Origin of the sequence: Amycolatopsis nivea, assembly GCF_004522235.1 — a bacterium.
Taxonomy (GTDB): domain Bacteria; phylum Actinomycetota; class Actinomycetes; order Mycobacteriales; family Pseudonocardiaceae; genus Amycolatopsis; species Amycolatopsis nivea.
In genome coordinates, this window is the sequence record NZ_SDLT01000010.1 from 110,267 (window position 1) to 167,937 (window position 57,671).

The window sequence follows — 57,671 nt, forward strand, 5'->3', positions numbered from 1 at the left end:
GGAAGCTGGCACGGCTGGTGCGGTCCGGATTCTTCGGGCGGATTCTGTCGGTCCGCGGGGAGTTCGGCTACTGGGTGTTCGAGGGCGACGGGCAGCCGGCGCAGCGGCCGAGCTGGAATTACCGGGCCGAGGACGGCGGCGGCATCGTCGTGGACATGTTCCCGCACTGGAATTACGTGCTGGAGAACCTGTTCGGGGAAGTCCGCTCGGTCTACGCGCGGGCGGTGACGCACATCCCGACCCGGTACGACGAGACCGGCGCGTCGTATCCGGCCACTGCGGACGACGCCGCGTATGCGATCTTCGAACTCGACGGCGGCGTGATCGCGCAGCTCAATTCCAGCTGGACGGTACGCGTCGACCGCAAGGAACTCGTCGAGTTCCAGGTCGACGGCACGCACGGCAGCGCGGTCGCCGGGTTGTTCGGCTGCCGGGCGCAGCACCGTGACGGCACGCCCCGCCCGGTGTGGAACCCCGACCTGGCCGAGTCCCACGACTACGCCGCCGACTGGCGCGAGATCCCGGACAACGAGCTGTTCGGCAACGGCTTCCGGGCCCAGTGGGAGGAATTCGTCCGGCACGTGGTCGACGGGGATCCGCACCCCTACGACCTGCTGTCGGGCGCGCGCGGGGTTCGGCTCGCCGAAGCGGGATTGCAGAGCTCCCGGACCGGTGCGCGAGTCGAGCTCGCGCCGCTCGAGGTGCCGCGGGCGATGGCCAGCGGGGCAGCGAAATGACGAGGGTGACCCTGGTCGACGCGGACGCCGGCGTCACCGAACACACCTTGCGGGAGGCTCCGGCGCTCACCCGTCCCGACGCGCCGTTCCGCGCGCGAACCGCATACGCCGCGGCCCATGTCGTTCCGCGCGCGACTGCGCAGAATGTGCCGGGCGCGCCCGCGGACCTGGACTGGGACTCCACGCTGGCGTTTCGCCACCACCTGTGGTCATGGGGCCTCGGAGTGGCCGACGCGATGGACACCGCACAGCGCAACATGGGTCTGGACGCGGCCGCGACGCGCGAGCTGATCGCTCGCAGCGCGACCGAAGCGGCCTCGGTAGGGGGAGCGCTGGTAGTAGGAGCCAGCACCGATCACCGGCTCGAGGAAACCTTGTCGCTGAGCGAAATCGTCGATGCGTACGCGGCTCAGCTCCACTACGCCGAAGACCACGGCGCGGGGGTCGTCCTGATGGCCAGCCGGCATCTCGCCCGCGCGGCGACGTCGGCGAGCGACTACGAGAAGGTGTACCGCGAGGTGCTGGCGCAGGCTGGGGCCCCGGTGATCCTGCACTGGCTCGGGGAGGCGTTCGACCGGCAGCTGGCGGGTTATTTCGGGCCCGAAGCGGACGAGGCGGTGCTTCGGATCGTCGAAGAGAATGCCGGGAAAGTGCGCGGGATCAAGATGAGCCTGCTGGACCCGGGCCGGGAAATCGCGCTCCGGGCGCGGCTGCCTCGCGGGGTCCGGTTGTTCACCGGGGACGATTACCATTACGTGAGCCTGATCGCCGGTGACGGCCAAGCCTGTTCCGACGCGCTTCTCGGCGCCTTCGCCGCGTTCGCCCCGTTGGCAGCCACCGCGCTGCGCGCACTCGACGCGGGCGACCACGCGGAGTACCGGCGGGTGCTCGGTCCGACCGAGGCGTTGGCACGGCATATTTTCGCCGCTCCCACCGAGTTCTACAAAACCGGTGTCGCGTTCCTGGCCTGGCTCAACGGCTATCAGCCCGCCTTCGCGATGGTGGGCGGCCTGCACGCGGCCCGCAGCCTGCCGCACCTGTCCGCATTGGTGCGCTTGGCTGACGAGGCGGGGGCGCTGGTCGATCCCGAACTGGCGGCGCGGCGGTGGGCCGATTTGCTTGCCGTGCACGGCTTCGGCGAAAGGATCCCGGCATGACCGCGCATCCGCGGATGTCGTTGAACCAGGCGACGATCCGGCACGCGGATCTCGCGGCCGCGCTGCGGGTCACTCAACACGCCGGCATTCCGGCGATCGGGTTGTGGCGGGAACCTGTCGCCGAGGTCGGGCTGTCGAAGGCGGCCGCGATGCTGGCGGATTCGGGGTTGCGGTTTTCCAGTTTGTGCCGCGGCGGGTTCGTCACGGGGCACGATCGCGCGGCCGCGCTCGAGGAAAACCGGCGGGCGATCGAAGAAACCGCGGTGTTGGCCGAGGCGGGCGCGGCGGGCTCGGCGCCGGTACTGGTGCTCGTCGCGGGCGGACTGCCCGAGGGCGACCGCGACCTCGCGGGCGCGCGGAACCGGGTGCGGGACGCGGTGGGCGTGCTGGCGGACGACGCGGCGGCGGCCGGAGTGGTGCTCGCGATCGAACCCATGCACCCGATGTACGCGGCGGACCGGGGAGTGATCTCGACGCTGGCCCAGGCGCTCGACCTCGCCGAGCAGTTTCCCTCGGGCCGGGTCGGCGTGGTCGTCGACACCTTCCACGTCTGGTGGGATCCGTGCCTCGCCGAGCAGGTCCGCCGCGCCGGAACGACCGGCCGGATCGTCTCGTATCAGGTCGGGGACTGGGTCACGCCGCTGCCGTCCGACGCGCTGCTCGCCCGCGGCCTGCCCGGTGCCGGACATGCCGATCTCGCGGCGATCTCCGGGCTCGTCGAGGAGGCCGGCTACCGGGGCGATGTCGAGGTGGAGATCTTCAACGAAGATCTCTGGCAGGACGACCCGGAGCGGGTCGCCCGGCGCGTGGTGGAATCGTTCGGCCGCGCGGTGGGAGCGACGGGATGACAGGCACGAAGAAGGCACTTCGCGTTCTCGTCGCCCCGGACTCGTTCAAAGGCTCAGTCCGCGCCGCCGAGGCCGCCCGGTGGCTCGCCGAAGGCTGGGCCGCGGAGCGCGAGCACGACGTGCTGCGCGAACTGCCGCTCGCCGATGGCGGCGAGGGCACCCTCGACACGGTAGCCGCGGCCGTGCCCGAAGCACGCCGGATGCCGGTCGTCGTGCCTGGCCCCGACGACCGGCCGGTGCGTGCGCACTGGCTCCTGCTTCCGGACGGCACCGGTGTCGTCGAACTCGCCTCCACCAGCGGTCTTGGCTTGCTCGACCGGCCGCGCCCCGCCGAGGCGCACACGCTCGGGTTCGGTCGCGCGATCGCCGCCGCGCTGGACGCCGGCGTGCGTCGGCTGCTGCTCGCGCTGGGCGGGTCGGCGTCGACAGACGGCGGTGCCGGCGTTCTCGCCGCGCTCGGCGCGCGGTTGCTCGACGAGGCGGGAAACCCGGTTCCGCCAGGCAATCGCGGTCTGGCCCGGCTGCACACCGTGGACCGGACGCGGCTTCGTCCCGTGCCGCCCGCGGGCGCGCTGGTGCTGAGCGACGTGACGAACCCGCTGTTCGGCCCGGCCGGTGCGGCGGCGATTTTCGGCCCGCAGAAAGGGTTCTCGCCGGACGAACTGCCCGCCGCCGAACGCAATCTCCGGCAGTTCGCGGGCTTGCTGGACGCTGACCCGGCGACGTCCGGAGCCGGCGCGGCGGGCGGGACCGGGTTCGGCCTGATCTCCTGGGGAGCGCAGCTTGCGCCGGGGAGCGAATTCCTGGGTTTGCTGGCCGGGCTCCCCGCCGCGGTCGCGGCCGCGGACCTCGTCCTCACCGGCGAGGGACGCTTCGACGCGCAGTCGCGGTCGGGAAAACTCGCCGGGCACGTCTCGGCGCTCGCCGTCGCGGCGCGGGTGCCCGCGTTCTTGGCCGCCGGGCGGGTGGCCGCACCGATCGCCGGCCTGTTCCAGGCCGCCGAAGACCTTTCCGAACTGGCTGGCAGCCAGGCCCGGGCGATCGCCGACCCGGCGCGGTATCTGCGGCGCGCGGGTACCGCATTGGCCCGGCGCTTCGCCTCGACCTGACGGCTCCGGCCGCCGCACCCGGCCGCCGGACCGGGCTCCCGGTCCGCGCGACGCCACCCTTTGCAGGAAGGACATTCATGACGATCGCCAGCGTCGACCCCGCCACCGGCGAGGTCCACAAGAAATTCGCCGCGCACACCCCAGCCGAGGTCGAAGCCCGGATCGCCGCCGCGGACGGCGCGTTCCGGATCTTGTCCCGCACCACCTTCGCCCAGCGCGCCGAATGGCTGCACCGAGCGGCGGACCTGCTGGAAGCAGAGGCGGACGCCGTCGCCGCGCTGATCACCGCGGAGATGGGCAAGACCCTCGAATCAGCGCGCTACGAGGCGCTCAAGTCCGCCGCCGGAATGCGCCATTTCGCTGACCACGCGGAACGTTACCTGGCACCGGAACGGCCAGTCGATCCGGCGGCGGCCGGTGCGTCGGACCTCGTTGTGCGGTACGACCCGATCGGTGTCGTACTCGCGGTCATGCCATGGAACTACCCGATCTGGCAAACGGTCCGGTTCGCCGCCCCGGCGCTGATGGCAGGCAACACCGGACTGCTCAAGCACGCTTCCAACGTGCCGCAATGCGCGCTCTACCTGAGCGATCTGTTCGACCGCGCCGGTTTTCCGCCCGGGTCCTTCCCCGCGGTGCTGATCGAAGCGAAGGACGTCGCCCCGCTGCTGGCCGACCGGCGGATCCGGGCGGCGACGCTGACCGGCTCCGTCGCGGCCGGCTCCGCCGTAGCCGAAGCGGCCGGGCGCCACATCAAGAAGACAGTCCTGGAACTGGGCGGCACGGACGTGTTCCTGGTCCTTCCCAGCGCGGACCTGAAGCGGGCGGCCGAAGCGGCGGTCACCGCCAGGGTGCAGAACGCCGGGCAGTCCTGCATCGCCGCGAAACGCTACTACGTCCACGCCGACGTCTGCGACGAGTTCACCGTCCGGTTCGTCGAAGGGATGGCGGCGACGATCGCCGGGGATCCCCGCGATCCGGGCACCACTTTCGGTCCGCTCGCCACCGAACGCGGACGGCGAGAGGTCGAAGCCCTCGTCGCCGACGCGGTCGCCAAGGGCGCGACGGTGCTGGCCGGCGGCCGGACGCCGGACGGACCGGGCTTTTTCTATCCGGCGACCGTCCTTTCCGGACTGACCCCGGACATGCGGCTGTACCGGGAGGAATGCTTCGGCCCGGTCGCCTGCGTGCACCGCGTCGCGGATCTCGGCGAAGCGATCAGGCTCGCCAACGACTCGGACTTCGGGCTCAGCTCGAGCGTCTGGACCGGCGACGCGGCGGAAATCGACCGCGCGGAGCGCGAGATCGAGGCCGGGGGAGTGTTCGTCAACGGCCTCACTGCCTCGTTCCCCGGCGTGCCCTTCGGCGGGGTCAAGGACTCCGGCTACGGCCGCGAACTGTCGGCGCACGGCATTCGCGAGTTCGTCAACGCCAAGACCGTCTGGCGGGCCTGACCCGCGCCGATCTCGGAAACATTTGTCCACCCGCGAAGGAGTTTCAACGATGAAACCCGCACCGAAAATGCAGGCGGTCATGGTGCTCTACCACCTGGGCGAAGACGGCCTGTGGGAGCACCACTTGTTCGGGGCACTGCGCCGGCACTACGGCGACGCCGAACTGTCCGGCCTGCGCGAGGACCTCATCGGGCTGTCCACCGTCGGCTGGCTGGAGGTGCTCGAACACCGCAGCCACCGGGGCCATCTCTTGCGCCGCTACCGGCTCGCCGCATCGGCGAGGCGGCTTGTCGAGTACCAGCTCGATCTTCGCCGGTACCTGCCGGTCGAACTGCCCGCGCGCACCGGGAACGTCGCATGAGCGCGCCCGACCCGGCCGCGACCGCGCTGGCCGAGCGATCGCGCCTGGCCGACGGGAAGAAAACCCGGATGGGGATGATCTACGCGATCCTCGCCGCGCCCGCCCTCGGCCTCGCCTTCGGCCTGCTGGGGTCGATCGTCTCCGCGCCGCCGTTCGACCGGCAGCAGCCGACCGGCGCGTTCGTTCTCGTGGCCGCACTGCAGGTGCCCTTCGGCGTCCTCGCCATCGCTATCTTCCTGCTCGTCACCGGCACCTGGCGAGACGCCGCGCGGATTCTCGGCCACCGGGTCAGCTGGTGGAATCTGTTCGTCGCGGTCGGCGGGTTCGTGGGCGACTTGTGCTTCGCCGCCGCCTCGGGCCTGATCGGTGGCGCTCTCGCCGGTTCGATCGGCGGGCTCGCCGGGGTGGTCGGAGCGATCATCGCGGCTGTGCTCTACCGCGAACGCATCCTCCGCGCGTCCACTCTGGTCGGTCTCGCGGCCCTGGCATCCGGGATCTGGCTGGCCGTCTCCGGCGGCGAACTCGGCGCCCCGACGCATGGCTGGTACTTCGTGGTCGGTCTGCTGATCATCGTGGCCGCGGTGCTCACCTGGGGCTTCGAGAGCTTCGCCATCACCGCGGGCACCGACCTGATGCCGCCGGAGAGTTTCCTGTGGTGGCGGGCTTTCCTCGAACTGCTCATCGCCGACATCCTGCTCGCAGCGCTGTTCCCGGAGGGCCGGCACATCGCCGCGGCCGCCTGGTCCCAGCCGCGGCTCGTGGCGATCGGCGCGGTGATCGGGCTGGGCTGGGCGATCTGGATGATCATGGGCTACTACATCGGAATCTCCTACGCCGGAGCGGTGCGCGGCGGCGTGCTGACCAACACCCTCGCGTTCTTCTTCATCGCCTTCTTCTCCCTCACTGTCTACGGTGCACCGTTCAGCACCTACGTGATCGTCGGTTCGGCGATCACCATCGTCGGCACCCTTTTCATCGTCACCGAACCCAAAGCCCACCTGACGCGCTTGCGTTCCTGAACGGAGAACTCATGTCCACCCGACCGTCCACATCGGACTGGCCAGACGACGACGCGCTCGCCGACGCCTACCTGCGCCGCAGCGCTCGGGCCAAGCTGCGCCGCCTGTCCGGACTCATCGTCTTGTGCGCTCTCCTGCTGGCCGTGCTCGTGCTGATCTACTCGCAAGGCTGGTATTCCGGCTCCGGGGCAGGCGGCGCGGGCTGGGTCTTCGTCGGCATCGGCGTCGCGGCCGCGGCGATCGCCGCCGTCGTCATCGACATCGTCTACCGGAAGGAACTCTGAAGTCATGTCCGCATCCGAAACCGGACCCGCGCCGGACGCCCGGGAGCTGCCGTTGCTCAACGCACGCCGTTGGGCGTTGGGATTCCTCGCCTTCGCAGTGGTCCTCGCGATTGTCTTCTCCCAATTCCTGATCGGCTTCGCCGCCCACGCGCACTGAGCGGCGGCGCGAACTGGTCTTCCGCTCCCGCAGCGAGGGCCGAGGCACCTCGACCGCGGCGGGGAATTCGTCGATCGTCCACTTTCCTCCTCGCTGATCCGGGTAGGACATCACCGCCCACAAAGGATCGACGCGGCCCATTCTTCGCGCAATGCCGCTGCTCGATCAGTCACGGTGGTGCCTCTCTTCGGCGATGAGGACCAGGCATGACTGCGTCAGCGGGGACGGCGATTTCGCGCGCCAAGAAGGCTTGGACGCGGACCCTGCCTCCGCATGACGCCTGGTTCTTTGATTGCGGTGAGCGATAGATACGTTTCCCCGGGTTCGCTTTCGACACTGTCGTTCTGTTTTAGCGCGCATCAGTCCAAAGGTTCCAGCGTGGCCAGCTCGGCCGTCTTCGCTGCCTTTCAGGAGTCGGCGGTCGACGGGGCGACGGCTCGACCCTGAGGTGGCACAGTGAGCTCACCGAACAGAAACCGCGTGACAGGCGTCGCCAAGCAGGCTGCGGCCGCGGTGCTGGACACGCTGAACTGCTCAAGATCTTGTGCGAGGGCGCGCGTGACGCGTCGCCGAGACCGTTGTCGCTCTCGCAGGGCATGCGGTGGTCGTGCTGGATCGTTTCGACGGAATAAGCCTGCGGACGTTGGCCGAGTTGCTGGGCTCGACGCCGCCATCGGCGAGCAGGCTGTGCGGCCGGCTGGAGGTGGTCAGGTTCCTCGTGAGGCACTTCCCGAGCGACGGTCGACTACGCCGTGCGCGTGCTCGGCCACGTCGGAAACGCGGACGCAGTCGAGGTCCTCTGTCGGCTTGGCGACGACCCGGAGCTTGGGAGTGCAGCGTTCAGTTCGCTACGGCGTTTGGCCCGAGATCGGTAGCTACCTTCCGGTCTCGCCGGACCGGAGGGCAGCAACGGACCGCCTCTCAGCGTCACGTGTGGCTGGTCCGTGCCGGAGACCAACGTCAGCAGCGGGCCCCTCTCTGTCTGCCAATCCGGCGAAGTCCACCCAGCATTCGAAGGACCGAGCGTGTTTTCCAGCAGAGGCTCTCGCGACCGTCTGCGCACCGCATCAGAATGCATCACCTAGGGTGACGCATTCTGTGCACGCTGCTATCATCCGTCCCGGATCGGCTTGGGGGAGGGGTTCGCGTATGGATTGGATCGGCTTAGGGGATGCGGTCCTCAGGGGCGTCGCAGTGGACGGCGTGGCGAAAGGCGTCGCCGGCGGGGTGGCCAAGTCTCTCCAGCGGAAACTCGGGGACGTGCCGACAGGCAACGCGGATCTGGCGGACCGGCTGAAGGACGCCTGCAAGGATCCCGCGTTTCAGGACGCGTTGCTGCGGGGACTCAGGCGGCGCGAGCCCCGACGCGACGCCGCCAGGCCCACAGCGCCAGACCCCTTTTTCAACCAAGAAATTCTGCGTGAGCTCCGCCCGAAGCCGGGACTGTGGCTCCTTGTCGGTCCTCCGGGTGGAGGGAAACACACTCTGGCGATGTGATGGGCGCACCATTGGACGCCCCAGTTCCACGACGGCTGTGTGAGAGTGAACCTGGACAACCACCGGGTCGACGGGTCGCTGGACACGGCCAGCGTCCTGGTTTCCGTTTTGCAGGATCTGGGAATTCCCGCTTCTGACATCAGCGACGATCCCCGGCGGCTCCCTCGGCAGTATCAAAACGCGTCTCTGGAATATCATTTTCTTCTGGTTCTCGAGAATCTGCGTCACTCGGACGACGTCAGCATCTTGCAACCGGTTTCGCCGGTAAATCTCGTTCTCGTGACCACTGCCGCGGCTGACTGTCGGCTGCGTTCCGAGGTCACTCTCGATCGCGTGGTCGAACTGCCCATGCTGGACGATGCGCCGTCCAGGAAGGTGCTGGAATCGCGGTGTGCCCCTTCGGTTCTGGACGCCGAACCGGACGCGACTGACGAACTGCTCGGCTTGTGTGGCGGTCGACCGCGGATCCTCGTTCAAGCAGGTGTTGCTCTCCAGTACGCGAGGGCGGCCGGTCCCGGCACGGTTGTGCGAGATTTTCTCGAGACGCTGCCGGCCGAGGGGCTCGCCGGGGCCGATGATGTGATAGCTGAGGCCGTGCGGCGGGCGTTCGACTCCTTGGGTGCGCACAACCACGCATTGATCGCTGCTCTGGCGGCATACCCCGCGGCAGGCATCACGCCCGACAGCGCGCAGGCAGCGGCAGGATTCCCGGTCACCCGGAGCGACCTGGCGAAGCTGGTGACGGGCTTCGTTCTCGCGAAAGGCCCTGACGAACGTCCGGTGATGGACGAAGTGACGCGGCGGTACGTACCCGCCCTGCTTCCCGCGGACTGTCAGCCGCCGGCCGCCGCGGTGTCGCAAAGGTTGTTGCGCTGGTTGATGGAGAAGGCTCGGGAAGCGGACAGCGATCCTGGTCGGCTGCGGGTCCCTGAACAGTCGACTGTGAGAGGTGATGCCGTGCGGGCCAAGGCCGAGCTTGGCATGCTCCTCGACCTCGTCACCGAAGTCGTCCGTGACGCGTGCGGGGCTGGACAAGACAGCGAAGTCTGTCTGCTGGTCATGAACTTGGAACTGTTCGCGAATCGAAGGAGCCTGCACTCGTGGTTCCAGGTGCTCAACGGCTACCGGATCACCAGCGCTCGCCGGATCGGCGACCCCTTCGTCCTGATTCGCGCCTACTCGATGCATGCGCGCATGCACTTCCTGCAATACCGCTTCGAGAAAGCGCAGGCTCAATTAGATCTGGCATGGGCGCAGGTTGACGAGGTCGAGAAGCGCGGCCTTGGCGACGAGGCCCTGCGACGCAGGGTCCGGTCTTCAGTGCTCGAGATGCAGGCGCGACTGCTGGAGATGCGGGCAGATGACGGCGATCATCGACTCTACTCGGGGGCGTTGGAGTGCATGCGGCAGGCGATTGAAATCGACCGGGAACTGGGCGAGGTCAGCATCCGCGACCTGAGTATTCACCTTCGGATGGGCGCGAACATCCACTGGAAGGCGGGGGAAGCGGGCCTGCCTGCGGAGATGGACGAGGCGCGACGGTGGGTCGACAAGTCCGTCAGCATCAGCGTGGACGACGTCAACCGCGGCCGCGCGGAGATGGTCCGGGCGAAAGTGTGCGGCGCTTCGCGGGAATTTACGAGGGCGCTTTGCGCGCACGATGAAGCGCGTCGGCTGCTCGGCAAGGAGGATGCGGGCCCGTACGAGCGCGAGCTTTGCGAAATCGATGCCCGGTTGACGGCTCTGCGCGGTCTGTTCGACGATGCCATCGAGAAATGGGCCAAGTTGATGGACCGGGCAGTCAGTAGCGGAAGCCACGACTTGGAGCGCTATTCGCGTGAAATATCCAGGCTTCGTGGGAAAACTGTCCCGGGACGTTTCCGAAGGTTTTTCAAACGGGGCTCGCAAGATGATTGTTAATGCTCAGAGGATCTGCGTCTTTCGCGTCGGGGCCAAGGGCAGTGAACTCGCCGTGAAGCCGGGTCGGCCTGGCCGGAGCGACCAGGACTGACTCGCATAGTGATCTCCGAACCGTCCTTCGCAGGCGTCGCGGCGGATGTCGGAGCAGCCGTACGGATAGCGATCTCCGCACGGGTCGACGCTTTGGACGCCGAGACCGCGAGCCAGCCCGGGCCGGACGAGGCTGCCTTGCTCGACGCAGTGGCCCTGGTCGAGGCGGCGGAGCGGATCACGGATCAGATGACCGACATGCAAGCCGCTCAGTCGAGCGCGCTCGCTTGTGTAGAGGTTGTCCGTGCCCCCGGTGAGATTCGAACTCACACTGGACGGGTTTTGAATCCGTTGCCTCTGCCAGTTGGGCTACGGGGGCGCAGTGCCGGAAACTTTACGGGACCCGTCCTCCCCTCCGGCGACCGGGTCCGGTGATCGGCGGTGATCGACTTGGGGCCGGGGCTGGGTGTCGCCCGCCACTTCGTGGTGAACGCCATCGTGGGATCTGGATCGGTCCCGGTACGCTGGGCTCTCGCGGGTGACCGCGTGTCGAAGACGTCCCGCCGAGCCTTCAGGAGGACACCGGTGACCGAACAGGCTGCCGAGTCGAACGGCGCCGCCGCCGGCGTGCCGCAGCGACGGGTGCTCGTCGCGGAAGACGAGGCGCTCATCCGGCTCGACCTGGTGGAGATGCTGCGCGAAGAGGGCTACGAGGTGGTCGGCGAGGCCGGCGACGGCGAGGAGGCCATCGCGCTGGCCACCGATCTCAAGCCGGACCTCGTGATCCTCGACGTCAAGATGCCGAAGCTCGACGGCATCGAGGCGGCCGCGCGGATCACCGGCGACCGGATCGCGCCGGTCGTCATTCTCACCGCGTTCAGCCAGCGCGACCTCGTCGAACGGGCCCGCGACGCGGGCACCATGGCGTACCTGGTGAAACCGTTCGCCAAACGCGATCTCGTGCCCGCGATCGAGCTGGCCGTCAGCCGGTTCTCCGAGCTGCAGGCCCTCGAGGCCGAGGTCGCCGGGCTCACCGACCGGCTCGAGACCCGCAAGGTCATCGACCGGGCGAAGGGCCTGCTGATGAGCCGTCAGGGGCTCACCGAGCCCGACGCGTTCCGCTGGATCCAGCGCACCGCGATGGACCGGCGCACCACGATGAAGGCCGTCGCCGAGGCGGTCGTGGAAAGCATCGGCTGAGCAACCGGCAAGCACCCGGGGAAGCGGGCGTGACCAGGGGGTCGCGCCCGCTTTTTCGTGGCCCGGCACTCCGGAAACGCCGGAAACCGTTCCGGAGAGTCACCGCCCGGCCCCGGAGCGCGCTCCCGCCCAGCGGGACTGCCGTCCGGTTCGCCGCGTCCGTCCCGGCTCGCCGTGTCGCGCCGAAACCTGGGCGCCGACCAGCGAAAACCCTTCTGCGGCACCGGTTCGCGACCCACCCGTGCGGGTTGATCTGCCCTGCGCGAAAGGGCAAGGTTGCTACCTTGGAGGCCGGGGGATCGTGGTGTCGGTCACGATGACAGAGGGGATGTTCTTACACTGCCTCCATCGATCGGACGTCAGGTCTAGGTCCGTTCGAGGGGTGCTCGGACACGAAGAGTCATTCACTCGGTCGTTGCAATCAGACGATCGAGTGTAAATCGTCCGTTAATTCTCGTGACGACCGTCACGATGTGGATACAAGACTCGCTGTGACTCTGTGCAACACCTCACCCGGCGGCTACGTTCAGCGCCCAGTCGAAGTCCCACGCAGGGACCCGCCGTTCCGCAGGAGCGTGGCGGGTGGCATTTGGAGGAACGAGTGCAGAGAGCACGACTCACTAAGGTCATCGTGCTGGCCGCGGCGGGAGTCATCTCCCTTGGCGCCTGCTCGGCGCGGACCGGCGGTGACTCGGGTGGCGACAGCGGCGCGCCGCAGGCCGCGGCCCCGTCGGCGGCGGCGAACGCGGCGGACCCGGCGGGAGACGGCAAGGCGCAGTGCGCGCCGACCTCGATCGCCTACGCCGGCACGATCAACGGCGCGAACGCGGCCCTGGGCCAGAACATCCTCAAGGGCGCGAAGCTGGCGGTCGACCAGCACAACAAGGCGAACCCCGGCTGCCAGGTCAAGCTCGCGGAGTTCGACACCGAGGGCACCCCGGACAAGGCGCCGGGCATCGTGACCCAGATCGTCAACACCCCGGGCATCATCGGCGTCATCGGCCTCCCGTTCTCGGGCGAGTCGAAGGCCGCGGGCAACATCTTCAACTCCGCGGGCCTCGTCGCCGTGACGCCGTCCGCGACCAACCCGTCGCTCGCCCAGAACGGCTGGAAGACCTTCTTCCGCGCACTGGGCAACGACAACGCGCAGGGCCCGGCCGCCGCGAAGTTCATCACCGGCGAGCTCAAGGCCAACAAGGTCTGCGTGATCGAGGACGACTCCGAGTACGGCACCGGTCTCGCCGCCTCGACCGTCAAGGCGCTCGGCGACAAGGCGAGCTGCCAGGACAAGGTCAAGACGAAGCAGACCGACTTCTCCGCCGTGGTCAACAAGATCAAGAACGAGAAGCCGGACGCGATCTTCTACTCGGGCTACTACCAGGAAGCCGCTCCGTTCGCGCAGCAGCTGAACGACGCGGGCGTCAAGGCCAAGTTCGTCGGCCCGGACGGCGTGAAGGACGACCTGTTCGTGAAGGGCGCCGGCGACGCCGCGGCCAACGCGTACTTCACCTGCCCCTGCGTGCCCGCCGACCAGTTCACCAAGTTCACCGACGCCTACAAGGCGGCGACCGGCGTCGACCCGGGCACCTACTCGCCCGAGGCCTACGACGTCGCGACGATCCTGCTGAAGGGCATCGACGCGGGCAAGAAGGACCGCGCCGGCCTGCTGGACTTCGTGAAGACCTACGACGGCCAGGGCATCACGAAGCACTTCAAGTGGGACGACCACGGCGAGCTCGCCGCGACCACCGTGTGGACCTACAAGGTGGAGAACGGGAAGATCGTCCGCAACACCGAGATCAAGTAGCTCACCGCTTTCGGTTCCAGTACCGGGGTGCGGGCCAGGCGGCGAGATCCCGCCGGGCCCGCACCCCGGACCCACATGGAGAACTAGTGTGTCGATGACCCCTGACCTCAGTTCGCTCGTCCTCGCGCAGGGCGGCGGAAGCTGGATCACCTTCGACGTGAATTCGTTCCTGAACCAGTTCTGGGACAACACGATCGACGGTCTTTCCTACGGCAGCATCTACGCGCTCGTAGCGCTGGGCTACACCCTCGTCTACGGCGTGCTCAAACTCATCAACTTCGCCCACTCCGAGGTGTTCATCTACGGCGCCTTCGCGACGTGGTTCACCTTCTACGGCTTGGGTTTCCGCCCGGGCGCGACCCCGGATCTGCCGATCTTCGAACTGATCGGCTTCCTGCTGCTCGCGCTCATCGCGTCGATGGCGGTGTCCGGCGGCACCGCGGTCGTGCTGGAACGCGTGGCCTACCGGCCGCTGCGCAAACGCAAGGCCCCCCGGCTGGTCTTCCTGATCACCGCGATCGGCGCTTCCTTCGTGCTGCAGCAGATCCTGTTCATCTGGCGCGGCGGCAACCCGGAGAACAGCATCCGGCTGCTGCGCAACGACGAGGTGTTCACGATCTTCGGCGGCAGCGTCACGATCGTCACCATCATCACCGTGGTGGCGTCGATCCTGCTGATGGTCGGCACGGACATGTTCGTCAACCGCACCAAGTTCGGCCGCGGCATCCGCGCGGTCGCGCAGGACCCGGACACCGCGACGCTGATGGGCGTCAACAAGGAACGCGTCATCACCCTGACGTTCCTCATCGGCGGCCTGCTGGCCGGCGCGGCGGCGCTGTTCTACATGATGAAGATCCCGCAGGGCGCCTCGTACCAGGGCGGCTTCATCCTCGGCATCAAGGCGTTCACCGCCGCGGTGCTCGGCGGCATCGGCAACCTGCGCGGCGCGCTGCTGGGCGGCCTGCTGCTCGGGGTCGTGGAGAACTACGGGCAGTCGCTGTTCGGCGGCGCCTGGCGCGACGTCGTCGCGTTCGCCCTGCTGGTGCTGATCCTCATGTTCCGCCCGACCGGCATTCTCGGCGAATCGCTCGGAAAGGCACGGGTATGACGACGACTACGACGCCGCCCGCCGCTCCGGCGAAGGCGCGCCGCCGTCCGCTCTCGGACTGGTGGAACAGGCTGTCCCGGGTCCAGCAGTGGGGGGTGCTGATCCCGCTGGTGGCGCTCGTCTACCTGCTGCCGGTGCTGAACCCGCCGCTGATCACCACCCAGCCCGGGTACGACTTCCCGATCGCGATGTTCGAGGTGGCCCGCTACGCGCTGGTCGCCATCGGGCTCAACATCGTGGTCGGCCAAGCGGGTCTGCTCGACCTCGGCTACGTCGGGTTCTTCGCGATCGGCGCCTACGTGATGGCGCTCTTCACGAGCCCGGACTCGTCGCTGGCGAAGCTGCCGTTCCTCGTCGTGCTGCCGATCGCGATGGTGGTCACGATGATCTTCGGGGTGATCCTGGGGACGCCGACGCTGCGGTTGCGCGGCGACTACCTGGCGATCGTCACGCTGGGCTTCGGCGAGATCGTGCGGCTGCTGGCCGACAACATCGACCCGCTGCGCGGCAACCGCGGCTTCCAGGGCGTCGGGCACCCGCCGGGCGTGAAGGCGGACGGCAACCCGCTCTTCAACAACACCGACGGCATCCCGTGGTACTGGCTCTGCGTCACGATCATCATCGTGATCCTGTTCGTGGTCGGGAACCTGGAGCGCAGCCGCGTCGGCCGCGCGTGGGTCGCGATCCGCGACGACGAGGACGCGGCCGAGATCATGGGCGTGCCGACGTTCAAGTTCAAGATCTGGGCGTTCGTCGGCGGCGCCGCGGTCGGCGGCCTCTCCGGCGCGCTGTACGCGGGGCAATTGGGCTTCGTGAACAACCAGAAGTTCGACGTGGTCACGTCGATGCTGTTCCTGGCCGCGGTCATTCTCGGCGGCGCGGGCAACAAGGTCGGCGTGCTGCTGGGCGCGATCGTGGTGGCGTACGTGCCGCTGCGGTTCCAGCAGATCGCGGAGTACAAGTACCTGATCTTCGGGCTGGCGCTGATCGTCCTGATGATCTTTCGCCCGCAGGGCCTGCTCGGCGCGCGGCAGCGGCTGCTCGCCTACGGCAGGCAGGCGTACCAGCGGCTGCTCGGCAAGGGCGAACAGGTCAGCAGCGACGGTTCGCTGGTCACCGACAACCCGGGGGAGAAGGCATGACGGTCCCTGGCAACGGAACCGGGCCCGAGGTCCCGGCCGAGGGCGGCCTCGTGGCCGAGGTCGCGAACATGACCGCCGACGAGCTCGCCGAGCACGAGGCCGAGGTCGCCGAGGTCGTCGCGCCGGACCGGGAGATCCAGGCAGGCTACGGGCAGACGCTGCTCAAGGTCGACGACGTCACCGTCCGCTTCGGCGGGCTGGTGGCGCTGGACTCGGTGTCCTTCGAGATCCGGCGCGGCGAGATCCTGGGCCTGATCGGGCCGAACGGCGCGGGCAAGACCACCTGCTTCAACGCGATGACCGGCGTCTACCGGCCGTCCTCGGGGCAGGTGCTGCTCGAGGACCAGCCGCTCGGCAAGACGTCGCGGCACGGGATCACCCAGCTCGGCATCGCGCGGACGTTCCAGAACATCCGGCTGTTTTCCGAGATGACCGCGCTGGAGAACGTGGTCGTCGGCACCGACGCCCGGCACAAGACGAGCCTGCTCGGCGCCCTCCTGCGAGTCCCGCGGCACCACCGCGAGGAGAAGCAGGCGATCGAGAAAGCCATGGCGCTGCTGGAATTCGTCGGCATCGCCGACCGCGCCGCGGACCGGGCGAAGAACCTGCCGTACGGCTATCAGCGCCGGCTGGAGATCGCGCGGGCGCTCGCCACCGAGCCGAAGCTGCTGTGCCTCGACGAGCCTGCCGCCGGGTTCAACCCGGCGGAGAAGGAAGAGCTCATGGGGCTGATCCGGACGATCCGCGACGACGGCTACACCGTCCTGCTGATCGAACACGACATGAAGCTCGTCATGGGCGTCACCGACCGGATCGTGGTGCTGGAGTTCGGCAAGAAGATCGCCGACGGGCTGCCTTCCGAAATCCGGGAGAACCCCGCCGTGATCGCCGCTTACCTGGGAGTTCCCGACGATGACGTTGCTTGAGCTAACCGAGGTTTCCGTCCACTACGGACGGATCCAGGCCGTGTCCGGGCTGTCCATCACGGTCAACGAGGGCGAGATCGTCACCCTCATCGGGGCGAACGGCGCCGGCAAGTCCACCACGATGCGGGCGATCTCCGGTATCCGGCCCATTTCCGGCGGTGCCATCCGGTTCGACGGCGAGGACATTTCGCGGCTGCGCGGGGATTTGCGTGTGGTTCGCGGGATTTCGCAGGCTCCGGAGGGGCGGGGGATTTTCCCTGGCATGACGGTGCTGGAGAATCTGGACATGGGCGCTTATGCGCGCAAGGACCGGAAGAATCTGCAGCCTGATTTTGATCGGGTGTTCGAGTTGTTTCCGCGGTTGGCTGAGCGGAAGACTCAGGTCGGCGGGACTATGTCCGGGGGTGAGCAGCAGATGCTCGCCATCGGGCGGGCGTTGATGGCTAAGCCTCGGTTGTTGTTGCTGGACGAGCCTTCGATGGGGTTGGCGCCGCAGTTCATTCAGCAGATTTTCCGGATTATTACGGAGATCAATCGGCAGGGGACTACCGTGCTGCTGGTTGAGCAGAATGCGCAGCAGGCGTTGTCTCGGGCGCATCGGGCTTATGTGCTGGAGACTGGGCAGATTACCAAGACTGGTACTGGGCAGGAGTTGTTGGCTGATACCAGTATCAAGGAGGCTTATCTCGGGGTGGGGTGAGGTCGGCTCGTCGCCTGGCGGCGACATTGCGCCCGGACGGTGAGACGGGGCACCCCGATTTTTGATTGTGACTACGGCGCGGGGGTGCTTGTCAAGGCGGGAAAGATGCCTTGACAAGCACCCCCGCGCCGTGTTTTTGGCGTCGTATCGGGGGTGGGGGAGGTGTGGGTGCCTGGTTCGGCGGGTGCGCTGGCTGCGGTTGGGTGGGGGTGGGGGGGGGGGGGNCATGTGACGCAACGAATGCCGCATTGGGTGCGTGGGATGCACCCAATGTGGCATTGGGGGTTTCTCAGCAGCGGGTGCGGGTGTGTCGATCCTGGGCGCGGACGGTCGTGAGGGGAGCCCTGAGGGAATCAGAGTTCCTCAGGGTTCCCCTCACGACCGCCTCTCCGTGGGATTAGGCGCCTGGCGGGCGGTCCCGGACGACGCAGGTGAGCCTGGCGGTGCAGGTGCGGCGGCCTTCGTCGTCGGTGAGCACGATTTCCGACGTGATGGTGCCTCGTCCGACGTGCAGGGGGGTCGCGACTCCGGTCACGGTGCCGGAGCGGACTGCGCGGTGGTGGGTGCAGGACAGCTCAAGACCCATCGCGGCGCGTTCCGGGCCTGCGTTCAGTGCGGCCAGCACCGAGCCCAGGGCTTCGGCGACGGTGGCGTTCGCGCCGCCGTGCAGGAGGCCGTAGGGCTGGAGGTTGCCTTCGACGGGGATCGTGCCGACGACCCGCTCGGGGGTCAGCTCCACGAGCTTCAGCCCGATCTTGTCGTTCAGCTGCTGGTCCGCGGCCGCGGGGTCCATGCCCGCGAACTGGCCCGGCGTGATTTCCGCCGTCTGCTCGGTCACTCTCTGCTCCTCAACCTATGCGACACGCAAGAGTGTCAGACCCTCACCCTAGACTCGCCCCCGTGAGCCCGAGTGAGAACCGAACCGTTGCCAAGACCACAGGCGCCGCCGGTGCGCAGGAACGACCCCGGCTGCTGCTGATCGACGGCCATTCGATGGCCTACCGCGCCTTCTTCGCCCTGCCCGCGGAGAATTTCCGCACGAAGACCGGGCAGGTCACCAACGCGGTCTTCGGCTTCACCTCGATGCTCATCAACCTGCTGCGCGACGAGAAGCCGACGCACCTCGCGGTCGCCTTCGACCTCTCGCGCAAGACCTTCCGGTCGGAGACGTACGCCGACTACAAGGCCAACCGCAGCGCCACGCCGGACGAGTTCCGCGGCCAGGTCGACCTGGTCAAAGAGGTGCTCGAGGTGCTCGGCATCCCTTCGCTCACCAAGGAGAACTACGAGGCCGACGACGTCATCGCCACGCTCACCACGCAGGCGGGCGAGGACTACGACGTCCTGATCTGCACCGGCGACCGCGACGCGTTGCAGCTCGTCACCGATCGGGTGACCGTTTTGTACCCGAAGCGGGGCGTCTCCGACCTCGTGCGGTTCACGCCGGACGCGGTGGAAGAGAAGTACGGCCTCACGCCGACCCAGTACCCGGACTTCGCGGCCCTGCGCGGCGACCCGTCCGACAACCTGCCCGGCATCCCCGGCGTGGGGGAGAAGACCGCGGCCAAGTGGATCCGGCAGTTCGGCAGCCTGGCCGACCTGATCGACCGGGTCGACGAGGTCAAGGGCAAGGTCGGCAACGCGCTGCGCGAGCACCTGTCCTCGGTGCAGCTCAACCGGCAGCTCACCGAGCTGGTCCGCGACGTGCCGCTGGAGTCCGTGCCGGACCAGCTGGAGCTGCGCCCGTGGGACCGCGAGGCAGTGCACCGGCTCTTCGACGAGCTGGAGTTCCGCGTCCTGCGCGACCGCCTGTTCGAGACGCTGAGCAGCGCCGAACCGGAGGCCGAGGAGGGCTTCGAGGTGTCCGGCTCCGCGCTCGCGCCGGGTGCGCTCGGCGCGTGGCTCGAAGCGCACGCCGGAGCGGCCGAGCCGGTCGCGCTGTCGTTCCGCACCACGGGTTCGTCGGTTCGTTCCGACCTCAAGGCGGTCGCCTTCGCCACGGCTGACGGCGAGGGTGCGTACGTCGACGTCACGGCGATGGACGAGGCGGACGACCGGGCGCTGTCGGCGTGGCTGGCGGACCCGAAGATCCGCAAGATCGGCCACGACCTGAAGGTGCCGCTGCACGCGGTGCGCTCCCGCGGCTGGACGTTCGGCGGGCTCAGCATGGACACCGCGCTCGCCGCGTACCTCGCGCGGCCGGGGCAGCGCACGTTCGGGCTGGACGATCTGGCCCTGCGCTACCTGCACCGCGAGCTGCGCTCGGAAGCGGGAGACGGCGACGGCCAGCTGTCGCTGCTCGACGGGGGCGCGGACGAGCTGGAGCAGAAGGAAATCTCCGCCGAACTGGTGAAGGCCCGCGCGGTCTTCGAGCTGGCCGGCGCGCTCACCACCGAGCTGGAGGAGCTCGGCGGCGCGAAGCTGCTGGCCGAGCTGGAACTCCCGCTGCTGGAAGTGATCACCGAACTGGAAGCGGCGGGCATCGCGGTCGACGTCGACCAGCTCACCGAGCTGGAGGCGCACTACCTCAGCCGGGTCACGCAGGCCGCGGAATCCGCGTACGAGGTGATCGGCAAGCAGATCAACCTCGGTTCGCCGAAGCAGCTGCAGGTGGTGCTGTTCGACGAGCTGGGCATGCCGAAGACCAAGCGCACCAAGACCGGCTACACCACCGACGCGGACGCGCTGCAGTCGCTGTTCGAGAAGACCGAGCACCCGTTCCTGCAGCACATGCTGGAACACCGCGACGCGACGCGGCTGCGCACCACGGTCGAGGGCCTGATCAAATCGGTCGCCGACGACGGGCGCATCCACACCACGCTGCAGCAGACGATCGCGGCCACCGGACGGCTGTCGTCGATCGAGCCGAACCTGCAGAACATCCCGGTGCGCACCGAGGAAGGCAGGCGCATCCGCGACGCGTTCGTGGTCGGCGACGGCTACGTCGAGCTGATGACCGCGGACTACAGCCAGATCGAAATGCGGATCATGGCGCACCTGTCGAAGGACGAGGGCCTCATCGAGGCCTTCAACAGCGGCGAGGACCTGCACACGTTCGTCGCGTCGCGTGCGTTTTCCGTGCCCGCCGCGGAAATCACGGCGGAACAGCGCTACCGCGTCAAGGCGATGTCGTACGGATTGGCGTACGGCTTGTCGGCGTACGGGCTGTCGCAGCAGCTGAAGATTTCGACGGAAGACGCGAAAGAGCAGATGGAGGCGTACTTCTCGCGGTTCGGCGGGGTGCGCGACTACCTGCAGTCGGTCGTCGGGGAGGCTGCGAAGCGCGGGTACACCGAGACGATCTTCGGCCGGCGCCGTTACCTGCCGGACCTGAACAGCGACAACCGGCAGCGCCGCGAAATGGCCGAGCGGATGGCGCTCAACGCCCCGATCCAGGGCAGCGCGGCCGACATCATCAAGGTGGCGATGCTGAACGTGCACCGCTCCCTGTCCGAAGCGGGCTCGCGCAGCCGCGTGCTGCTCCAGGTCCACGACGAACTGGTCCTGGAAATCGCCGACGGCGAGCGCGCGGACGTCGAGAAACTGGTCCGCGAGGGCATGGGCTCTGCCGCTGAACTCACCGTGCCGCTGGAGGTTTCGGTCGGATACGGACGCTCGTGGAACGAGGCCGCGCACTGAGCTGAGGCACGCCCGGGCCGGTCGGCGACTGGCCCCGGGCACTCAGGCACAGCGGGGTTGGAACGGACTCGGCGAGTCCGAGCGGGCAGGCACGAGTCGGCCGTGCGGGCGAGGGAGTCCGGTCGGCGGTCGCGGTTCGTCGGCGTGGACGAAAGAAATCGGCGGCTCGCCCGTTCGGACGAGCACGGGCGGGGATTCACGGATCTTCGCCGCGGGCAAGGCAATCGGCGGCACCTCCGGGCAAGCGCGCGAATCGGCGGCACCGGCGACAGCTCTGCACCGAAGGCGAACACCGGCGCGGGCAACGGAATCGGTAGCGAACCCAACCGAGCAAACCCGCACGGGCAACGGAATCGGTAGCGAACCCAGCCGAGCAAACCCGAATCAGCAGCCTCCGCAGATCCGCCGTTCGCCTCGGCCAACCCGCGTCGAACCCGGCGCGGAAGCCCGAAACCCTTGCCCGCCAACCCAAGCAAGATCGCCACCACCGTCGCGGCGATCTGACTGCCCGCCAACACGATGCGACTCCCCGAAACCGGTGTCACCCACGAGAAGTGTCTGCACGCCGCTGAACGGGTGAGCTTGCTGCTCCAGCGTGGGCCACTTTCCGCGAACGCCGCCCGGGCCGCCGATCGCGCGGCGTAGGGTCCCCTCGTGGGGTACCAGGCCGAGCGTCGACGCTGGCGGGTTCGCCTGCGCGACCGCACCGGCGGGATCCGCGGGGCAGGCACCATGCTCGACGAGGACCATGTGCTCACCTGCGCGCACGTCGTCGAGCGGGCGGGCGGGCCGGACGCGGACGTCCTGGTCGATTTCGTCGGGCTGCCCGGCACCCCGGTCGGTTCCGGCCGCGTCGTGCCGGGGGCGTGGGTGCCGCCGGGGCCGGACGAGCGCGGCGACATCGCCGTGCTGCGGCTGGCCGAACGGGTGCCGGGAGCCAAAGGCGCGCCGTTGTACCGGATGCCGTTGTCCGACGGGCAAGCCGTGCGCGCCTACGGGTTCCCGGAAGGCGCGGACGAGGGGCTGTGGACGTTCGGCGAGCTCGCCGGCGAGGGCGGGCCCGGATGCGAATGGGTGCAGCTGGGCCGGAAGAACGACGACCAGCCGATCACCGGCGGGTTCAGCGGCACCGCCGTGCTCGACGAGGAGACCGGCCGCGTGGTCGGCATGGTCGTGTCCCGCTACCAGGCCGAGGGCGAGCGGGTCGCGTGGATGATCCCGGTCGAGACGATTCTCGGCTACCTCGGCGCGGACCGGTGGGGGCGGGGGAGCCCGGCCGTCGACCAGACCTTCGGCCGCGAACTCGATCGGGTCGCCTACGACCCGCAGTTCGCGCGCGAGGTCGTGGGCTGGTTCGGCGAGGGGCGCGGCGTGTGGATCGTCGTGACCGGCGAGGCCGGGTCCGCGAAGGCCGCCGCGCTGGATCTCGCGGTGGTGCTCGCCGACCGGGAGCGTTCGGCGGCGGCGAACGCACTGCGCGACACCCTGGCCAAGGAAACCTTGCCGCCGGCGGGAAGCGTCGACCTCGCGGTGGACGCGGCGGGCAAAACCTCGGCTCAGGTGCGGCAGCGGCTCGCCGAGCGGCTTGACCTCACGCTGGACAACGGGGTGACGCATTCGGGCGTCGGCCGCACGGTGGTGGTGAACGCGATCGACGACGCGGCCGAGCCGGAACAGCTGATCGGCGAGGTGCTCGCGCCGCTCGCGGACCGTGCCGCGGGGCTGGGGATCCGGCTCGCGCTCGGGTTCCGCCGCGAGTCGTCGCCGGGGCTGACGGAGTTGCGGTCGCGCCGGAACGGAGCGCGCCCGGACGGGTTGGCGCGCCGGATTTCCGCGCTGGACAAGCAGATCGACGAACTCGCCGCGATCGAGGAACACCTCTCCGAACTGGCTCCGCGATTCGCGGTGAGCGACATTCCGCCGCCGCGGGTGCGTCGCCGCCGTGGCGCGGTGAGCCGGTTGCAGGAAGCCGCCGATCTCGGTGAGGTCGCGTGGGCGGAACGACACGTCGAGGAAGTCGCCGGGGTGGTGGCCGCCGATCTGGCCGCGGCGAAAAGCGCACGCGATCGGCTGGACGCGGCACATGACCGCCGTACCGAGTTGAGGTTTCGTCTCGACGGTTACGGAGACCGTGCCCGCGCAGCCGGCCGGGTCGAGGATCCGCTGCTGGATTCGTTGTACGCCAACGCTTGGCATCTGCTGTACGAGGGCGCGTGCGATCCGGAGGAGGCCGCGGCGGCCGTCGAGGCGTTCGGTGCCGCGGTGCGCAAGGGGAATCGATGATCGCCTGCGCCCGCCCGAACTGCTCCGGCACGATCAGCCGCGCCGGGTTCTGCGCGAAATGCGGCTGGGCGCCGGGATCCGAGCCGAAGAAGCCGCCGCCGAAAGCCGACGCGACGCTCGTCATCCCCGCTCCGGGCGCGAGCCGGATCGCCGACACCGTCGTCACTCGGGAGCAGCAGACCGCCGGGCACGGCACCGGCGACGACTACATCCCGCTCCCCGTGGTCGTCCTGCCGGACATCGCCGGGCGCGTCCTCGCCGATCCGCACGTTGCCGAGGACGAACGGTACTGCGGCAAACGCGGTTGCGGCGCGCCGGTCGGCCGCTCGGCGGGTGGCCGTCCCGCGCGCACCGAAGGCTTCTGTTCACAGTGCGGCACGCCGTTTTCCTTCTCTCCCAAGCTGTTTCCGGACGACGTGGTCGACGGCCGCTACCAGGTGCACGGCTGCATCGCCCGCGGCGGTCTCGGGTACGTCTACCTCGGCACCGACCTGCGGCTGAAGCAGTACGTCGCACTGAAAGGCCTGCTCAACACCGGCGACGAAGCCGCGGTGCGGATCGCCGAGACCGAGAGCCAGGTGCTGACCTCGCTCGACCACCCGAACATCGTCCGGATCCACGACGTCGCCACGCATCCCGATCCGCACGGCGGGCCGGACGCGCGCTACATCGTCATGGAGTTCGTCGACGGCCTCCCGCTCGCGGAGGTGATGCGGCGCGGCCGCGCGATGCTCGACGGGCCCGAGGGCAAACTGCTGGTCGAGCACGTCGTGGCGTACGGCCGGGAGATCCTCACCGCGCTCGGCTACCTGCACGAACAGGGGCTGCTGTACTGCGATCTGAGCCCGCAGAACGTGATCCACGGCGAGAAGCGGGTCAAGCTGATCGATTTCGGCGCGATCCGCAAGATCGGCGACCAGACCAGCCCGATCGTCGGCAACCCGCGGTTCCAGATCGGCGCGACCGAACTGGACGAGCACGGCCTCACCGTGCGCTCGGACATCCACACCGTCGGCGCGACGCTGCGCGACCTGTTCCGCTGCAGCGACGGCTGGCCGCGTCCGGCCGACAAACGGATCGCGCTCGGCGTCGAATCCTTCACCCAGGTGCTCGACCGGGCGACCGGGCCGTACGAGCACCGGTTCGCCACCACCGGCGAAATGCTCGTGCAGCTCGACGGCGTCCTGCACGAGATCCTTTCGCTGCGCGATCGTCAGTCGCGGCCGTCGATCTCCACCCTGTTCACCGAAGCGGCGGTACTGCTGGACGCCGGGCTCGGCCAGCCGCGGCCGGTCGGGGAGTGGGTGCGTCGCGCCCGGCGCGCCGCAGGCCCGCTCGGCGCGCTGCCCGCACCGCTCGACATCGCGCTCGGATTGCCGGTGCCGCACGAGGATCCGCACGATCCGGCGGCCACCTTCCTGCGCACCGTCCGCGCGCCGGATCCCGCTCGGCTGCTGAAGAAACTCGAACGCGCGGACTCGACGGTCGAGGTCGAGCTGCGCCGCTGCCGGGCCTGGCTCGAACTGTCCGAAGTGGACTCAACTGGCACGGAGCAAGCCGCGCGACGAGTGGATGCGGCCGAGAAACTGCTCGGCGCGCGGGCGAAGCACGACTGGCGGATCGCCTGGCATCGCGGGCTGGTCGCGCTCGCCGCCGGCGCGGTGGAGACCGCGCAGACCTGGTTCGAGCGCGTCCACCGCGACATCCCGGGGGAGGAGACGCCGAAGCTCGCGCTCGGCCTGTGCGCGGAGCACTGCGGCGGCCCGAAGAAGGCGGCGCGCTACTACGACGCGCTGTGGGTGCGCGACCATCTGCAGGTCAACGCCGTTTTCGGGCTGGCTCGCGGGCATCTGCAGCTGGACGAGCGCACGGCCGCGGTGGAACTGCTGGACCAGGTCCCGGAGTACTCGCGGCACGACGAGGCGGCCCGGATCGCCGGAATCCGCGTGCGCGCGGGCATCCTGCCGGTGGGCGACGCGCTGCCCGACATCGAGGACCTGGCCGAGGCGATCGACCGGCTGTCCGCGCTGGAAGTGGACCGCGACACGGCGGACCGGCTCACCGCCGAGGTCCGCGAGAGCGCGCTGCGGTGCTTCCTGGCCGGGATGCGCGGGATGCCGCCGGGCCCGGTGCTCGGCGAACGGCTCGACGAGCACGGGCTTCGGCTGCTGGTGGAGCAGTCGTACCGGCGGATCGCGCGCCGGGCGGGTTCGGCGGAGCACCACGACGCTTTGGTCGACCGCGCGAACGAGACGAGGCCGACGACCTGGGTGTAGGCGGCGAAGGGGCGAGGGATGAGCAGGGGTTGGGACGTCGAGGTCCATCAGAACCGCTACCTCGGCGAAGGCGACACCGCGATGCAGGCCGTGGTCACCGTTTCCGCGCGCGACGACGGCGACGCCGCTCTTCGGCCGCCGGGCGCGGAAGTGCTCCTGGTCGACTGCTCGACCTCGATGCGCTACCCGCCGACGAAGATCGCCGCCGCGCGCCGGGCCGCAGCCGCGGCGATCTGGGCTCTCCCGGACGGTGTCGCTTTCGCCGTCGTCCGCGGCACCGAGCGCGCCGACCTGGCGTATCCGGCCGAGTTCGGCCTCGCGGTCGCGTCGAACGAAACGCGGGCAGCCGCGGTCGCCGCAGTGGAGCGGTTCGTCGCGGTCGGCGGCACCGCGATGGGCACCTGGCTGGAGTGCGCACGGCATCTGTTCGCTTCGGTGCCGGACGCAGTGCGCCACGCGATCCTGCTGACCGACGGCAACAACCAGTCGCAATCCCCGGAGGCACTGCGTCGCGAACTGGACGCCTGCGAAGGCCAATTCGTCTGCGACGCAAGGGGAATCGGCGACGGCTGGCAACGCGCCGAACTGGTCGAGATCGGCCGGGTGCTGCGCGGTTCCGTCGACTCGGTGGTGCGCGACGAAGACCTGGTCGACGACTTCCGCGCACTGATGGCCGCGGCGCTCGTCAAGGTCATCCCGTCAGCGCGCCTGCGGATCGGCGTCACCGAACAGACCACGCTCCGGTTCGTGAAACAGGTCTGGCCGAGCGAATACGACCTGACCTCGCGCTGCGTCCCCGACGGCGACCGGAAAACGGTCCTCTCCCTCGGCTCCTGGAGCGCCGGCGAGACCCGGGAATTCCAGCTCGCGGTCGAGGTTTCGGCAGACGCTCCACCGGAATACGGCTCCGACCGGATGCTCGCCTGGGTCGAGGTCGACGGCTCGCCGGATTCGGCGGTGCCCGTTCTGGCGCACTGGACCCGCGACCCGGTCGCACCGACGCTGGTCGACCCGAAGGTGCGCCGCTACACGATGCACGCCGAGTTGAGCGAGGCACTGGTCAACGCCGACGAGGCCTACGCCGCGGGCGACCACGCACGCGCGGCGCGGGAATGGGGCCAGGCCGTCGAAATCGCCACGCGGACCGGCAACAAGGAGGTGCTGCGCCGGCTCGCCCGGGTAGTCGAAACGGACGGCGACGACGTGCGCCTGCGCCCCGAGGTCACCCGCAGCGAACTGCTCAACCTGCTGGTCTCCACGGTCTCGAACGTCGGCGGCGAACCTCGCGACACCCGCGCCGTGCCCGTTCCGGACGCCGAACCGGCGATCTGCCTGCAGTGCGGAAACCCGAACCCGTCCGACGCGCGATTCTGCGAAGAGTGCGGCGAACGGTTCGACGGAGGTGCCGCGTGACGCTGCGGACGCGGCAAGCACTCGTGCGGATCAGGGCAGTGCTGCTGGCCGGGACCGTGCTCGCGCTGGTCACGTCGTACCTCGCGGTAAGCGGCGTGGTCCGGACAGCCGACCAGATCTCGTCCGCGACCAGCCGGGCGATCCTCGAGGTCGCGGCCGCGCGGGACGCCCTCGTGTCCGCCGACGCCGCCGCCATCGCCAGTTTCGCTTCCGGCGAAGCGAAACTGGCCGGTCCAGGACAGGAGTACGAAAACCGGATGGCGTCGGCGAGCCAAAGCCTCGCGCGCGTCGCGGAGTTCAACCAGGCAGGCGAGCCTGGCACCGGAACCCTGCAAACCGTCGAAGGTCTGGTCGCGTCGTACTCCGGAGCCATGGGCCAAGCGGACGCACACTTCCGGCAACCCGGCGGGGAACTAGTCGGGCTGGCCGACCTCTGGTACGCGTCGCTGTTGCTGCACGGCCCCGACAACGTCCTCGACCTGCTGGGCAAACTGCAAAAAGACGAACGCGCCGCCCTGGACACCCAGATCTCCGGCACGAGAATGAGCGCGGGCCCGCTGATCCTCTGGCTCCTGCCGCCGCTCGTCCTGCTCGCCCTGCTGGTGTCGACGCAAGTCTTCCTCCGCCAACGCTTCCGCCGCCGCTTGAACCTGCCCCTGCTGGGCGCGACCGCCCTAGGACTGGGCGTCGTCGCGGGTCTGCTGCTGGCCGCCGCCTTAGCCGGACGCCTCGACACCGTGCGCAGCAGCGTGGACGAAGCAGTCGCCGTCCGAGAGAAAAGCATCGAAGCCGCCGACGCCGACGGCCACGCCCGCTTAGCCGCCCTCCTGTACCAACGCTGCGGCCCACCCGGCTGCGGGTCCACTGTGGACGATTTCCGCCGCCAAACCCTGTCCGCCTCGACCACCGCTCCAGCGCAGAACGCCATCACGTCCGCCGCCCGCGCAGTGACAACCGCCGGAACCGCAGCTACCGAATCCGGCGGCCTGCCAGTGCTGGTCCCGGCCGCCCTGATCCTCGCCGGAGCCCTGACCGTCGTCGGCTTGTACCGAAGAATCGACGAATACCGGTACCGCCCATGAACCGTCCACTGTGGAAGAACCTGCTCCTGCTGACCGCCGCCGCGCTGGTAGCGGCTTCGTCGGCGTGCGGAGTCGCCGCAGGCAGCAACACGCTGCAGGTGATCGGCGTCTGGACCGAAGGCGAGGAAGCCGCGTTCAACCAGGTCAAGCAACGCTTCGAAGCGAAGACCGGCATCGAAGTCCACTATCAAGGCACGCGCGCGGTAGAGCAGGTCTTGGCCGCAGACGTCCAGCAAGGTGCCGCCCCGGACATCGCAGTCCTGTCCAGCCCTGGCCTCTTGGCCGACTACGCCCGCCGCCAGGAAATCAAACCCCTCGACTTCCTGGAACCCCAAGCCGAATCCTTCTACGGCAGGCAATGGGTCAACCTGCAACGCCTCGGCACCGGAAAGCTCTACTCCGTCGCGGTGAAGGCCGACCTCAAAAGCGCGATCTGGCACCGCCCGGCAACCCTGCCCGGCCCGAAACCCACCACCTGGCCGCAGCTGGTAACCCTGGCGAACAGCCAGAACACCCCATGGTGCCTAGGCTTAGCCGCCCCTCCCGCCTCCGGCTGGCCCGGCACCGATTGGGTCGAAGACATCCTGCTGCACTCCGCAGGCCCGGAGATCTACCGCCAATGGTCCGCCGGAACTCTCCCGTGGACCTCAGACCCAGTGCGCAAAGCGTTCCAAGACTGGGGCACCCTGGCAGTACACCCGGGCGGCATCCAAGGCGGCGCCCCCTCCGCCCTGCTCACCGACTTCCGAGACGCAGCCCGCCCCCTCTTCGCCGACCCGCCAGGCTGCCGAATGGAACACCAGGGCTCGTTCGCGATGGGCAGCTACCAAACCATGCACCTGCACACCCCGGCCGGCCCCCGCCCGCAACCGGGAACCGACTACGACTTCTTCCCGTTCCCCGGCTCCGGCGCGTCGGAGGTTTCGGCAGACCTGGCCGCGATGTTCGCCGACACCCCGCAAGCCCGCCAGTTCCTGGAGTTCCTGGTCTCGCCGGAAGCCCAGCAAATCTGGGCAGGCAACCCCAACGCGACCGCCTTCTCCGCAGGAACCGCTGTCGCGAAGAACGTCTACCGCGACCCAGTGCGCCGCAAGGTCGCCGACACCCTCACCTCAGGAAAACCCGTCTGCTTCGACGCCTCCGACCTAATGCCCAAAACCATGACCGGCGCCTTCTACCGAGCAATCCTCGAATACACCGCAGACCCCACCCAACTGGAACCGTTGCTGACCCGCCTAGAAGACACGAGAAAAAGCATCCCCAACGCAGACTGGCTCAACGTCCCCTGTGGACAGTGAAGCCGTGAGGGGAACCCTCATTGACTCTGATTCCCCCAGGGTGGCCCTCACGACCGTTCGCCGGTCCGTGAAGGGCTCCTTCACGGACGTGGATTCCCTCAAGGAGCCCTTCACGGCGCACCCGCCAGCGCCTCACCCGCCCGCGATGCGCCCCAATGCGGCATTGGGTGCGTCAGACGCAACGAACGCCACATTGGGTGCGTCACATGCACCCAATGCCACATTGGGGCGCTAGCCCCGCCACGAACGAAACCGCCACCGATGCACCCAACAATCGGTGCACCCACAACCCCCGCACCCCGATACGAAGCTCTCCTGCACCCTCAGACCGTCAGCACAATCAAGCTTCGGGGTGCCCCACGCACGCCAGAGCGCAATGTCGCCGCCAGGCGACGAGCCGAGACACCCCGAGGGAGGATTCACCCGCCCCCAAGCCCAGTCAGCGGTACCCCAGTAACCACGACCCCACTTAGCGTGACCCACGCAGGAAGAACCAACCCGGAAGGACCGAGCAATGATCAAACGCCTGTTCCAGACCGTCCTGCGGCACGGATGCTGCTCCGCCTGCACCGGCAAGGGCTGCGGCTGCTGCGCCAACTGCCACTAACCCCCAGGGGCCCGGCACCGAACGCCGGGCCCCACCACGTCGCCCAGGGAAGGTCACCCCCGAGCTTCACCTCTTGACCCCGCGAATCAGCAACATCACCGACCCCAGCACATCCGCCCGATCGCGCGCCGGATGAAAAACCTGCCAATCCAACGCCACCACGAGCATCGTCCCGAACAACCCAGCCGCGGCCGTCGCGATGTCCAGCCCCTCCGGCAACCGCCCAGCCGCGTCCAAGCGCTCCAGCTGCGCCTTCACGACAGCGATCAGCTCTTCCCGCAGCAACGCCAACGTGTCGTGCCACCGCCCCGGCGTATGCCACAACTCGCTGACCACGATCTGCGAAAACCCCGGATACTCCGCGATGAACTCCAGCGTCGTATCCACCTGAGCCTCGATCACCGCCAACGGATCGTCGTCCGACCCGGCAGCCCGCAACCGCCCGGCGAGCAGATCCACGCCGAACCGCAGCAGCGAGTCGACGAGCCCGTCCTTGGACCCGAAGTTGTAGTAAACGGTCCCCTTGGCGACCCCGGCCTCCGCCGCGATGTCGTCCACAGTCAGCCCGACCAGCCCGCGACTGGCCGACAGCCGCAAGGTGGCCTCGAAGAGCTTCCGTTTGGTCGTTTCCCTCACAGGCTCAGCTCGGGCTTGAGCGCCGAGACCGACCACACCCGGTGTTTGCGCGCCGCGAGGGTGGACAGCAGGATCCCGCCGACGAGGTACGCGACCAGCACCCCTACGTCACCGAGGATCTGCAGCGACGCGCCGGAGTACAGCAGGTGCCGGAACCCGTCGATGGCATAACCCATGGGCAGCACGATGTGCAGCGGATAGAGCGCGTCCGGGATCGTCTGCCACGGGAACGTGCCGCCCGCGCTCACCAGCTGCAGCACCAGCAGCACGAGCCCGAGGAACTTGCCGACCGCGCCGAAGAGCGCGTTCAACGCGTGCACGATCGACGTGAAAGCCAGCGACACCAGACAGGCGAAGCCGATCGCGCCCAACGGATGCGCCACGTGGATGCCGACCAGCCAGGTCACCGCGGCGAACAGCACGATCACCTGCCCCAGCCCCAGCACGGCCGAGGACAGCCAGCCGCCGAGCGCCACGCGCAGCGGCGACGCGCCGGCGGTGAGTGCGCGCGTCGACAGCGGGCGGATCAGCAGGAACAGCACGAACGCGCCGATCCAGGTGGCCAGCGAGATGAAGAACGGCGCGAGCCCGGCGCCGTAGGTGCCCGCGGACGCGACGCCGTTCGACGTGACCGCGACCGGGTCGGCGATCGTGTTCGCAGTGGCGGTCCGGGTCGGGTCGTCCGGGTTCGGGATCTGCTTCAGCCCGGCGGCGAGCCCGTCGCGCAGCTTCGCCGAACCGTCGGCGAGCTGGTCGGTGCCGGTGACGGCGGTCTTCTCGCCGTCGTTGAGCTTCGCCGCGCCGTCGCGCAGCTGGTTCGCGCCGTCGGACGCCTGCGCGATCCCGTTGGCCAGCTGCGGCGAGGCCGACGCGAGCTGGTGCGCCCCGTCGGACACCTGCCGGGCGCCGCTGGAGAGCTTCTGCAGGTCGCCGTTGGCGGACTGGATCTTCCCGTTCGCCTGGTTCGCGTCCGTGCGCAGCTTGTCGTAGTCGGCCAGGATCGAGTTCTTGAGATCCTCCGACATCCCGGATTCCTGCAGCTTCGCGGCCAGCTGGCTGCGGTAGCTGTCGATCCGGCCCATCACGTCGGACGAGGCGGACGCGGCCAGCGAGCCCGCGTTCGCCACCTTCTGGTTGCCGTCGGCCACCTGGCCCGCCCCGTCGGCGAGCTTCTGCGTCTGGCTCGGCAGCTGCGCGGTGCTCGATTTGAGCGTGCCCAGCCCGGTCGCGAGACTGCTCGACCCGGTGGCGAGCTGGCCCGCGCCGTCGGACAGTTGATGTTGCCCGGTCTGGAGTTTCGCCGCGCCGTCGGCCAGCTGCTTGGCCCCGTCGGTCGCTTCGGAGATCTTGCCGTAGATGGTGGAGAAGCCGACGAGGAACTTGTCCGCCGCCTCGCTGCCCACCTTCTCCGCGATCGTCTTGCGGACCTGGTCGGCCACCTGTTTCGCGATGGTGCCGGACAGGTAGTTGTTGGCGTCGTTGGTGGTGAGCGTGATGGTCGCCTGCTCCGGCTCGAAATTGCCGGACGACAGCAGCGCCTTCGAGAAGTCGTGCGGGATGCCGATGGCGAACGAGTACTTGTCGTCGCGCACGCCGTCCCGGGCGTCCTTTTCGGACACTTGGTGCCACTGGAAGGTGCCGGACTTCACCAGTTCGTCGGTCACCTCGCGGCCGACGTTGCGCTCGGCCCCGCCGGAGTCCTTCGCGCCGGCGTCCTCGGTGAACACCGCGGCCGGCAGCTTGTCGAGGCGGCCGTACGGGTCGTAGTTCGCGTAGAGGTAGAACGACGCGTACAGCAGCGGCACCATCACGAGCGCGAACATGGCGAGCTTCGGCAGGGTCCCGGTGGACAGCCTGCGCAGCTCGTTGCGCGCGATCCGGAACGCGTTCAGTCCGCCGGCCCGCTTGTGGGGGGTGGTCATGCCCGGTCTCCCTCGGAGTTCTCGGTTTCGGCGGTCAGTTCGGCGGTGTCCGGGAGCTGCCGGGTCTGCTCGGCCTCGGCGGGTTCCGGCGGGGCGTACAGCCGGACCGGGTCCGGCTGCTCGACCTCGCCGACCTTGGCGGGCGGGCAGGGGAGCGCCGACTCGGGCGTCGTCGCGGCCAGCACCGCCACAGCGAACCCGCGGGCGGCGTGCTCCCTCGCGACCGCGGCCCAGGTCTCGACGTTGCTGGTGTGCCGGTCGGGCGCGTCGAGGACGAGCACGCGCACGCCGTCGCGTTCGGCGGCCAGCGCGGCGAGCAGCCGGATGCGCAGCGCGGGCTCGAGATTCTCGAACCGGCTGTCGGCGTACGGAGCCGCGTCGTGCTGGGAGAGCCAAGCTGTGACAGCATCCTTGCTGGAAGGACGGTGTGCGAGCGCCAGTTCTTCGCCGGCGACGATGCGCAGCGACAAGGCCTCGTCCGGCTCGCTGACTCCCGGCGAGTCCACGACGGCCACGAGCCGCCGCAGGTCGCCCTCGGGTTCGGCGGTCACGGTCCCGGTGGTCGGCTTCAACCGCCCGGCCAGCGCGAGCGCCAGCGCGGTGATGCCGACGCCCGGTTCGCCGTGCACGACGGTGAGGCAGCCCTCCTCGACGGTGAGCGAGGTAGGCGGCAACAAGGGGCCGTGGGGACCCTTCAGGGACACCCGGTCGGCACGGACCTGCACAGGACACACTCCACGGATTTTGAACTGACTAGTCAGTTCAAAAGTTAGACCTGACCTGGCGAGGTCGGCAAGGCGGCTCGCCGGACGTCACACCAAAGAGCGGCGGGCTCAGCGCAAGGCCCACGCTGGGTGTGCCTCCCAGGACGTCCACAGCGGCCGGTAGCCCTGCCGGTGCCAGAACACCGACGACAGGGGATTGGTCGGGTTGTAATAGAGGTAGGTGCCGGTCGCGCCCTGGTTCAGCAGCTCGCGGTGCGCGCGGGCCATCAGCGCGCGGCCGATCCCGCGGCCGCGGCTGCCCGGGGCGGTGACGACGTTGTTCACGTACCCCCAGCACCCGGTCGGCAGCAGCTCGGCGGCCTCGTTCCCGGGCGCGGATTCCACCCAGTCGCATTGCGCGAGCGCCGCCACTTCGCCGTCGGCCTCGGCGAGCCAGGTCGCCTTCTCGCCGAGCGCGCGGCGCAGCGCCGGGCCGAGCAGCTCCGCGGTCTGCTCGCGTTTCCGGTGCGCGACAAGGCCGGTGTAGTCGAAGGTCGCGGTGCACAGCGCCAGCGCCGCCGGATAGTCGTCGGGTCCGGCGAGGCGGATCGACGCGTCCGCGGCGGTTTCTTCCGGCGCGACGGCGGGGCGAACCGCCAATGCGGCCAACGGAACCAGCCCGTGATCGAGAAAAGCCCGGATGGCTTCGGCGTCGCGGCTCGGCCAGTTGACCACGCACGCCGAATCGGCGCCCGGCGCTTCAGTGTCCACTTGGGAGCGGAGCGCGCCGAGCAGCGCGTCGAACGCTTCGGTGCCCGCGGTTTCCGGATCCGGGAACAGCTGCCACACCTCGGCCGCCGACCAGAGCAGGGGAGCGTCGCCCGGACCGTGCCGGTAGCGCTGGAGCATCGCGGAAACCCGCGTGCCGGACGCCGTCACCGCGCGCAGCCGCTCGCCGCCCGCGAGCGGGACGGGCGGCGGCAGGAGCGGGTCGAGTTCGGCGAATCGGCCTGCGGAGCTCACTGCCGCAGCGTAGCCGGTCAGTCGCGGCGGGTGCGGAAGATCGCGGTGCCGGGGAAAAGCCTGCCGCGCAGCGGGCTCCACTGGCCCCAGGTGCGCGTGTGGCCCGCCGGCCATTCCGGCTCGACGAGGTCCTCCAGCGCGAAGCCCGACGCGTCGAGCGCGCGCACGTAGTCGCCGAGCGTGCGGTGGTATTCGACGTAGGTCGCCGTGCCGTCGTCGTCGACCTCGACATATGGCGTGCGGTCGAAGTACGGCTGGGTCGCGGTGAGCCCCTGCGGGCCGGGATCGTCCGGGAAGATCCACCGCATCGGGTGGGTCACCGAGAACACCCACGGCGCGCCGGGGCGCAGCACCCGGCGCACCTCGCCGAACACGGTCTCCAGCGACGGCACGAAGGGGAGCGCGCCGAACGCGGAGCACGCGATGTCGAAACTCGCCGCGGCGAACGGAAGCCGCTCGGCGTTCGCCTGCACGAGGGGGACCGCCGCGCCGGTGCGGGCGTTCCCTTCGCGGGCGTGCCGGAGCATGCCGCCGGACAGATCGGTGGCGACCGGTTCGGCCCCGGCGGCCGCGAGCCAGCGCGAGCACGCGGCCTGTCCGCAGCCGACTTCGAGCACCCGCTTGCCGCGCACGTCGCCGAGCAGCCGCGCCTCTTCCTCGCGCACGCCCTCCGGGCACCAGACGAAATCGGCGTCGCCGAGGAATCCGCCGTGGGTAGCCTGGTAGTCGTCGGCATCCGCGTCCCACCAGGCCAGATTCGCCGCTTCCGCCTCGTTCCCGGCGACTTCGCGATGGGCGACGCCGACCGTGCCGAGCCGTTCCTCGGCGCTCGCGTGGCGGTCCGCCGGGGCCGCGGCGGGCTCGGGCATGCCGGTCTCCTCTCCCGGGTGCGGCCGGCTGGGCGCGGGGAATGCCCGGACCGGCGGAAACGTTGCGAGGAAGGTACCGGGAGCCGAGGGCGACCCTGATTGTGTCCCCCGGACAGGCCCGCGTACGATACGTGTTAGCGCAGTGGGGTTCGCGCTGCCTGGGTGACTACCCACCGGGGCCGCGCATCGTCAGCGGGTCATGCCGCGGTCGTTCACTGGTGGAACGTTTGGTCGCCGGACGTTTGAGCAGGGTCGTCGCATGCCGGTTGCGAGCCCGCCGCGTGCACTGCCGGTAGCCAACTTCACATCCACCTACGACACCCATCCACCGGAGCAACCCGCCTAATGACCACCGACACCGCCACCGCCCCGACCGCCCCGACCGGGGCCCCGCAGGTCGCCATCAACGACATCGGGTCGGAGGAAGACTTCCTCGCGGCTATCGACAAGACGATCAAGTACTTCAACGATGGGGACATCGTCGAGGGCACCATCGTCAAGGTCGACCGCGACGAGGTCCTGCTCGACATCGGGTACAAGACCGAGGGCGTCATCCCCTCGCGCGAGCTGTCCATCAAGCACGATGTCGACCCGGCCGAGGTTGTCGCCGTCGGCGATGAGGTCGAAGCCCTCGTTCTCCAGAAGGAGGACAAGGAAGGCCGTCTGATCCTGTCCAAGAAGCGCGCGCAGTACGAGCGCGCCTGGGGCACGATCGAGGAGCTCAAGGAGAAAGACGAGCCCGTCAAGGGCACCGTCATCGAGGTCGTCAAGGGCGGCCTCATCCTGGACATCGGCCTGCGCGGCTTCCTGCCCGCGTCGCTGGTCGAGATGCGCCGGGTGCGCGACCTGCAGCCCTACGTGGGCCGCGAGCTCGAGGCGAAGATCATCGAGCTGGACAAGAACCGCAACAACGTGGTCCTGTCCCGCCGCGCCTACCTCGAGCAGACCCAGTCCGAGGTGCGCAGCGAGTTCCTCAACGCGCTCGCCAAGGGCCAGGTCCGCAAGGGCGTCGTGTCCTCCATCGTCAACTTCGGCGCCTTCGTGGACCTGGGCGGCGTCGACGGCCTGGTGCACGTCTCCGAGCTGTCCTGGAAGCACATCGACCACCCGTCCGAGGTCGTCGAGGTCGGCCAGGAGGTCACGGTCGAGGTCCTGGACGTCGACATGGACCGCGAGCGCGTCTCGCTGTCGCTGAAGGCGACCCAGGAAGACCCGTGGCGCCAGTTCGCCCGCACCCACGCGATCGGCCAGATCGTGCCGGGCAAGGTCACCAAGCTGGTTCCGTTCGGTGCGTTCGTGCGCGTCGAAGAGGGCATCGAGGGCCTGGTGCACATCTCCGAGCTGGCCGAGCGCCACGTGGAGATCCCGGAGCAGGTCGTCCAGGTCAACGGCGACGTCATGGTCAAGGTCATCGACATCGACCTCGAGCGCCGCCGCATCTCGCTGTCGCTGAAGCAGGCGAACGAGGGCGTCACGCCGGAGACCGAGTTCGACCCCACCCAGTACGGCATGGCCGCCGAGTACGACGCCGAGGGCAACTACATCTACCCCGAAGGCTTCGACCCGGACACGCAGGAGTGGCAGGAAGGCTTCGACAAGCAGCGCGAGGAGTGGGAGCGGCAGTACGCCGAGGCCCACACGCGCTACGAGGCGCACATGGCCCAGGTCAAGAAGGCCGCCGAGGCCGACGCCGAAGCCGCTGCCGACGCTGCCACCGGCATCGAGGGCGGCGACCAGAGCTACACCTCGTCCGCCCCGGTCGAGGCGAAGAGCGGCGGCACGCTCGCCAGCGACGAGCAGCTCGCGGCCCTGCGCGAGAAGCTGTCGGGCGGCGCGTGAGCGACTGACTCGCTGAGTCTCTGACAAGTTCGGCCCCGGTCCTGGTGGACCGGGGCCGAATTGTTTTTCTGGGTCTTGGGGCTGGCCGCAGTGCTGCGGGACGACGTTGGGCCTCGCGGCGAAATCGGCGAATCTCGTACGCGGCACATCCCGACCGCAGCGCGGGCCCGGAGGCGTTGTCGTGCGCCGAAGGCTCGAACACCGGGTCGCGGGCGTCTGCCCGGGCTGTTCTCCGAGGCTCGACGCACCGGGCGCGGGTCAGTTGCGCAGCCCGAGCCCGTCGATCGTCGCGTGGACTCCCCGGCGGTAGATGGTTTCGTGCGCGGATTCGTCCGAGCTGAGGAACCAGTCGTCGAGCGGGCTTTGCGAGCGGATCGTCAGCTCGACGCTCACCAGTCCGTGCATCGAGGTCCAGAGCAGGTAGCCGCATTCCTGCGCGACGACGTCCGGCGGGCAGACCCGGTCGATTTTCGCGACGAACTCGGCGAAACTCGTGCGCAGCACTCCCGACCGCAGCGCCGGGTCGGGGTCGTAGTCGTGCACCGAGCGCTCGAACATCAGGCCGTAGCGGGCCGGGCTCTCCAGGGCGAACCGGCGGTAGGCGAGGGCGACCTCGACCAGCTCGGCGATCCCGTCGTCCTGCGGAACGGTGCGCAGTTCCTCGCCCAGCAGGTCGAAAGCCCGTTCGTACAAGGCGTCTAGCAGGCCGGTGCGGCCGCCGAAGCGCGTGTACACCGTGATCGTGGACGCCCCGGCTTGTTCGGCCACCGCGCGCACGGTCAATCCGGCGACGCCTCGTTCGCTGAGGACGGTCAAAGCCGCGTCGAGGAACCGGCCGCGGTTGTGCTGCTCCGCCGGCCGTGTCGAGAGATGCCGGGTGGCCATCTCCCACCCCCTTTTGCCCGTGCTCCGCGGGAAGCGCGTCCGCTTCTCGCAAGCAGAAGATACGATATTCACGGCTTCTTGGGAACGTCGTTCCCGGACCGTCCACAAGCGACCGCCCGGACCGGGCGGGCGGTGCCGAGCAGAAGGAATCCCTCCCCATGACCCAGCCGGAACCCGGCATTGTCGTCGTCACCGATGCCGGGAGCGGCCGCTATGCACAGCGCGTCACGACCGCGGGCCACGAATTCCTCGCCGACGAACCGGAGAGCGTGGGCGGCGCGGACGCCGGTCCCACACCGTACGACCTCCTGCTGTCCGCGCTCGGCACCTGCACCTCGATGACGCTGCGGATGTACGCCGACCGCAAGGGGATCCCGCTGACCCGCACGACCGTCCGGCTCCGGCACGACCGCGTGCACGCCCGCGACTGCGAACGCTGCGAGACCGAGGTCGGGCTGATCAGCCGGATCACCCGGGAAATCTCCCTGGAAGGCGACCTCGACGACGCCCAGCGCGCACGGCTGCTGGAGATCGCGGACAAATGCCCGGTGCACCGCACGCTGAGCCACGAGATCGCGATCGAAACCCACGCGGTCTGACCCCGATCGGTCTGTGAAGGGCTCCTTGAGGGATTCAGAGTCCCTCGGGGGAGTCCTTCACGGACTTCAGCACCAACGCCGAGGACTCAAGCAGAGCCTTGCGGGCACAGCTGAAGCGTGTCCGCCCAGGCCGACGCGGGTGGCGTGAGCGAGGTTCGTCCGTGAGGGCCACCCTGAGGGAATCAGAGTCCCTCAGGGTTCCCCTCACGTACTCGCCGTATTGCGCCGAGGTTGACGTCCTTCGTCGGTACCTCGCGGACCCTGTCGTGAGAGCGGCGGGTCAGGCGCGTTCCAGCGAAACCGAGGGGACCCAAGCGTGTTCGAGCGCGGCTTCGCGGGCGCGGCGGCGGAGGCCGGCCAGGCTGTGCTTCGCGGGCACGAGCAGCGCGCTGAACCACGTGCGCCGGTACTCCGCTAGTGCGTCCGAGACCTGGCGATAGGAGACGCAGTGCACCAGACCCGGGGTGCCGAGCCGGTGCTTCCCGACGTGCTTCTCCGCCATTGTTCCTCCGTGTGGGCGACCCTTCCGCCGCGCACGGTACGCACTCGACCCGCGAAAACAGCGCAAGCACGCGGCGTGTCACCCACATCAGTTCGGCTACGCCCGAAAAAGTGCTTGCGTTTGCGCGGAGGGTGTGCGGGTACGTGTGCGATTGCACGTGCAGGGCATCCGGTGTCGCCTGAGCGGGTGACGGCGGGGCTCATTGCGCATCCGGCCGCGAGCGGAGCGACGCCTCGGTGCGGCGAAGTCGTCCGGCCGTGGCGGTGGTCGGATGGCCGACAATCGGCACAGTAGGGTGTGGCCATGCTGCGAGTGGGCCTGACGGGCGGGATCGGTGCTGGGAAGTCGACGGTGGCGAACCGGCTGGCTGAACACGGGGCCGTCGTCATCGACTCCGACCGCATCGCGCGCGAAGTCGTCGAGCCGGGCACGCCCGGGCTTGCCGCGCTGGCCGAGGCGTTCGGCGGGGAAATCCTCGCCGAGGACGGTTCGCTGGACCGTCCCGCGCTCGCCGCGCGCGCGTTCGCGGACGACGAATCGCGCAGGCGGCTGAACTCGATCGTGCACCCGCTGGTCGGGCAGCGCACCGGCGAGCTGATGGCCGCGGCCGCGGACGACGCGGTGGTGGTGCACGACGTGCCGCTGCTCGTGGAGAACGACCTCGCGCCCGCGTATCACCTGGTGCTGGTGGTCGACGCGCCGGTGGAGGTGCGGGTGCGCCGGCTGGTCGAGGTGCGCGGCATGCCCGAGGCCGACGCGCGGGCGCGGATCCGGGCGCAGGCAGCGGAGGAGCAGCGGCGCGCCGTCGCGGATGTGTGGCTCGACAACGGCGGCACGCCGGACGTCGTGCTCGCCGAAGTGGACGCGTTGTGGGCGGACCGGCTGGTGCCGTTCGAGGCGAACCTCCGGCTGCGCAAACCGCGTCCGCCCGCCTCGCCGGTGATCTCGCCGTACGACTCGAGCTGGCCGTTGCAGGCCGAACGCCGGCTGGCGCGGCTGCGGCAGATCGCGGGTTCGCGACTGGTGCGCGCGGACCACATCGGATCCACCGCGGTGCCGGGCCTGCTCGCCAAGGACGTCCTCGACCTGCAGCTCACAGTGTCCTCTTTGGACGATGCGGACGCACTCGCCGAGGCGCTCGCCGACGCCGGTTTCCCGCGCCGCGAAGGCGAATGGTGGGACGACCCGCAGGGCGGCGACGGGAAGTGGCTCAAGCGGTTCCACCAGAGCGCCGACCCGAAGCGGCCGGTCAACCTGCACGTACGGTCCACCGAAACCCCGGCGTGGCGGCTCGCGCTGCTGTTCCGCGACTGGATCCGCGCGCACCCGGACGAGCGCGACAGCTACGCCCAGGTGAAGGAAGAGCTGGCGCGCAAGCATTCCGCGGACGGCACGGTCGAGCAGTACGCGGAAGAGAAGCAGGGCTGGGTCAACGAGGCGTTCGTGCGCGCGGAGAAGTGGGCTGGGCGAAGCGGCTGGAAGCCGTGAGCCGGAAAACCGGATGCGGTCCCGCCGGGTGCGGGGTTACCGTTCGCGCCGTGATGCGCGCCCAGTCCACGACGACGCCGGATCCCGTCCCGGCGCGCTGAACACTGCCATTCGAGCCCGGGGCGAGCGCCCCGGGCTTCGTCGTGCGCTCGCCTCGCCTTCCGTGAGGAGACCGCCATGCCTGACCACCGCAAACTCGGCCGCGAACTCGGCCTGTTCGGCAGCGACCCGCTGATCGGGGCGGGACTGCCGTATCTGCTGCCCGACGGCGCCGCCGTACGGCACGTGCTGGAGGAGTACGTCCGCGAGATCGAACGCCGGGCCGGCTACCGGCACGTGGCGTCGCCGGTGCTGGGGAAACGCGAGCTGTACGAGCTTTCCGGCCACTGGGCGCATTACCGCGACGACATGTTCCCGCCGATGGATCTCGGCGGCGAGCAGATCGTGCTGCGGCCGAGCCTGTGCCCGCACCACGCGCTGATCTACCGTTCCCGCGCCCGCAGCCACCGCGAACTGCCGCTGCGGCTGGCCGAGCTCGGCGGGATGTACCGCGCCGAACTGTCCGGCGTCCTCGGCGGGCTCAGCCGGGTGCGGGCGATCCAGTTGAACGACGCGCACATTTTCTGCCTTCCCGAGCAGGTCGGCGCGGAAGTGCGGGGCGCGCTCGCGCTGATCCGCCGCGTGTACCGGGACCTTGGCTTGAAACCCGCGCGCTACCGCCTTTCCTTGCCGGACAACCGCGGCAAGTACGCCGGTGCGGCCGACGCGTGGGAGCAGGCGGCCGAGGTGCTCGTCGACGCGCTCGACGGCATCGAGTACGAACGCGGTCCCGGCGAGGCGGCGTTCTACGGCCCGAAGATCGACATCCAGATCGCCGACAGTTCCGGCCGCGAATCGACCCTGTCCACCGTGCAGGTCGACCTGCACCAGCCGGAGCAGTTCGGGCTCGAATACGTCGGCCCGGACGGCCGCACGCACCGGCCGGTACTAGTGCACCGCGCGGTGCTCGGCAGCCTCGAACGCGTGCTGGCACAACTGATCGAGGAACACGGCGGTGCGTTCCCGCTGTGGCTGGCACCGGTACAGGTGGCGGTGCTTCCGGTTGGCGACGCGGAACTTCCGGCGGCCGAAGCGGTCGCGGAGGAGGCGATGGACGCCGGGTTGCGCGCCGAGGTCGTCCCGGCGGACCGGGGGAGCCTGGGCGCGCGGATCCGGGACCGGCGGCTGGTGCCGTACCAGGCGGTACTCGGCCCGCGGGAGGCTGCGGAGGGGCTGATCGCGCCTCGGCTACGGGACGGCCGGAAGCTGGATCCGTTGCGGGGGAAGGAGTTCGTGGCCGCAGTGGTGGCCCAGGTGGCGTCCCGCAGCAGCGAACTGTGGGGTTAGGAGCCGATCAACCCGCGCTCGAAAGCCACCGCCACCGCCGCCGCGCGGTCCTTCACGCCGAGTTTCGCGTACGCGTGCAGCAGGTGCGTCTTCACCGTCGCCTCGCTGATGAACAGCTTCTTCGCCGCTTCCTTGTTCGTCGACCCGCGCGCGACGAGGTTCAGCACCTCGATTTCCCGCTGCGACAAGGGTTCCTGGGCCGGTGCGCGCATCTGGCCCATGATCCGGCTCGCGACCGCGGGGGAGAGGACTGCCTCGCCGCGGGCGGCGGCGCGGACGGCGCGGAACAGTTCCTCGCGCGGCGAATCCTTCAGCAGATAGCCGGTCGCGCCCGCTTCGATCGCGGGCAGCACGTCGGAATCCGTGTCGTACGTGGTCAGCACGAGCACGCGCGCCGGGTTGCCGAGGCGGGCGAGCTCGGTGATCGCGGCGACGCCGTCGGTTCCGGGCATCCGCAGGTCCATCAGCACGACGTCCGGGCGAAGGGCCTCGGCGAGCGTGACCGCCTCGGCTCCGTGCGCGGCCTCGCCCAGCACCTCGAAGCCGCGTTCGCCGGTGAAGATGCCGCGCAGCCCGTCCCGGACGATCGGGTGGTCGTCGGCGATGAGCAGCGTGATGGTCATGAGGCCCCCTCGGTCGGATCCAGTGTCGCAGCCGGGATCGCGGGCAGGCGCGCCGAGATCGCGGTGCCGCCGCCCGGTTCGGATTCGACGTGCAGGGTGCCGGCGAGGCGTTCGGCGCGCCGCCGCATGCCGGGCAGGCCGTGCCCGCCTTCCGCCGACGGCGGCGCGGGCGGGTGCGCGGGATCGAAGCCGACGCCGTCGTCGCGCGCGTCGAGAGTCACCTCGTCGCCCATGTACGACAGGGTGATCCCGGCTCGGCTGGCCCGCGCGTGTTTGGCCACATTGGACAGTGCTTCCTGGGTGATCCGCAGCAGGCTGGCTTCCAGCTCCGGATGCAGCGGGACGGCGGTCCCGGTGGTCGAGAATTCCGCGGGCACGCCGGTGCGTTCGCTCCACAGCCGCGCGACCTCGGCGAGCGCTTCGGGCAGCGTCGCGGTTTCGAGCGGCTCCGGGCGCAGCGCGGCGACCGAACGCCGGGCCGCGGTGAGGTTTTCCCGGGCGAGCTGGGTGGCCGCGGCGAGGTGGCGTTCCCATTCGGCCGTGTCGCCGCGGGCTTGGGCGGCGGCTTCGAGCTGGGTGATGATCCCGGTGAATCCCTGCGCGAGCGTGTCGTGGATTTCCTGGCTCAGCCGCTGCCGCTCGTCGAGCACGCCCGCCTCGCGCGCCTGCGTGAGCAGTTGCCGCTGCAGCCCGCGGTTCTCCGCCTCGGCCGCCGCCAGCTGGTCGAGCATCCGCTTGCGTTCGGCGTTCTGCCTGCCCACGGCGGCGAAGACCGCGCCGCCGCCGCTGATCGCCGCGGTCTGCACGGTCACCAGCGCGATCCAGATTCCCGGCGAGTCCGACAGCGCGTGGATCGGCCCGCCGAGCGTCATGGTGTTGATCAGCAGCGACGTGATGCCGATGCCGAGCACGGCCAGCACCATCGGCTTCATCCGCATCGCGGCGAAGAACGCGTAGATCATGAAGATGACGAAGTACGTTTCGCGCGCTTCGAGGATCGCGCCGAACGTGACGGCCCCGGCGAACGCCACCGCGGCGGTCACCGGGTGATCGCGGAGCTTCGGGCTGAGCACGACGGTCGTCAGCAGCAGCCAGACCGCGGCGCCGGCGGCGATCAGCAGGGTGCCCGTCCGGTAGTCGCTCGTCCGGCCGCTGCCCAGCACGGTGAGCAGGACGGAGACCGCCAGCAGGAGCCACGCAAGCACGGTCTCGGCCTGGCTGAACCACCGGTGCCACCGCACCGGCGTCCTTTCTTTCCACCCCACCGCCGGAGGCGTCAGCGAGCCCCGCCAGTCGAGTTTGACCCCCCGGAGGTCTTCGAGCCTCACGCCTTGAGGTCCTTCAGCTGCGGCCAGATCCCGGCCCAGGAGCCGATCCGGCCCTCGAGCAGCCAGATCGGCATGTGCCGGCTGGAATTCGGGACGCCGAGCCGGTTGTCGACCTCGCCGACGACGCGCGCGGACCGGAAATGGGCGGCCAGCTTCGCCGGTTCGCGGCCGACGAACAGCACGGTGTCGGCGTTGTCGTTCGGGCGGCCGAAGTACCAGAATCCGCGGCTCGCGCTGTACGCCTCGGGCAAGCCCTGCTCAGGCCCGTAGCGGCCGAGCGCGCCTGCTTGCCAGTACCCGCCGGTGACGAGCGCGGTGCGGGTCCGTTCCTCCGGCGGCAGCGCGCGGTACTGCTTGGCGACGGACGCGGCCAGGTCCGGCCAGCCGTATTCCTCCATCGCGTACGCCGGGCGCGGCGCGGTCGGATGCTCGACCAGCCACTGCTCGGGCCACACCGGGAGCGCGTAGGGCAGGCTGTAGAGCGCGGAGAGGACGAACAGCGGCCACGTCGGGACCCAGCGCCACCACAACGCGGGCCGCCGGTCCTGCAGGTGCACCGCGGCGGCTGCCCACAGGATGCCGAAAGTGCCCGCGGCGTAATAGAACCGGCCGTTGCCGATCAGGAAGATCGCGAAGACTCCGAGCGCGGTCCAGCCGAGGAACCGGTACGCGCGCAGCCGGGCGCTGCCGAGCAGCACAGCCAGCCCGTACAGCACGCCCAGCGCGCCGATGACCAGACCGGCTCCGGCGAGCAGCGCGGGCACGAACATCGCCCGGCCGCCCGCTTCCTCGACCTCGCGCGAGACCGCGTCGCCCATGCCCAGCTGCGGCCAGCCGTTCGCGGCTTGCCACAGCAAGGTCGGCACGCACGCGACCGCGGCGATCGCCGCGCCGGCCCACAGTTTGGGGCGGCGCAACAGGTCCCGCGGCCCGAACACGAGCGCGGTGATCGCGGTGACCGCCCAGAACCCGCCGATCAGGAACTTCACGTTGAGCCCGACCGCCGTCGCGACGCCGAGCCACAGCAGCAGGTTGTCGTCGCGGGTGCGGATCCAGCGCACCAGCAGCCACAGCACGATCGTCCACAGCAGCGGGTCCACAGTGGACGTCGCGAGGTAGTGGCCGCTGCCGACGAACTGCCCGCAGATCGCGTACGCCGCGGCGGCGCGGGTCTGCGCCTTGCGTTCGCCGCCCATTTCGCGGGCGATGAGCGCGGTGAACACCACGCCCGCGGCGGTCGCCAGGATCGCCGGGATCCGGAACACGACGAGCGAGCCCGGCGCGACCGTGTTCGCCAGCCAGGCGAGGAACGGCAGCACGGGCGGCTGGTCCGCGTAGCCCCACGCGAGGTGCTTGCCCGCGGCGAGGAAGTACAGCTCGTCGCCGAAGTAGCCGTAGCGGCCGGCGGTGGCGAGGAGTACGGCGGCGGTCCCCGCGGCGAGCAGGAAGACCGGCCGCCGGGCGAACCCGGCGAGGGCGCGGCCGGGCGTGCTCGGTGCGGTGGCCGTGGTCACGGCATCCATCCTGCTCCCTGTCGGCGAATCGGGGGCTGGCCTCGCCCGCACCCTACGGGCGAGGCCGTCCGCCGTCCCACTGCGGGTGCCGCCGGTCAAGTCCCGGTGTTCGCCAGCTCGGGCCAGATTTCCGCCCACGGCCGCAGCCGCGCCGTGGCCAGCCACATCGGGGTGCCGTCGAGCACACTCGGCTTCGCGTTCCCGGTCGTGACCGCGCCGACCGGCTCGAGGTGGGCGAAGCGCCCGAGCAACGGCCGGGGATCGGCCCCGACGAACAGGACGTCGCGCGCCGAATCGGGCGGGACGGCCAGCGTCGCGTACCCGCGGTTCGGGCTGGTCGGCTCGGGCAGGCCCAGGTCGGGGCCGTAGCGGTCGAGCGCGCTCGCCGTCCAGTAGGTCTCGCCGACGATCGCGGTGTGTGCCGGGTCGGGCACGCCGCGGAACGCCTTGGCGACCGACTGCGCGGCTTCCGGCCAGCCGACTTCACCGAAGGAGAAGGCGGGCGTCGGCAGCGACGGGTTCTTCTCGACCCAGGAGTGCGGCCAGACCGGCAGCGCGGCGGGCAGCATCAGCAGCGCGGAGAGCACGAAGACCGGCCACGTCGGGATCCAGCGCCACCACCGCGCCGCCTGCCCGTTCTCGAGCTCCACCGCCGCGACCGCCCAGCACGGCGCGAACATGCCCGCGATGTAGTACGAACGGCCGTTCACCGCGATGAACACCACCGCCAGCGCGAGCGTCGTCCAGGCGAGGAAGCGGTAGGCGCGGAACCGCGGCGAACGCAGCAGCCGCCACAGGCCGTAGCCGAGCAGCACGAGCCCGATCGGGACGCCGGCGAGCAGCAGCACCTGCGGGATCCAGGTCAGCCGCCCGCCCCAGGACTGGCCGACCTCGTGCGAGATCGCCGCGCCCATGCCCAGCTGCGGCCAGCCGTGCTGGGCCTGCCACACGAGCGTCGGCACCAGCGCCAGCGCGGCGATCGCGGCCCCGGCCCACAGCAGCGGGCGGCGCAGCAGGTCGCGCGGGCCGCAGATCAGCAACGCGATCCCGGCGACGATCCAGAAGCCGCCGATCAGGAACTTCACGTACAACGCGAACGCGGTGACGATCCCGGCCCACAGCAGCAGGCCGTCGCGCCGGGTCCGGATCCAGCGGACGAGCAGCCAGAGCAGGACGGTCCAGAGGAACGGGTCGAGCGTCGAGGTCGCCAGGTAGTGGCCGCTGGCGACGAACTGGGTGCAGGCGGCGAAGGTCGCGGCGGTGATCGCCTGCGCGCGGGTGCGCCCGCCGAGTTCGCGGGCGACGAGCGCGGCGAACACGACGCCGGCGAGCATCGCCAGCATCGCCGGGAGCCGCAGGACGAACAGCGAATCCGGCGCGATCGCGTCCATCGCGCGGGCGAGCAGCGGCAGCAGTGGCGGCTGGTCCACGTAGCCCCAGGCCAGATGCCGTCCGGCGGCGAGGAAGTACAGCTCGTCGCCGAAGTAGCCGTAGTTGTTCGCGGTGAGCGCCATCGGCACCGCCATCAGGGCGGCGATGCCGAACACCGGCATCCGGGCGAACGGCGCGACCGAGCGGGCTGTCGTGGCTTCTTCCTGTGTCGTGGTCATCGCGCTCACTCCCAGCGGAAGAATCGGGCGGCGAGCGTCGAGCACACGATGGCGAACACTGCGAGGGCCACCATCGGCAGCCAGTGCGGCGCGTGTCCGGCGGCGGTGTCGCGCAGGCTGCCGAGCGTCGCACCGAGCGGCAGGACGTCAGCGATGTGCTGCAGCACCGGGGACAGTTGCTCCTTCGGCACCCAGACGCCGCCGAGCGCGAGCATCGGGAAGAACACCGCCGCGCCGATCCCGTTCGCCGCGCGGGCGCTCGGGACGAACGCGGCGAGCAGCGTGCCCATCGAGAACAGCGACACCGCGCCGAGCAGCGTGACCGCGAGGAAGCCGCCCGGATTCTTCGGCAGGGCCATGCCGAGCGCGATCGTGCCCACCCCCACGACGAGCACGATCGCGACCACGGCGCTGGCGAGGTTCACCAGCAGTTGCGCGGCGAGCAGCCGCGACGGCGGCATCGGGCTGGCGGCCAGCCGCTTCAGGACCCCCTTCTCCCGGTGCGAGGCCATCGCGGCCGGCAGCAGGTACACCGCGAGCATGCCGAGCAGGAGCGCCACCGCCATCGGCGCGATCACCGTGGCCAGCGGCGACTCGCCGCCGTACTGGGCGCTCGGCTCGCGCGACCCCGGCATCAGCCCGAACACCAGCAGCAGCGCCAGCGGGATCCCGAGCACCGCGGCGGGCGCGCCCGGGTCGCGGAGGAAGATCTTCGCCTCGGCGACGGTCAGCTTCGAGAGCATTTCCAGGTCCCCCTCAGTCCAGTTTCCGGCCGGTCAGCGCGACGAACGCGTCGTCGAGGCTGGCCTGCTCCACCCGCAGATCCCCCGCGACGACGCCGGTGCGGGCGAGGAACGACGTCACCGCCTGCAGCGCGCCGTCGCCTCCGGTCACCACGAGGTGCGCGCCGTTCCGCTCGACCTTCCGCACGCTCGGCAGCCCGGCCAGCGCCTGCGGGTCCACCGGCGCGGACGGGCGGAACCGGATGCGCTGCTCGCCGCCGACCCGGCCGACCAGCCCCGCCGGGGTGTCGGTCGCGACGACGCGCCCGGCGTCGATCACCGCGATCCGGTCGCACAGCCGTTCCGCCTCCTCCATGAAGTGCGTGACGAGCACGACCGTCACGCCTTCCGCGCGGACGGCTTCGACGAGGTCCCAGGTGTCGCGGCGGGCCTGCGGGTCGAGACCGGTGGTCAGTTCGTCGAGCACCACCACCTCGGGGCTGCCGATCAGCGCGAGCGCGATCGACACGCGCTGCTGCTGGCCGCCGGAAAGCTTGCGGTAGAAGGTGTTCCGCTGTTCGGTGAGCCCGAGCAGGCCCATCAGCCGCGCCGGATCGGCCGGCGTGCGGTACATCGCGGCGAACAGGTCGAGCACCTCGCGGACGCGCAACCGGTCGGGCAGCCGGCTTTCCTGCAACTGGACGCCGAGGCGCTGGCGCAGTTCGCGGACGTCGCGCCGCGGGTCGAGCCCGAGCACCGAAACGGTGCCGCCGTCGGGGGAGCGCAGGCCCTCGACGCATTCCACCGTGGTGGTCTTGCCCGCGCCGTTCGGGCCGAGGATCCCGAAGATCTCGCCCTGCTCGACGGTGAACGAAACGTCTTCCACAGCGGTCTTCTCGCGATAGCGTTTATGGAGGTTCCGCACCTCGATGACCGGCATTGCCTGGGAGTCCCCTCTCGAATCGCAGCGGTTGCTGCCTTCGAGAATCCCGGCCGGAGCGGCCGATCGGATCAGCGGAACGGCGCGACTTCCGGTCCACCGGCTGTCCGCCGCGCATCCACCGATCGGTGGATGCGGAAGTAGATCATCGGGTTGTCGCGCCCGGTGTGCACGGTGCTGTCGACGCCGAGTTCGCGCCTGAGTTCGTCGAGGCAAGCGTACGCGTGTTTCGCGCGGGCGCGTGCCGCGGTGAAGTACGGGGTCTGCGTTTTTTCCAGCCAGCGCACCACTTCAGTGCCTTCGGTGAACGGCAGCGGGGTGGCGCGGTGGAACACGTCGTGCACGCTCACCGCGGCGTCGATTTTCGGGAAGACGTCGGAGAGGTACCACCTCGCGAAGCGCGCGCCGTGGTCGGCGTCGATGAAGAGATAGTCCACATCGGACAGCACCGTGCCGGCGAGGGTGCGCGCGTCGCCCTGGCGGAACTCCCAGCGGCCCTTCGCCAGCGCGTGCGGGACCGTCTTGGTGGCGTTGCCGATGAGGTCGATCGTGGTCAGCTTGCCGGTGCCGTTGTCCGCGAGCGCGCGAAGGATCCAGCTCGTCGACCACCCGTGCAGCGAACCGATCTCCACGACTTTCTCCGGGCGCAGGTGCCGCAGGAGCAGGTAGGTGATCTCCGCCTCGACGTCGTCCAGTTGCGTCTTCATCGCCGGATGCGCGTTGCGGTGCGCCCGCTGAGCGTCCTTCGCGGCACGCAACGCTTCGGTGTGTTCGCGGTACAGCGAGCGGACGAGGTCGAGCGTCACCTGGTGTGCGGTTCGTTCCATGCCGCTGATCGTGGCCGGGCGAGCCGCCCCGGGTAATCCGGCTGACCGCCGGGCGGGGGAGGGGAATCCCCCGTTCCCGGTTAGGGATGCCTGCGCCAGCCGAGCGTCATGTCCTTTGTGGACAGCCAGGCGGCGAGGTCGTATCCGTGCGCGGCGAGGCCCTCGACGGCGGAGTAGGCGACTTCGAGCGCGTACTCGCCGTCTTGCTGCGAGAGCAGGTTCCCGGCGACGGCGGCGAGCAGTTCGTCGGTGTCGATCACCCGGACCGAGATCTTGTCCTTGAGCACGAGGTCGAGGTAGAGGTCGGTCGCGACCCAGCGCGGGCCGTCGCGGTGCACGCGCACGACGTCGAGGTAGAAGTCCTGGTCGCGTTCGTGGCCGGGGCTGAACCAGAAGTCGGTGATCCGCAGCCCGAGTCCCGGCAGCAGCCAGGACTCGAGGTAGTGGAACTGCGCCCGCCCCGGCGCCGGGCGCGCCAGGTACAGGCCGAACGGCTCCTCGCGGAACTCGTCCACGTCGCGGCGGATGCCCTTGTTGTCGATGTTCACGCGGGCGGCCGGGTCGAACCTCTCGACCTTGGGCGGGTGCAGATCGGTCATCCGCCCATCCTGCCTTGCCCGCGCCCTTCGCGAGAATCGCCGGAACCCGGGTCAGGGGTCCGGCCGGCGGGCTAAAGTTCGCGGGTCATTCGGTTCTCCTGGGGGTACGCGCACTTGTTCGGGATCATCAGACCCTGCCGGCACCGGCTGGCCGGCCGGCTGCACGCGGACTGGATGGCGCACCTGTGCGGCCTCTGCCTCGCGCTGCGCGACCAGCACGGGCAGTTCGCCCGCGTCGTGACGAACTACGACGCGCTGATCGTGTCGGCGCTGGTCGAGGCGCAGACGCCGAGCGGACCCCGGCGGGCCGCGGGACCGTGCCCGCTGCGGTCGATGCGCCCGGCGTCGGTCGCGGTCGGCGACGGAGCCCGGCTTGCCGCGGCGGTGTCGCTGGTGCTGGCCTCGGCGAAGGTGGACGACCACGTCGCCGACCGGGACGGCGCTTTCGCCCGGCGTCCGGTCGCCGGTGCGGCACGGCTCGTCGCCCGACGCTGGGCCGCGCAGGGCGGCCGGACGGGTGCGGACATCGGCTTCGACACCGCGGTCCTGACCGAAGCGGTCGGCCGCCAGGGCGAGCTGGAACGCGCGATGCGCGCCGGGGACTCGCCGTTGCTGGCGACCGAACCGGCTGAGCTGGCTTCGTCCGCGGCGTTCGCGCAGACCGCGGTGATCGCCGGACGCCCGGGCAACCGCGCACCTCTCGCCGAGGCCGGACGGCTGTTCGGCCGGGTGGCCCACCTGCTCGACGCGGTGGAGGACCTGGCCGCGGATGCCGCGTCCGGGTCCTGGAATCCGTTGCTGGCCACGGGAACCGCGCTGGACGAGGCCCACCGGCTGTGCTCGGACGCGGTGCTCGGGGTCGAGCTGGCGTTGCGCGAGGCCGAGTTCACCGATTCGGCGTTGGTGCACGCGTTGCTGGTGCACGAGCTGCGGCAGGCGGTGCGGCGGGCGTTCGGGCATCACCACCTGCACGGCCAGCAGCCGCCGCCCGGGTGGATCGGGCCGGGGCCGACGCCGCAGCAGTCGCCTTACGGACCGGGGCCCGGGCAGCCGGGGATGCCCGCGTCGTGGCCGCCGCCGGGGACGCCCGCGTACGGGCCGCCGCCGGGAACGCCTGCGTACGGGCCGCCGCCCGGCTACGGGGCTCCGGTGCCTGGGTACGGACCTGCGGGCATGCCCGGATCCGGCGGTCCTCCCGGACCTGGTGGGCCGGGCGGTCCTGGCGGCCCGGGTGGTCCAGGTGGGCCCGGTGGCCCGGACGGTCCCGAGCCGCCGGAAGGCGGGGATTCGCTGGACGGCAAGGGCGGCGGCTGCTGGGTGCCGAAGTTCGCCGTCCCGCCGAAACGCCGGAACTTCTTCGCGGGCTGCGCGATCGCGACGTACATGTGCTGCTCCTGCCAGTTCTGCTGCCGCGACCCGTACCCGGGCCCCTGGAGCGGCGAACCGAACAGCGGCAGCTGCGACTGCTGCGATTGCGGCGGATGCGACTGCGATTGCTGCGGCGGGTGCGACTGCTGCAGCTGCTGAGCCGTCCGCGGGGTCCCCGCACCGCCGTCCGGGGAGCCCGCGAGGACGACAGATCCCCAGCTCAGCGGGGCCGTCGCGGAAATTGTCGGTGCCCCGGCCTACCCTGGTTCCCGTGGCTTTCGCAACCGAACACCCCGTCCTCGCCCAGTCCGACTTCCGCCCCGTCTCCGAGGTGCCTCGCGCCGGCGGCCGGTTCGAGGTCGTCAGCGAGTACCAGCCCGCGGGCGACCAGCCCGCGGCCATCGACGATCTCGAACGCCGGATCAAGGCGGGCGAGAAAGACGTCGTGCTGCTGGGCGCCACCGGCACCGGCAAATCGGCCACCACCGCGTGGCTGATCGAACGCGTCCAGCGGCCCACCCTGGTGATGGCGCCGAACAAGACGCTGGCCGCGCAGCTGGCCAACGAGCTGCGTGAGCTGTTCCCGCACAACGCGGTCGAATACTTCGTCAGCTACTACGACTACTACCAGCCCGAGGCGTACATCGCGCAGACGGACACGTACATCGAGAAGGACTCGTCGATCAACGACGACGTCGAGCGGCTGCGCCACTCCGCCACGATGAACCTGCTCTCGCGCCGCGACGTCATCGTGGTCGCGTCGGTGTCCTGCATCTACGGCCTCGGCACGCCGCAGTCGTACCTCGACCGGTCCACGAAGCTGGAGGTCGGCGGCACCGTGGAGCGCGACGTGCTGCTGCGCGCGCTGGTCGACGTGCAGTACTCGCGCAACGACATCGCCTTCGCGCGCGGCACGTTCCGCGTCCGCGGCGACACGGTGGAGATCATCCCGGCGTACGAGGAGCTGGCGATCCGCGTCGAGTTCTTCGGCGACGAGATCGACAAGCTGTACTACCTGCACCCGCTCACCGGCGACATCGTGCGCGAGGTCGACGAGGTCCGGATCTTCCCGGCCACGCACTACGTCGCCGGGCCGGAGCGGATGGAGAAGGCGATCCGCGGCATCGAGGCCGAACTCGAGGAGCGGCTGGCCGAGCTGGAGAAGCAGGGCAAGCTGCTGGAGGCCCAGCGGCTGCGCATGCGCACCGCCTACGACATCGAGATGATGCGCCAGGTCGGCTTCTGCTCCGGCATCGAGAACTACTCGCGGCACATCGACGGCCGTGGCGCGGGTTCCGCGCCCGCCACGCTGATCGACTACTTCCCGGAAGACTTCCTGCTGGTCATCGACGAATCGCACCAGACGGTGCCGCAGATCGGCGGCATGTACGAGGGCGACATGAGCCGCAAGCGCAACCTCGTCGACTACGGGTTCCGGCTGCCCAGCGCGGTCGACAATCGGCCGCTCACCTGGGAGGAGTTCTCCGACCGGATCGGGCAGACGGTGTACCTGTCGGCGACGCCGGGCCCGTACGAGATGGGGCAGACCGGCGGCGAGTTCGTCGAGCAGGTCATCCGGCCCACCGGGCTGGTCGACCCGAAGGTGGTCGTGAAGCCGACCGAGGGGCAGATCGACGACCTGGTGCACGAGATCCGCGAGCGCGCGGACAAAGACGAGCGCGTCCTGGTCACCACGCTCACCAAGAAGATGGCCGAGGATCTCACGGACTACCTGCTGGAGCTGGGCATCCGCGTCCGGTACCTGCACTCGGAGGTCGACACGCTGCGCCGGGTCGAGCTGCTGCGCCAGCTGCGCGCGGGCGACTACGACGTCCTGGTCGGCATCAACCTGCTGCGCGAGGGCCTCGACCTGCCCGAGGTGTCGCTGGTCGCGATCCTCGACGCGGACAAGGAAGGCTTCCTGCGCAGCGGAACCTCGCTGATCCAGACCATCGGCCGCGCGGCGCGGAACGTGTCCGGCGAGGTCCACATGTACGCGGACAAGATCACCGACTCGATGAAGTACGCGATCGACGAGACCGACCGCCGCCGCGCCAAGCAGGTCGCCTACAACGAGGAACGCGGCCTCGACCCGCAGCCGCTGCGCAAGAAGATCGCCGACATCCTCGACCGCGTCTACACCGAAGCGGAAGACTCCGACGAGGCGGTCGCGGTAGGCGGTTCGGGCCGCAACGCCTCGCGCGGCAAGAAGCCGGAACAGGGCGACCGCGTCCGCAGCTCGGGCATGCTCACCGACAAGAACGTCGGGTCGATGCCGCGCGCCGAACTGGCCGACCTGATCCAGCAGATGACCGACCAGATGATGCAGGCCGCCCGCGACCTGCAGTTCGAACTGGCCGCCCGGCTGCGCGACGAGGTCGCCGACCTGAAGAAGGAACTGCGGGGGATGGACGCGGCCGGAATCAAGTAATTACACCGTTTCCGGTACCATTACACCATGGCGATGAACATCAAGGATCCGGAAACGGAGCGCCTGGCCGCGGAGGTGGCCGAGCTGACCGGCACCACCAAGACCGGCGCGGTCCGCGAGTCGCTGCGGATCATGCGCGACCGGCTGGTCGCGCAGCGGCGCGCGGAGCGGAACGCGGACGAGTTCGTGCGCTTCCTGCAGGAGGAGATCTGGCCGCAGGTTTCCCCGGAGAACCGGGGCAAGCCGGTCAGCAAGGCCGAGCGCGAGGAAATCCTCGGATACGGGCCGGGTGGCGTGTGATCATCGACAGTTCCGCGATCGTGGCGGTGCTCATGGGCGAACCGCTGGCGGTGCCGATCGCCCGGGCGATCGGCGGCGCGGAGGAATGCCGGATCGGGGCCCCGACCCTGGCGGAGACCTCGATCGTGCTGGCGCACAAGGAAGGCGAGCGGGGAGCCACGCTGCTGGCTTCGTTCCTGCAACGGCGGCGGTTCGACATCCTCACGTTCGGCGAAGCGCACTGGCGGACCGCGCAGACCGCGTACCTGCGCTATGGCAAGGGCAGGCATCCCGCCGCGCTGAACTTCGGCGACTGCCTCACCTACGCGGCCGCGATGATCGCCGGAGAACCGCTGCTCTGCATCGGCGACGATTTCCCGCAGACCGACCTGGAGCTGGTCAAGCTAGAGGAGAACTGACGGCGATCAGCCGGGCGGGCCCCCAGCCGGGGGTGCGCTCCAAGCTGAGGCACCCCCGGTTCCCGGACCCTCGTATCGACTTTCACAGAAACATGCGCCCGAAGCAATGGGTTCGAGGGCAGAGCCGAGGCAAGAAAGTCTCCCGTCCGCGGCCGGCGCCGGCGAACGACGGCCGCAAGGGTCAGTGCTTCAGCACCTTCTCCACGTACGCCTTCACCGCCGCGAGTGCCGGTTCGGACCGCCACAAACGCTCTACCTGCGCGTCGTCGGACACGCGGTTCTCCGCGATCCGCTGGTGGTACGGCTGCCGCAGCTGCTGCTTCGTGTGCGCAAAGGCCTCCGCGGGCAGTTCGCCGAGCCGGGAAGCCAGTTCGCGGGCCCGAGTGAGCATCTCGTCGGCGGGCACGATCTCGTCGATCAGGCCGCGGGGGAGCGCGTCGGACATGGTGACCGTCGCGCCGCTGTAGATCAGCGACGGCAGTGGCGTCGTGCCGTACGTGCAGCGCAGGATTTCCAGCGCCGACAACGGGAACGGCACGCCCACCAGCAGCTCCGTCACGCCGATGCGGCCGGGGCCGTCCGCGGCGATCCGGTGGTCGCACGCCGCCGCCAGGACCATGCCGCCCGCGATCGCGTGGCCGTTCACCGCCGCCACCACCGGGCGCGGGAAGCCGAAAACGGCCAGGAACGCGTCCGACAGCGCGGGCAGGAAATCGCCGACGTAGCGCGCGCCGCCCTCGTCGATCGCGAGCAGGTCCACTCCGGCGGAGAACATGTCGCCCGCACCGGTGAGCACGACCGCGCGCGCCCCGGCAGCTTCGGCCTCTTCGAGTCTGATCACCAGTTCTTTGCAGGTGGCGGTGTCGAGGGTGTTGCCGCGCCCGTGTTCGAGGGTCACGAGTGCGACGCCGGCGTCGAGTTCCAGGTGGATCGTCACGCGCCGAACCGTACCGGACATCCGCCTAGCTGGTGACGTCCTTCCGCGCGAACCGGCGGCCCGCCAGCAGCAGGAACACCGTCGTGTAGATGACCGACGACAGCACCCCGCTGGCCAGGTTCGTCCAGTCGATGTCGGTGGAGATCAGGTCGATCCAGGCGAACGAATAGTGCGTCGGCAGATAGTTCCGCAGACCCTCCAAAGCGGTGATCTGGTCGAGGATCTGGGACAGGATCGCCACCAGCACCGTCCCGCCGACCGCGCCGAGCGGGGCCTCCGTCGACACGCTCAGCAGCAGCGCGAGCCCGGCGACCCAGGCCAGCTGCACCACGATGTACACAGTGGACATCAGCAGCGCCAGCAGGCTGTCGCCGAAGCTGACCGCGTCGCCGGTGGGGCTGATCGCGTCGCCCGCGCCGTACCAGATGATGCCGACCAGCAGAGAAACCACCGGCAGCAGCACCAGCGCGGCGATGGACAGCAGCCCGGACACCGCGGCCTTCTGCCGCAGCAGCCGCTGCCGCGGCACCGGGATCGCCAGCAGGTACTTCAGGCTCGACCACGACGATTCGCTCGCGATCGTGTCGCCGAAGAACAACGCGACGATCATCGGCAGCAGGAACGTGCCGGACACGAAGAACGCGAGCACCACGAAGTTCGGCGCGCTCGCCGTCGCGAGGTCCACGAACCCGCCGGTGCGGCGGTTCGGATTCGCCTGCCCGATCTGGAACGCCACCACGAGGATGAACGGCAGCACCGCGACGAACGCCAGCACCAGCTGGGTCCGCCTGCGGCGCAGCTGCCGTTTCAGCTCCACGCCGAGCCGCAGCGTCCGGTCGGCCCGGTAGCCCGCGACCGCGCCGTCCGGGCCGACCTCGGCCGGTTCCGCGGTGGCCAGGTCGCTCAGTTCCTGCAGTGCGGCTGGGTCGGTGTGCACCCCGCCGGAACCGTTGCCCTCGCTCATGAATCCTCTCCCACCAGCTGCAGGAACGCGTCTTCGAGCCGGCGGCGCGGCCCGGCCTGTTCGACCGCGACCCCGGCGCGCACGAGCGCCGCGACCGCGTCGGCGCGCGGCATCCCGTCGAGGTTCGCGTGCACCAGATCGCCCTCGGTCTCGATGTCCGACACCCCGCCGACGCTCTTGAGCGTCGCCGCGGCCGCCGCCGAGTCGTCGACCCGGAACGTGGCCTCGCCGCTCGAGGCCGCCAGCTCGCCGACCTCGCCCGAGGCCACGAGCCTCCCGCGGTGCATGACCACCACGTGCGAACACGTCTGCTCGACCTCGGCCAGGAGATGGCTCGAGACGACGACGGTGCGCCCGGTGGCGGCGTAGCGCTGCAGGACTTCGCGCATCTGGTGGATCTGCGGCGGGTCGAGCCCGTTGGTCGGTTCGTCGAGCACCATCAGCTCCGGCAGCCCGAGCATCGCCTGCGCGATCGCGAGCCGCTGCCGCATGCCCTGGCTGTAGGTCTTCACCCGCCGGTGCACCGCGTCGCCGAGCCCGGCGATCTCCAGCGCCTCGGTGAAATGCGCCTTCTCGGCAGGCCGCCCGGTCGCCGCCCAGTACAGCTCCAGGTTCGCCTTGCCGGACAGGTGCGGCAGGAATCCCGAGCCCTCGACGAACGACCCGATCCGCGACAGCACCGGCGCGCCCGGCGCGATCCGGTGGCCGAACACGCGGATCTCGCCCGCGGTCGGCGTGATCAGGCCCATCAGCATCCGCAGCGTGGTCGTCTTGCCCGCGCCGTTCGGCCCGAGCAGCCCGAGCACCTGGCCCGGTTCGACGCGGAACGACAGGTCCGCCACCGCGGTGAACCCGCCCGCGTACTGCTTGCGCAGCCCCTTGATCACCAGCGGCGTCTCCGCGAGCTCCGGGTCGACGTCGTGCGCCCGGCGGCGGCGGATCGCCGCGACCGCGACGAACGCGATCGCGACCAGCAGCGTCGCGCCGATGCCGATCAGCTGCCCGACCGGCAGCGGAGCGCCGACCGATGCGCCGGGCACCACCGGGACGGCGAGCGCCGCGCCCGGCGCGAGCCCGACCCGGAACACGCCCGGCTGCGCCGGCACCGAGTACGCCTGGTCCGTCGTGCCCACCACGAGCCGCAGCGAATGCCCGGAATCGATCGGCCGCACGACGCCCGGCAGCGTCACCGTGACGTCGACC

49 protein-coding genes and 1 tRNA gene (2 of these 50 running past the window's edge) are annotated in these 57,671 nt (G+C 69.9%); 30 read left to right on the top strand and 20 right to left on the bottom strand.

All coding sequences use genetic code 11. From position 1 onward, the window contains the following. From EIZ44_RS14530 to EIZ44_RS14570, 10 genes are all read left to right on the top strand, one after another. Positions 1–737, top strand: partial view of a Gfo/Idh/MocA family protein gene (locus EIZ44_RS14530; protein ID WP_205673147.1) — the 3' portion only. Its footprint begins 445 nt before the window's first position; the window shows 737 of its 1,182 coding nt (coding positions 446–1,182); its start codon lies beyond the left edge, outside the window; the stop codon is at positions 735–737. Beyond that, the gene (locus tag EIZ44_RS14535; protein WP_134729082.1) at positions 734–1,894 is read left to right on the top strand and encodes a DUF993 family protein; all 1,161 of its coding nucleotides are present in this window, start codon (positions 734–736) and stop codon (positions 1,892–1,894) included. Before EIZ44_RS14530 ends, EIZ44_RS14535 begins: the two co-directional genes overlap by 4 nt. After that, the gene (locus EIZ44_RS14540; RefSeq protein WP_134729084.1) at positions 1,891–2,742 is read left to right on the top strand and encodes a sugar phosphate isomerase/epimerase family protein; all 852 of its coding nucleotides are present in this window, start codon (positions 1,891–1,893) and stop codon (positions 2,740–2,742) included. Before EIZ44_RS14535 ends, EIZ44_RS14540 begins: the two co-directional genes overlap by 4 nt. After that, positions 2,739–3,851 carry a glycerate kinase gene (locus tag EIZ44_RS14545; protein WP_134729086.1) on the top strand — a complete coding sequence of 371 codons (1,113 nt, stop codon included), beginning with the start codon at positions 2,739–2,741 and terminating at the stop codon, positions 3,849–3,851. The genes EIZ44_RS14540 and EIZ44_RS14545 overlap by 4 nt, the downstream gene beginning before the upstream one ends. 77 nt (positions 3,852–3,928) lie before the next feature. Beyond that, on the top strand, positions 3,929–5,305 hold the full coding sequence (aldh, locus tag EIZ44_RS14550; protein WP_134729088.1) for an aldehyde dehydrogenase AldH: 1,377 nt from the start codon (positions 3,929–3,931) through the stop codon (positions 5,303–5,305). A 49-nt stretch (positions 5,306–5,354) separates the two neighbouring features. Then, positions 5,355–5,666 (top strand): hypothetical protein, encoded by a 312-nt coding sequence (locus EIZ44_RS14555; protein WP_134729090.1) that lies wholly within the window; start codon positions 5,355–5,357, stop codon positions 5,664–5,666. Next, entirely contained in the window at positions 5,663–6,685 is a 1,023-nt protein-coding gene (locus EIZ44_RS14560; RefSeq protein ID WP_134729092.1) for a DMT family transporter, read from the top strand. The genes EIZ44_RS14555 and EIZ44_RS14560 overlap by 4 nt, the downstream gene beginning before the upstream one ends. 11 nt (positions 6,686–6,696) lie before the next feature. Beyond that, on the top strand, positions 6,697–6,969 hold the full coding sequence (locus EIZ44_RS14565) for a hypothetical protein (protein WP_134729094.1): 273 nt from the start codon (positions 6,697–6,699) through the stop codon (positions 6,967–6,969). A 4-nt stretch (positions 6,970–6,973) separates the two neighbouring features. Continuing rightward, the gene (locus tag EIZ44_RS44685; RefSeq protein WP_167754124.1) at positions 6,974–7,126 is read left to right on the top strand and encodes a hypothetical protein; all 153 of its coding nucleotides are present in this window, start codon (positions 6,974–6,976) and stop codon (positions 7,124–7,126) included. 1,542 nt (positions 7,127–8,668) lie between these two features. Further along, on the top strand, positions 8,669–10,543 hold the full coding sequence (locus EIZ44_RS14570; protein ID WP_134729096.1) for a tropomyosin: 1,875 nt from the start codon (positions 8,669–8,671) through the stop codon (positions 10,541–10,543). 335 nt (positions 10,544–10,878) lie between these two features. Here the strand turns inward: EIZ44_RS14570 and EIZ44_RS14575 are convergent. Then, positions 10,879–10,952 (bottom strand) — tRNA-Leu (locus tag EIZ44_RS14575). Positions 10,953–11,158: 206 nt separating this feature from the next. Between EIZ44_RS14575 and EIZ44_RS14580 the strand changes: the two genes are divergently transcribed. The 6 genes from EIZ44_RS14580 (at position 11,159) to EIZ44_RS14605 (ending at position 17,456) form a co-directional block, all read left to right on the top strand. Further along, positions 11,159–11,773 (top strand): ANTAR domain-containing response regulator, encoded by a 615-nt coding sequence (locus EIZ44_RS14580; protein WP_009079762.1) that lies wholly within the window; start codon positions 11,159–11,161, stop codon positions 11,771–11,773. A 631-nt stretch (positions 11,774–12,404) separates the two neighbouring features. Then, positions 12,405–13,580 (top strand): branched-chain amino acid ABC transporter substrate-binding protein, encoded by a 1,176-nt coding sequence (locus EIZ44_RS14585; protein ID WP_037818084.1) that lies wholly within the window; start codon positions 12,405–12,407, stop codon positions 13,578–13,580. Positions 13,581–13,674: 94 nt separating this feature from the next. After that, a complete protein-coding gene (locus tag EIZ44_RS14590; RefSeq protein WP_037818218.1) occupies positions 13,675–14,688 on the top strand; it encodes a branched-chain amino acid ABC transporter permease in 1,014 nt (337 codons plus the stop codon). Next, the gene (locus EIZ44_RS14595) at positions 14,685–15,830 is read left to right on the top strand and encodes a branched-chain amino acid ABC transporter permease (protein WP_037818085.1); all 1,146 of its coding nucleotides are present in this window, start codon (positions 14,685–14,687) and stop codon (positions 15,828–15,830) included. The genes EIZ44_RS14590 and EIZ44_RS14595 overlap by 4 nt, the downstream gene beginning before the upstream one ends. After that, positions 15,827–16,756, top strand: coding sequence for an ABC transporter ATP-binding protein (locus EIZ44_RS14600; RefSeq protein WP_037818086.1), 930 nt, complete (start codon positions 15,827–15,829; stop codon positions 16,754–16,756). The genes EIZ44_RS14595 and EIZ44_RS14600 overlap by 4 nt, the downstream gene beginning before the upstream one ends. Further along, on the top strand, positions 16,743–17,456 hold the full coding sequence (locus tag EIZ44_RS14605; RefSeq protein WP_037818087.1) for an ABC transporter ATP-binding protein: 714 nt from the start codon (positions 16,743–16,745) through the stop codon (positions 17,454–17,456). Before EIZ44_RS14600 ends, EIZ44_RS14605 begins: the two co-directional genes overlap by 14 nt. 397 nt (positions 17,457–17,853) lie before the next feature. Here EIZ44_RS14605 and EIZ44_RS14610 read toward each other — a convergent pair whose 3' ends face one another. Next, positions 17,854–18,249: a PaaI family thioesterase gene (locus tag EIZ44_RS14610; protein WP_162836026.1), complete on the bottom strand. Its 396-nt coding sequence runs from the start codon at positions 18,247–18,249 to the stop codon at positions 17,854–17,856. Between the two features lie 107 nt (positions 18,250–18,356). Here EIZ44_RS14610 and polA point away from each other — a divergent pair, with 107 nt between their 5' ends. From polA to EIZ44_RS14640, 6 genes are all read left to right on the top strand, one after another. After that, positions 18,357–21,095, top strand: a complete 2,739-nt coding sequence (polA, locus tag EIZ44_RS14615; RefSeq protein ID WP_134729098.1) for a DNA polymerase I — start codon at positions 18,357–18,359, stop codon at positions 21,093–21,095. A 654-nt stretch (positions 21,096–21,749) separates the two neighbouring features. After that, the gene (locus tag EIZ44_RS14620) at positions 21,750–23,378 is read left to right on the top strand and encodes a trypsin-like peptidase domain-containing protein (protein ID WP_240691302.1); all 1,629 of its coding nucleotides are present in this window, start codon (positions 21,750–21,752) and stop codon (positions 23,376–23,378) included. Continuing rightward, positions 23,375–25,654: a serine/threonine-protein kinase gene (locus EIZ44_RS14625; protein ID WP_134729100.1), complete on the top strand. Its 2,280-nt coding sequence runs from the start codon at positions 23,375–23,377 to the stop codon at positions 25,652–25,654. Before EIZ44_RS14620 ends, EIZ44_RS14625 begins: the two co-directional genes overlap by 4 nt. An 18-nt stretch (positions 25,655–25,672) precedes the next feature. Then, entirely contained in the window at positions 25,673–27,067 is a 1,395-nt protein-coding gene (locus EIZ44_RS14630; protein WP_134729102.1) for a vWA domain-containing protein, read from the top strand. Continuing rightward, the gene (locus EIZ44_RS14635; protein ID WP_240691303.1) at positions 27,064–28,149 is read left to right on the top strand and encodes a GlnX family signal transduction membrane protein; all 1,086 of its coding nucleotides are present in this window, start codon (positions 27,064–27,066) and stop codon (positions 28,147–28,149) included. Before EIZ44_RS14630 ends, EIZ44_RS14635 begins: the two co-directional genes overlap by 4 nt. Continuing rightward, positions 28,146–29,447, top strand: coding sequence for an ABC transporter substrate-binding protein (locus tag EIZ44_RS14640; RefSeq protein WP_134729104.1), 1,302 nt, complete (start codon positions 28,146–28,148; stop codon positions 29,445–29,447). Before EIZ44_RS14635 ends, EIZ44_RS14640 begins: the two co-directional genes overlap by 4 nt. A gap of 673 nt (positions 29,448–30,120) precedes the next feature. Here EIZ44_RS14640 and EIZ44_RS14645 read toward each other — a convergent pair. From EIZ44_RS14645 to EIZ44_RS14665, 5 genes are all read right to left on the bottom strand, one after another. Next, positions 30,121–30,690, bottom strand: a complete 570-nt coding sequence (locus tag EIZ44_RS14645) for a TetR/AcrR family transcriptional regulator (protein WP_037818094.1) — start codon at positions 30,688–30,690, stop codon at positions 30,121–30,123. Then, complete coding sequence (locus tag EIZ44_RS14650; RefSeq protein WP_134668029.1) at positions 30,687–32,582, bottom strand: YhgE/Pip domain-containing protein; 1,896 nt, start codon at positions 32,580–32,582, stop codon at positions 30,687–30,689. The genes EIZ44_RS14645 and EIZ44_RS14650 overlap by 4 nt, the downstream gene beginning before the upstream one ends. Before the next feature lie 26 nt (positions 32,583–32,608). Next, a complete protein-coding gene (locus EIZ44_RS14655; RefSeq protein ID WP_037818095.1) occupies positions 32,609–33,337 on the bottom strand; it encodes an ABC transporter ATP-binding protein in 729 nt (242 codons plus the stop codon). 108 nt (positions 33,338–33,445) lie between these two features. Continuing rightward, positions 33,446–34,339: a GNAT family N-acetyltransferase gene (locus EIZ44_RS14660; protein WP_037818223.1), complete on the bottom strand. Its 894-nt coding sequence runs from the start codon at positions 34,337–34,339 to the stop codon at positions 33,446–33,448. 17 nt (positions 34,340–34,356) lie between these two features. After that, positions 34,357–35,208, bottom strand: coding sequence for a class I SAM-dependent methyltransferase (locus EIZ44_RS14665; RefSeq protein WP_037818096.1), 852 nt, complete (start codon positions 35,206–35,208; stop codon positions 34,357–34,359). Positions 35,209–35,553: 345 nt separating this feature from the next. Here EIZ44_RS14665 and rpsA point away from each other — a divergent pair, with 345 nt between their 5' ends. Further along, positions 35,554–37,047 (top strand): 30S ribosomal protein S1, encoded by a 1,494-nt coding sequence (rpsA, locus tag EIZ44_RS14670; protein ID WP_037818097.1) that lies wholly within the window; start codon positions 35,554–35,556, stop codon positions 37,045–37,047. A 258-nt stretch (positions 37,048–37,305) separates the two neighbouring features. On the opposite strand, the gene EIZ44_RS14675 is transcribed toward rpsA, so the two are convergent. Further along, positions 37,306–37,932, bottom strand: coding sequence for a TetR/AcrR family transcriptional regulator (locus tag EIZ44_RS14675; protein WP_037818099.1), 627 nt, complete (start codon positions 37,930–37,932; stop codon positions 37,306–37,308). A 158-nt stretch (positions 37,933–38,090) separates the two neighbouring features. On the opposite strand from EIZ44_RS14675, the gene EIZ44_RS14680 reads away from it, so the two are divergent. Continuing rightward, a complete protein-coding gene (locus EIZ44_RS14680) occupies positions 38,091–38,531 on the top strand; it encodes an OsmC family protein (RefSeq protein ID WP_134729106.1) in 441 nt (146 codons plus the stop codon). Between the two features lie 280 nt (positions 38,532–38,811). Here the strand turns inward: EIZ44_RS14680 and EIZ44_RS14685 are convergent, their stop codons facing one another. Next, on the bottom strand, positions 38,812–39,033 hold the full coding sequence (locus tag EIZ44_RS14685) for a hypothetical protein (protein ID WP_037369167.1): 222 nt from the start codon (positions 39,031–39,033) through the stop codon (positions 38,812–38,814). Between the two features lie 303 nt (positions 39,034–39,336). Between EIZ44_RS14685 and coaE the strand changes: the two genes are divergently transcribed. After that, complete coding sequence (gene coaE, locus EIZ44_RS14690; protein ID WP_134729108.1) at positions 39,337–40,521, top strand: dephospho-CoA kinase; 1,185 nt, start codon at positions 39,337–39,339, stop codon at positions 40,519–40,521. A gap of 177 nt (positions 40,522–40,698) precedes the next feature. Further along, positions 40,699–41,907, top strand: a complete 1,209-nt coding sequence (thrS, locus tag EIZ44_RS14695) for a threonine--tRNA ligase (protein WP_043828556.1) — start codon at positions 40,699–40,701, stop codon at positions 41,905–41,907. On the opposite strand, the gene EIZ44_RS14700 is transcribed toward thrS, so the two are convergent. From EIZ44_RS14700 to EIZ44_RS14735, 8 genes are all read right to left on the bottom strand, one after another. After that, on the bottom strand, positions 41,904–42,530 hold the full coding sequence (locus EIZ44_RS14700) for a response regulator (RefSeq protein WP_037818105.1): 627 nt from the start codon (positions 42,528–42,530) through the stop codon (positions 41,904–41,906). The genes thrS and EIZ44_RS14700 overlap by 4 nt on opposite strands. Continuing rightward, positions 42,527–43,771 (bottom strand): sensor histidine kinase, encoded by a 1,245-nt coding sequence (locus tag EIZ44_RS14705; protein ID WP_134729110.1) that lies wholly within the window; start codon positions 43,769–43,771, stop codon positions 42,527–42,529. The genes EIZ44_RS14700 and EIZ44_RS14705 overlap by 4 nt, the downstream gene beginning before the upstream one ends. A gap of 83 nt (positions 43,772–43,854) precedes the next feature. Then, complete coding sequence (locus EIZ44_RS14710; RefSeq protein WP_439098596.1) at positions 43,855–45,372, bottom strand: ArnT family glycosyltransferase; 1,518 nt, start codon at positions 45,370–45,372, stop codon at positions 43,855–43,857. A gap of 95 nt (positions 45,373–45,467) precedes the next feature. Beyond that, positions 45,468–46,982: an ArnT family glycosyltransferase gene (locus EIZ44_RS14715; protein ID WP_167754126.1), complete on the bottom strand. Its 1,515-nt coding sequence runs from the start codon at positions 46,980–46,982 to the stop codon at positions 45,468–45,470. 5 nt (positions 46,983–46,987) lie between these two features. Next, the gene (locus tag EIZ44_RS14720; protein WP_134729116.1) at positions 46,988–47,725 is read right to left on the bottom strand and encodes an ABC transporter permease; all 738 of its coding nucleotides are present in this window, start codon (positions 47,723–47,725) and stop codon (positions 46,988–46,990) included. Between the two features lie 13 nt (positions 47,726–47,738). Then, entirely contained in the window at positions 47,739–48,644 is a 906-nt protein-coding gene (locus EIZ44_RS14725; protein ID WP_134729118.1) for an ABC transporter ATP-binding protein, read from the bottom strand. Positions 48,645–48,715: 71 nt separating this feature from the next. Then, on the bottom strand, positions 48,716–49,471 hold the full coding sequence (locus EIZ44_RS14730; protein ID WP_134729119.1) for a class I SAM-dependent methyltransferase: 756 nt from the start codon (positions 49,469–49,471) through the stop codon (positions 48,716–48,718). A gap of 80 nt (positions 49,472–49,551) precedes the next feature. Then, a complete protein-coding gene (locus EIZ44_RS14735) occupies positions 49,552–50,070 on the bottom strand; it encodes a ribonuclease FAU-1 family protein (RefSeq protein ID WP_134667994.1) in 519 nt (172 codons plus the stop codon). A gap of 114 nt (positions 50,071–50,184) precedes the next feature. On the opposite strand from EIZ44_RS14735, the gene EIZ44_RS14740 reads away from it, so the two are divergent. The 4 genes from EIZ44_RS14740 (at position 50,185) to EIZ44_RS14755 (ending at position 54,567) form a co-directional block, all read left to right on the top strand. Then, on the top strand, positions 50,185–51,597 hold the full coding sequence (locus tag EIZ44_RS14740; RefSeq protein ID WP_134667993.1) for a DUF5685 family protein: 1,413 nt from the start codon (positions 50,185–50,187) through the stop codon (positions 51,595–51,597). 112 nt (positions 51,598–51,709) lie between these two features. Continuing rightward, on the top strand, positions 51,710–53,869 hold the full coding sequence (uvrB, locus tag EIZ44_RS14745; protein WP_167754127.1) for an excinuclease ABC subunit UvrB: 2,160 nt from the start codon (positions 51,710–51,712) through the stop codon (positions 53,867–53,869). 27 nt (positions 53,870–53,896) lie between these two features. Then, positions 53,897–54,169 carry a type II toxin-antitoxin system VapB family antitoxin gene (locus EIZ44_RS14750; RefSeq protein ID WP_067582069.1) on the top strand — a complete coding sequence of 91 codons (273 nt, stop codon included), beginning with the start codon at positions 53,897–53,899 and terminating at the stop codon, positions 54,167–54,169. Next, complete coding sequence (locus EIZ44_RS14755; RefSeq protein WP_134729124.1) at positions 54,166–54,567, top strand: type II toxin-antitoxin system VapC family toxin; 402 nt, start codon at positions 54,166–54,168, stop codon at positions 54,565–54,567. Before EIZ44_RS14750 ends, EIZ44_RS14755 begins: the two co-directional genes overlap by 4 nt. A 181-nt stretch (positions 54,568–54,748) precedes the next feature. Here EIZ44_RS14755 and EIZ44_RS14760 read toward each other — a convergent pair whose 3' ends face one another. The 3 genes in view from EIZ44_RS14760 to EIZ44_RS14770 are tightly spaced (at most 25 nt apart) and all read right to left on the bottom strand, a layout consistent with a single transcriptional unit that may run on beyond the window. Further along, positions 54,749–55,504, bottom strand: a complete 756-nt coding sequence (locus EIZ44_RS14760) for an enoyl-CoA hydratase/isomerase family protein (RefSeq protein ID WP_439098597.1) — start codon at positions 55,502–55,504, stop codon at positions 54,749–54,751. A 25-nt stretch (positions 55,505–55,529) separates the two neighbouring features. After that, complete coding sequence (locus EIZ44_RS14765; RefSeq protein ID WP_134729128.1) at positions 55,530–56,468, bottom strand: ABC transporter permease; 939 nt, start codon at positions 56,466–56,468, stop codon at positions 55,530–55,532. Continuing rightward, a protein-coding gene (locus EIZ44_RS14770; RefSeq protein ID WP_134729130.1) for an alpha/beta fold hydrolase crosses the window boundary here: on the bottom strand, positions 56,465–57,671 show its 3' portion. It continues 1,661 nt past the right edge of the window; the window shows 1,207 of its 2,868 coding nt (coding positions 1,662–2,868); its start codon lies beyond the right edge, outside the window; its stop codon occupies positions 56,465–56,467. The genes EIZ44_RS14765 and EIZ44_RS14770 overlap by 4 nt, the downstream gene beginning before the upstream one ends.

What these genes read in the sequence shown, in the direction of transcription:
- EIZ44_RS14535 (WP_134729082.1), top strand. Translation starts at nt 734, where the DNA reads ATGACGAGGGTGACCCTGGTCGACGCGGACGCCGGCGTCACCGAACAC.
- EIZ44_RS14540 (WP_134729084.1), top strand. Translation starts at nt 1,891, where the DNA reads ATGACCGCGCATCCGCGGATGTCGTTGAACCAGGCGACGATCCGGCAC.
- EIZ44_RS14545 (WP_134729086.1), top strand. Translation starts at nt 2,739, where the DNA reads ATGACAGGCACGAAGAAGGCACTTCGCGTTCTCGTCGCCCCGGACTCG.
- aldh (WP_134729088.1), top strand. Translation starts at nt 3,929, where the DNA reads ATGACGATCGCCAGCGTCGACCCCGCCACCGGCGAGGTCCACAAGAAA.
- EIZ44_RS14555 (WP_134729090.1), top strand. Translation starts at nt 5,355, where the DNA reads ATGAAACCCGCACCGAAAATGCAGGCGGTCATGGTGCTCTACCACCTG.
- EIZ44_RS14560 (WP_134729092.1), top strand. Translation starts at nt 5,663, where the DNA reads ATGAGCGCGCCCGACCCGGCCGCGACCGCGCTGGCCGAGCGATCGCGC.
- EIZ44_RS14565 (WP_134729094.1), top strand. Translation starts at nt 6,697, where the DNA reads ATGTCCACCCGACCGTCCACATCGGACTGGCCAGACGACGACGCGCTC.
- EIZ44_RS44685 (WP_167754124.1), top strand. Translation starts at nt 6,974, where the DNA reads ATGTCCGCATCCGAAACCGGACCCGCGCCGGACGCCCGGGAGCTGCCG.
- EIZ44_RS14590 (WP_037818218.1), top strand. Translation starts at nt 13,675, where the DNA reads ATGACCCCTGACCTCAGTTCGCTCGTCCTCGCGCAGGGCGGCGGAAGC.
- EIZ44_RS14595 (WP_037818085.1), top strand. Translation starts at nt 14,685, where the DNA reads ATGACGACGACTACGACGCCGCCCGCCGCTCCGGCGAAGGCGCGCCGC.
- EIZ44_RS14600 (WP_037818086.1), top strand. Translation starts at nt 15,827, where the DNA reads ATGACGGTCCCTGGCAACGGAACCGGGCCCGAGGTCCCGGCCGAGGGC.
- EIZ44_RS14605 (WP_037818087.1), top strand. Translation starts at nt 16,743, where the DNA reads ATGACGTTGCTTGAGCTAACCGAGGTTTCCGTCCACTACGGACGGATC.
- EIZ44_RS14610 (WP_162836026.1), bottom strand. Translation starts at nt 18,249, where the DNA reads ATGGACCCCGCGGCCGCGGACCAGCAGCTGAACGACAAGATCGGGCTG.
- EIZ44_RS14625 (WP_134729100.1), top strand. Translation starts at nt 23,375, where the DNA reads ATGATCGCCTGCGCCCGCCCGAACTGCTCCGGCACGATCAGCCGCGCC.
- EIZ44_RS14630 (WP_134729102.1), top strand. Translation starts at nt 25,673, where the DNA reads ATGAGCAGGGGTTGGGACGTCGAGGTCCATCAGAACCGCTACCTCGGC.
- EIZ44_RS14640 (WP_134729104.1), top strand. Translation starts at nt 28,146, where the DNA reads ATGAACCGTCCACTGTGGAAGAACCTGCTCCTGCTGACCGCCGCCGCG.
- EIZ44_RS14665 (WP_037818096.1), bottom strand. Translation starts at nt 35,208, where the DNA reads ATGCCCGAGCCCGCCGCGGCCCCGGCGGACCGCCACGCGAGCGCCGAG.
- rpsA (WP_037818097.1), top strand. Translation starts at nt 35,554, where the DNA reads ATGACCACCGACACCGCCACCGCCCCGACCGCCCCGACCGGGGCCCCG.
- EIZ44_RS14675 (WP_037818099.1), bottom strand. Translation starts at nt 37,932, where the DNA reads ATGGCCACCCGGCATCTCTCGACACGGCCGGCGGAGCAGCACAACCGC.
- EIZ44_RS14680 (WP_134729106.1), top strand. Translation starts at nt 38,091, where the DNA reads ATGACCCAGCCGGAACCCGGCATTGTCGTCGTCACCGATGCCGGGAGC.
- EIZ44_RS14685 (WP_037369167.1), bottom strand. Translation starts at nt 39,033, where the DNA reads ATGGCGGAGAAGCACGTCGGGAAGCACCGGCTCGGCACCCCGGGTCTG.
- coaE (WP_134729108.1), top strand. Translation starts at nt 39,337, where the DNA reads ATGCTGCGAGTGGGCCTGACGGGCGGGATCGGTGCTGGGAAGTCGACG.
- thrS (WP_043828556.1), top strand. Translation starts at nt 40,699, where the DNA reads ATGCCTGACCACCGCAAACTCGGCCGCGAACTCGGCCTGTTCGGCAGC.
- EIZ44_RS14700 (WP_037818105.1), bottom strand. Translation starts at nt 42,530, where the DNA reads ATGACCATCACGCTGCTCATCGCCGACGACCACCCGATCGTCCGGGAC.
- EIZ44_RS14715 (WP_167754126.1), bottom strand. Translation starts at nt 46,982, where the DNA reads ATGACCACGACACAGGAAGAAGCCACGACAGCCCGCTCGGTCGCGCCG.
- EIZ44_RS14720 (WP_134729116.1), bottom strand. Translation starts at nt 47,725, where the DNA reads ATGCTCTCGAAGCTGACCGTCGCCGAGGCGAAGATCTTCCTCCGCGAC.
- EIZ44_RS14725 (WP_134729118.1), bottom strand. Translation starts at nt 48,644, where the DNA reads ATGCCGGTCATCGAGGTGCGGAACCTCCATAAACGCTATCGCGAGAAG.
- EIZ44_RS14730 (WP_134729119.1), bottom strand. Translation starts at nt 49,471, where the DNA reads ATGGAACGAACCGCACACCAGGTGACGCTCGACCTCGTCCGCTCGCTG.
- EIZ44_RS14735 (WP_134667994.1), bottom strand. Translation starts at nt 50,070, where the DNA reads ATGACCGATCTGCACCCGCCCAAGGTCGAGAGGTTCGACCCGGCCGCC.
- EIZ44_RS14750 (WP_067582069.1), top strand. Translation starts at nt 53,897, where the DNA reads ATGGCGATGAACATCAAGGATCCGGAAACGGAGCGCCTGGCCGCGGAG.
- EIZ44_RS14765 (WP_134729128.1), bottom strand. Translation starts at nt 56,468, where the DNA reads ATGAGCGAGGGCAACGGTTCCGGCGGGGTGCACACCGACCCAGCCGCA.